Below are 57,671 nucleotides of genomic sequence, written 5' to 3' on the forward strand. Positions count from 1 at the left end.
AATTCGTTTCGTATCTAGTTTTCAAGGATTAACACCTTGAATTTATGGCTTGGAGAGATACCCAAGTGGCTATAAGGGGACCCTCTGCTAAGGGGTTAGACTGCGTAAGCGGTGCGAGGGTTCGAATCCCTCTCTCTCCGCCATTTGTACAAGCTGTAACTTAATATGGCGGTGTAGCTCAGCTGGCTAGAGCGTACGGTTCATACCCGTGAGGTCGGGGGTTCGATCCCCTCCGCCGCTACCATATTATCCTGGAGGCTTAGCTCAGCTGGGAGAGCATCTGCCTTACAAGCAGAGGGTCGGGGGTTCGAGCCCCTCAGCCTCCACCATCTATAAATCTTTCTTCTATTTACACCGTGCCGGTGTAGCTCAACTGGTAGAGCAACTGACTTGTAATCAGTAGGTTGGGGGTTCAAGTCCTCTCGCCGGCACCATTTTTTTTGCGGAGCCGTGGTGTAGAGGCCTAACATGCCTGCCTGTCACGCAGGAGACCGCGGGTTCGAATCCCGTCGGCTCCGCCATTTAAGTTTATTTTCACCACAAAGTGGGAAAGTGGACAACTTCACCACTTTATTTTTTTGACCAAATTGCATATGGCTCGGTAGCTCAGTCGGTAGAGCAGAGGACTGAAAATCCTCGTGTCGGCGGTTCGATTCCGTCCCGAGCCACTTCTATGTTATCCCAGGATCATTTATGATTTGCTCGGGCAACATAGGTATTATGGAGGCTTAGCGAAGTGGCCAAACGCAGCAGACTGTAAATCTGTTCTCTGACGAGTTCGGTGGTTCGAATCCATCAGCCTCCACCAGTTTTTTTATGAGCCATTAGCTCAGTTGGTAGAGCACCTGACTTTTAATCAGGGTGTCGAAGGTTCGAGTCCTTCATGGCTCATCTCTAGAAGTCGTTAACTTTACGGTTAACGGCTTTTTTTGTATTTTGACGACTCCGGCAGTAATGGCAAGATTTACGCTTCCGGTAAAGGGTATGATAAAATAAAAATATTTAACACTACAAAGGATCGAGGGAAAGTCAGCTCATGGATATCAAATTGCTGAAGCAGCAAGTGGAGAACATCGTGGATACGTCCTTGACGGAATCGAACTGGGAGCTTGAGGCATGGAACGAGCTGGTACGGCGATCCGGGGGAAATGAGTTTGGGCCGTTCCATCAGAATCAACGCTGGGTCTGGCTATTGAAGTATCAATCATCTTCCGTGCTTGCCTTTGAAGCGGGAGCAGAGACGATTACCGAAGCTGAAGCCAAGCTGATTCAAATGCTCTTGTCTTCGGTGCACCCTCCTGTCTCTCCATCGGGCTTGAAGCGTGATGAAGAAGCGCGAAGTTTACAGTTAGGGCAATGGCTGCAAGAGAGATTGGAGCAAGGGGAACTGGAACAGCAGATCCCGGAGAACATGCCAATCAAATCCAAGCTTCGAGGGAGGTTGCTACCTTTTTTGCTGAGTTGGGAGCACCAAGGCCAAGCCATATCGTTTACCCAACTGAGTAAACTGCTTAAGAGTTATTTTGGTGGTGCGATCATACTCATTCCACTCAAAGAGGATTGGCTGATACTGCTTGGAGAAGAACTCTTCACGAGTCTAAGAGAAGAAAGCGAAGAGGCTGCCGAGAAGGAAAGGGACATGCTGAGCGCGCTTTGCGAAGGGTTGTATGAGCTGATTACCAACGAATGGGTCGGTGGTTTGCATTTGTCGGTGGGAGATGTATTGATTACCGCTAATGAATTAACAACTGCTACCTTGACATTACGGCAAACCTTGGCCTTGGGTCGGATGTTTAATGTAACTAATCAGATTCATCTGCCATGGGAATTAAAGCTGGAGCGGTTAATTGCTAGCATACCTGAGGCTGAGCGACAAAAATTTATTGCAGAGAGCGGAGATCACAGCGGCCTTCTGCAGGAAGAAGAGACCTTCACTACCCTGGAGACCTTCTTCTCTCTGGATTGCAATGTGAGCGAAACGGCCAAGCGGCTCTATATTCACCGAAATACTTTGTTATACCGATTCGACAAGTTCAAGCAGGAGACGGGACTGGATGTCCGAACCTTTGCAGATGCCGTATTGGTCAAGCTGGAGCTATTATTGTACAAAGTGACGAAAAGGTCGTAATTTTTTTGTGCAGTTTGTGTATGGATGGGTTTTGCCCTATCGTTTAATATATAAATATAGAATGTATCCGATTACATGAAACATAAACACAACTAATTTAACGACTTGGGAGGAATAACAAATGGCAGGCGTACGCTTAGAACACATTTTTAAAAAATATCCGGGTGCGGATAAAGCAACTGTTGCTGACATTAACCTCGATATTGCTGATAAAGAATTTTTGGTACTGGTAGGTCCGTCCGGTTGCGGTAAATCAACAACGCTCCGTATGATCGCTGGTCTGGAAGAAATTACAGAAGGTAAATTGTACATTGGCGACCGTGTCGTGAATGACGTTGCTCCGAAAGACCGCGACATCGCGATGGTATTCCAATCCTACGCTTTGTATCCACATATGAATGTGTATCAAAACATGGCGTTTGGTTTGAAACTTCGTAAAGTAAAGAAAGAAGAAATCGACCAACGTGTTCGCGAAGCTGCAAGAATTTTGGACATCGAGCATTTGCTGGATCGTAAACCTAAAGCACTTTCCGGTGGTCAACGTCAACGGGTAGCCTTGGGCCGTGCTATTGTCCGTGATCCTCAAGTCTTCCTGATGGATGAACCTCTTTCTAACTTGGATGCTAAGCTGCGTGGTCAAATGCGCGCCGAAATCACGAAATTGGTAAAACGTCTGGAAACTACTTGCATCTACGTAACACATGACCAAATCGAAGCTATGACGATGGGTGACCGTATCGTGGTTATGCATGACGGTATCATTCAACAAGCTGCTTCTCCGGAAGAACTGTACAATCAACCAAGTAACATTTTCGTAGCAGGCTTTATCGGTTCCCCTACGATGAACTTCATTCATGGTACTTTGGCAGAAGAAGCAGGCACTGTTCGCCTGAAAGCTACTAACCTGGATGTTGTTGTGCCTCAAGGTAAGGCAGCAGTACTGAAAGATAAAGGCTACATTGGTAAAGAAGTAATTATGGGTGTTCGTCCTGAGGACATTCATGAAGAGCCTGTATTCCTGGAAGCTTCCCCGCAAACTACATTTGCAGCTAACGTGTACCTGACAGAAAACCTGGGTCACGAAATGCAATTGTACCTGAACGGTGCAGGTGGCGACGGCCTGATCGCACGTGTAGATGGACGTTCCAATACACGCGAAGGCGACAATGTTAAATTGGCGATCGATATGAACAAAATTCATATCTTCGACAAGGAAACAGAACGCAACGTATTCTACAATTAATTTTCTGAAACTTACGAAAACCGCCCTTCAGGGCGGTTTTTTTGCTTATATGGAACTAAAATATAGCTGAATTAGCTGACAACCACGGCATTCAGGCGGCGATGATTGATTTACGAGGCATTTTCCATTACGATGAATACATTGAACAATCCAGAAACAGGATGAATTTATGCCTTAGGGCAGCTTATATTTGCAACCGTAGACACAATCGGACGTTCTAGGTTCCGGAGAGTGGCGGTGGGAAGGAAGAACAGATGGCTACTAAAAAAGTAAAGGTATCGGAATTGGTCAATCAGTTCGGGCTTGAAGTGATTTCCGGAGAGCAAGGATTGAAACGGCCGATTACGGTGGATGATTTATACCGCCCTGGTCTGGAGATGGCGGGTTACTTTGAATATCATCCGCCAGAGCGCGTTCAGATTTTAGGGAAAACCGAAATGGCTTTCTTTGAAATGTTGCCGCCCCAAGAGCGCAAAGACCGTATGGAGCGCTTGTGTAGCAGTGAGGAAACGCCTTGTATCATTCTGACACGTTCCTGGGAGGTCCCAGATGAACTGGTGACTATCAGTGCAGAGAAGCAGATTCCTGTGTTACGCAGCAGCATGGCGACGACGATCTTATCAAGCCGAATCACTAGCTTCCTTGAACGGAAGCTTGCTCCTACGGCGACGATCCATGGTGTTCTGGTGGATGTATATGGTGTAGGTATGCTAATTACCGGCAGCAGTGGCATCGGGAAAAGTGAAACCGCATTAGAACTGGTCAAACGTGGACACCGTCTTGTTGCAGACGATGCGGTAGAAATTCGTCAGACCTCCGATAATCAATTACATGGTACAGCACCGGAGCTCATTCGGCATCTGTTGGAAATCCGCGGGGTCGGTATTATTAACGTAATGACCTTATTTGGTGCGGGAGCGATTCGTAACAATAAGCGAATTTCGTTGGTGGTGAGGTTAGAGGCATGGCAGCAAGAGAAGCAATATGACCGGTTAGGGCTGGATGAAGAGACGACACGGATCATTGATACTGACGTGCCATTAGCAACGATTCCGGTACGTCCAGGACGGAACCTAGCGGTTATTATTGAAGTGGCGGCCATGAATTTCCGTCTGAAACGCATGGGGTATAACGCAGCCTTGCAATTTACCACCAAGCTGACGGAGACGATTGCAGAAGATATCGACGATTTGGATTAGGAGCGTGAATAATGAGCACCTTGCTATTAGACCCGATTGCTTTTTCTATCGGGAGTATAAACGTGCATTGGTATGGTTTGATTCTGGGAAGTGCGGCTTTATTCGGACTTCTGTTGGCTGTTTGGGAGGGCAAGCGATTCCAGGTTCCCCAGGAGCTGTTTATGGACTTGCTGTTGCTGGGTGTACCTTCAGCCATTATTGGCGCACGTATTTACTACGTGGCTTTTATGTGGGACGAATACAAAAATAATTTCTGGGATGTTTTTAAAATTTGGAATGGTGGGATCGCGATCTATGGTGCTCTCATCGGAGCCATTATTTGTGCGGTTATTTTCTTTAAGCGCCGGGGTTATAACTTCTGGCGAATTGCCGATATTTGTGCACCATCCCTGATTGCAGGTCAAATGGTCGGGCGCTGGGGGAACTTCGTGAATCAGGAAGCGTATGGGGGTCCTATATCCGAATCCTTCCTGCGAGACAGTCTACACCTTCCGTCATTCATCGTGAATCAAATGAATGTGCAAGGGACCTTCCATCATCCGACGTTCTTATACGAATCGTTGTGGAACCTGGCGGGCTTGGCCTTGTTATTCTTGCTGCGCAGACAAAAATTCTTGCGTGCTGGCGAGCTCTTTGCTTCCTATTTCATTTGGTATTCCATCGGACGGTTCTATATTGAAGCATTGCGGACAGATAGCTTGGCCTTCCAAGGAGCTTCCTGGCTGGCCTCCTTCGTAGATGGCTTGTGGTCTCCAATGACCTGGTTTGGCTTCAAGCAGGGTTACCTGGCTCCATCTTACGGCAATGTCCGGATATCGCAATTGGTAGCTATCGGCTTAATCGTTGCTGCGATTGCGTTCATTATCATTCGTCGCCGTACGGTAACAGATCTGCCGTATTATAGCGACCCGATTGTATGTACAAAGGCAACTCCTGCTAGCGTGTTGCCTGCTACTTCAGAAGCTGGAGAAGCTACACCAGTGCAAGACACGGATGTAGATGCAAAGGTTACAGTAGACAACCTGGAAGAGGAAGATAAGAAGGAGTAACGACGACATGATCGACACGGTGTTATTTGATTTGGATGGTACTATTATCAACACTAATGAGCTGATTATTGCTACATTCTTGCAAGTCATCGACAAGCATGGACTCGGACCTTACACGCGGGAGCAAATCATTCCGCATATGGGCACCACGTTGGAGCACCAGTTGCGGACCTTCTCCGGACGGGAGGACGTGGCCTCATTAGTCGCCGACTACCGAACATATAACCGGGAACGGCACGATGAACTGATTGCCGAATTCCCTCATGTGAAGGAAGTGCTGGCGGAGCTTCATCGGCGTGGTGTCACGATGGGAATCGTCACCACAAAAATTAGGGAAACGACCATGCTGGCGCTTGAACGATTTGGTTTTCTTGGATATATGAAGACCATTGTTACGGTGGATGATGTCAGCCATCCCAAACCGCATCCGGAGCCGATTTTGACTGCCTTAAATGCACTACAGGCTGATCCTGCCAGAACGTTGATGGTTGGGGACAGTGCGGCAGATCTTCTATGCGCCAAAGCAGCAGGGGTGCAAGCTGCGGGCGTAGCCTGGTCTCTAAAGGGTGAGGCGGAGCTTCGCAAGTACAATCCCGATTATATTATCCAGGATATGACCGAGCTGTATGCCATTCTCGAAGGAGAGCCGGTGAAGCCGTGAGGAAGGTAAGGCGCTATCCGGTAGAAGGCCCTAATGCGTTATGGCAATTATACCGGACAGTTAGCCCGTGGAAGGGCGTCCGCAACTTCATATTCATTCAGATCGCCCGATATTGTCCTATTCTTTCGGTGAAGAATGCGATTTATCGCCGTATTCTGGGCGTAAAGGTTGGGGAGCATACGGCCTTTGGTCTTATGGTGATGCTGGATGTCTTTTTTCCCGAGTTGATCACGATTGGTCGAAATTCGGTTATTGGGTACAACACAACGATTTTGGCTCACGAATATCTGATCAAGGAGTATCGGCTGGGTGAAGTGAACATTGGTAATGAGGTTATGATCGGAGCCAATTGCACCATTTTGCCAGGTGTGACGATTGGGGACCATGCCGTAGTGGCTGCTGGATCGGTGGTACATAAGGATGTAGAGGCAGGCGCTTTTGTCGGCGGGAACCCGTTGCGGTCATTGGAACGCCGAAATCTGGAGAACGAATAGGATAAGCTGTCTTATGTCAACACGACATGGGGCAGCTTTTTGCATAAGCTCCTTTATTTTGCATAGACAACCCTCGGGGAGTGAATATAATTTAAGGTAGACGTCCCATACATAATTATGCGTTTCTTCTTAATTATGCCTAGGAGTTGATGATGTGAACAAAGTAGTCAAGGAGCGGTTACCGCAACTGGAGATTTTTCGGGCGCTGGCCATTTTCAGTGTCATTCAGGTTCATGCTTCTTCGTTCGCTGCTGCGGAACAGGCGCTCGACTCGCCTTTTTATTATGCGTATAACTGGATGAACATTTTCTTCAAGATCGGTACGCCGGGCTTCATATTCTTGAGCAGCTTTGTGTTGTTCTACAATTATTATGATCGGCCGATAAGTCGCAAGCTGGTGAGCAGATTCTATAAGAAACGCTTGACGTATATCATTTTGCCTTATGTGCTGGTCTCTTGCTGTTATTTTTTTCTGATTGCGATCCTCTATCACGGTTTTCTCCAAAACCCCACGCTCGCTGATTTAAAATCGCTGGGTACGGCTCTGCTTACAGGAACGGCCTATACTCATCTTTATTTCATCTTTATCAGCATCCAATTTTATGTGCTATTTCCCCTCTTCTTATGGTTATTCCAGTCTTTTCGTCAAAACAGGTGGCTGTTAAGCTTTATTTTCCCTGTAGGGCTTGCTTTGCAGTGGGGGTTCTTCTTCTGGAATCGATACAGCCTGCAACTGCCAAATAAGGCGAGCATTGCTCTAACGTACATGGCTTACTACATGCTGGGTGCGGTAGTGGCTATTTATTTCCCGATGATTAAAAGCTGTCTTACTGCAAAATGGAGTGAGATGTCAAAGCGGCAGCGAGTTGGTTCTACGGTATTATGGATCGCTTGGCTATTTGTGGCTTTTGCCCATGTTCAACTCTGGCTGATATATCGGAAGGGGATAGGGGTGCCAGGCTCGGTATGGTTTGAATTATTATGGAATATCCATTGCATGCTGTCAGCACTTGTTTTGCTGCAACTGGCTTTTTATATTTATCAAAAAGGTTCGGACACGTTGGTTGTATGGCTTACCAGGCTAGGAGAGTTGTCCTTTGGCATTTATTTGTTTCATCCGTTCGTCCTGTTGGTCTACCGGTGGTTCTTCAACAAGCAGGGACTACCTAGTGAATCGGCGGGGTATTTATTGTACATTATAGGGGGCTCCTTGCTGGCGTTCTTGGGTTCTTGGGTTTTCGTACAGCTTAGCTTCCGCTGGCTGCCCTTTGCTTCCTGGTTCCTGGGGAATATTCCAGCCTCATTACGGCGCAGAAGTGGCGGGAATCAGGAGGGCCAGTCCACCCCTTCCGTAGACACCCATAGTTAACAGAGGGAACGCTATCTCGGGCGTTGACGGTCTGAAAGCAAGTGTGATAAGATATGTCATAATCTTTAGTTTGTTAGACAATTAGCGCTTTAATGCGATAAATTAATTTAGAGATAACCTAGGGGTGAATTACTTGTCGAAACCAAAAGTATTTGAAAAACCGGCAGGCGTTCGCGACTATTTGCCGTTTGCCGTCGATAAGCTACGTGCCATTGAGCGTCGTGTGCTGGATTGCATGGCTGGGTGGGGTTACCGGCAAATTATGACGCCAACGATGGAATATTACGATACCGTTGGGGTGGCGAGTTCCACCTCGGATCAGAAATTATTCAAGCTACTGAACAACCGGGGGACGACCATGGTGCTACGCTCGGATATGACGGCACCCATTGCCCGTGTGGTTTCCTCCTTATTGAAGGAAGAGCCGCTTCCACTGCGATTATCCTATCACGCGAATGTGTTCCGGGCCATAGAGGAGGAAGCGGGCAAGGAAGCGGAATTTTTTCAAACCGGGGTTGAACTGGTGGGAGATGATTCCGCTGATGCGGATGCTGAGGTCATCGCCTTGGCTGTCGCTTCGTTGCAGGCGGCGGGCGTCAAGTCCTTCAAGATCGCTGTAGGCCATGTCGGGTTCCTTAACGGCTTGCTGGCTGAAGCGGTACCCGGACGTGACGACATTCGCCAGGCGCTGAAGGAAGGACTGCTCCATCGTGATTACGTCGGGTATCGGGAGATGCTGGCTGAGCTGTCCTTATCCCAACAACAGCATGAGGAGCTAGAAGGAATTCTCCGGCTGCGTGGAGGCAAGGAAGTGTGTGGTCAAGCTCTGGAGTTGAGCGCTGACCCGCTCGCCCAAGCATCGGTTAAGCATTTGAGTCAGGTATGGGATGCGCTGGAGGACTTCGGGGTAGCTGAGCATGTGATGATTGATTTGACGATGATTGGCGACTTCTCCTATTATACGGGCATGACCTTCGAGGGGTATGCATCCGAACTGGGCTTCCCGGTATGTAGCGGTGGGCGGTACGATAATCTGCTGCAACAATTCGGAAGACCTGCTCCGGCCACGGGATTTTCCCTGAAGACAAACCGGATTCTTGACGGCGTGCACGGCCTGGACAGTGAAGCGGAGCTGCCTGTGGTGCTGCAATATGATGTGGTGAATCGGAAACGTGCTTTTGCAGAAGCCGAGCGGCTTCGCCAGGAAGGAAAAAGTGTCTTGATGCGACATGCTGCAAGGCCAGCGGATTTGCTGTCGTCAGGACAAAGCGGGGAACGGCGGCCGGGACCGCTGGGACCCTTGTATGGAGACATTCTGACCTTTGTGAGCTTCTAGAGCAGGAGGTCCAGTCTCTCAGTCTGAAAGGAGGACCATCTATTGGGCCAGATCATAAAAGTAGCCATGCCCAAAGGGCGTATTTATAAAAAAGCATCGGTCTTGTTTCGCGAAGCGGGTATTCTCATTCCAGGGGATGTGGATGATTCGCGCAAGCTGGTTATTCCACTGCCAGAAATCGGTATGGAGTTCATTCTGGCCAAGCCGGTGGACGTACCGACCTATGTTGAATACGGGGTAGCTGACATCGGGATTGTGGGCAAGGATGTATTAATGGAAGAGGAACGGGATGTATATGAGTTGCTTGATCTCGGAATAGCCCGTTGCCGGATGTCTGTCATTGCACTGCCGGATTGGAAGCCGGGTATTCAGCAGCGGGTGGCGACCAAGTATCCAAATGTGGCTTCAAGATTCTTCCGTGAGCAAGGACAGCAGGTGGAAGTGATCAAGCTGAACGGTTCCATCGAGCTGGCACCCCTGATTGGTCTTGCGGATCGGATTGTCGATATGGTAGAAACCGGGCAAACGTTAAAAGAGAATGGACTGGTTGAGCGGGAACAGCTCTTTGAAATTACCAGCCGCTTAATTGCGAATCGGGTAAGCTACCGGATGAAGAATGCAGAGATCCAGGCGGTATGTGATGCCCTAAGCAAAGTGATTCAGCGGGATCAGGACAGGGGGAACGCGGGATGAAGCTGGTATCGGCAGAGGAGTTTGATTTGCGGCGGGAAGTGGAATACGGCTCGCCGGAGCAAAATGAGACGGTAAAAGCCATTGTAAAGGCAGTCAAGCAGGAAGGAGATGCGGCACTCCTTCGTTATACGAAGCAGTTTGACAAGGTAGCGCTGGAGGCCTCGCAGCTACGCGTCATGCCGGACGAACTGGAAGCGGCTTACGCCAAGGTTGAAGCTTCCTTTGTCACGGCTATTCGGGCGGCGGCCGATCATATCCGGCAATTCCATGCCCGGCAGAAGCGCAACTCCTGGATGGACCTGCAAGCTGATGGCAGTCTGCTCGGCCAGATCATCCGCCCGCTGAAGCGGGTTGGTGTCTATGTTCCCGGCGGTAAAGCGGCCTATCCATCCTCCGTTCTGATGAATGTCATCCCCGCACAGGTAGCGGGCGTACCAGAGATTGTGATGGTGACGCCGCCAGCTACGGGCGGCAAGGAAGGGATCGACCCGTATATTCTCGTAGCCGCCGCCGAGGCGGGCGTACATGAGATCTACCGGGTCGGCGGGGCGCAAGCGGTGGCGGCACTCGCTTACGGCACCGACACGATTGCCCCGGTCGATAAAATCTGCGGACCGGGCAACATTTACGTCGCGCTAGCCAAGCGCGAGGTGTACGGCGTCGTCGATATCGACAGTATCGCCGGACCGAGTGAGATCGCCGTCCTGGCCGACGATACAGCCGATGCCGCCTATGTGGCGGCGGATTTGCTGTCGCAGGCGGAGCATGACGAGATGGCTTCGGCAATTCTCGTGACCCCGTCCGAGACGTTCGCCAAGGCTTGTCAGGCCGAGGTGGAGCGCCAGTTGGCCGAATTGCCGCGCAAGGAGATTGCAGGCGCGTCAATAGAACAGTATGGCGCTATCCTGCTGGTCGATTCGATTGAGGCGGGTATCGATGTGATCAATAAGCTGGCGCCAGAGCATTTTGAACTGATCGTGGACAATCCCATGGAGTATCTGGGGTTGGTCGAGAATGCCGGGGCAATCTTCCTGGGGCCCTACAGCTCTGAACCGGTGGGCGACTATTTTGCCGGTCCAAATCACATCATTCCAACCAATGGTACGGCTAGATTCTCATCGCCGGTGGATGTTGATGATTTTATCAAAAAGTCCAGTGTGATTTATTATAGTAAGGAAGCGTTGCTGGAGAACGGGGCTACCATTATGGAGCTGGCCCGGCGGGAAGGGCTGGAGGGCCACGCTCGCGCCATTGAAGTACGGCTGCGTCAAGAAGGAAAGGCAGGGGGATTACAATGACAACAAATAATGAAAAGGTAATCGTAAGGGAATCCAGTGTTAGCCGGACTACCCATGAGACGGATATCAAACTTAGCTTTGCTGTGGATGGGGCTGGCGAGGCTAAGTTGGAGACGGACGTGCCTTTCCTAAATCATATGCTGGATTTGTTCACCAAGCACGGACAATTCAACCTGGCGGTGGAAGCGCGGGGAGATATTGAGATTGATGACCATCACACGGTAGAGGATATCGGGATTTGTCTGGGACAAGTAATCCGGGAAGCGCTGGGTGACAAGAAGGGAATCAAGCGGTATGCCAGTGTGTTTATTCCTATGGATGAGGCCTTGGCCCAAGTGGTGATCGATATCAGCAACAGACCTCACTTTGAGTATCGGGCAGAGTATCCATCGGACCGCGTAGGCAGCTTCGATGTGCAACTCGTGCAGGAGTTCCTATGGAAGCTGGCACTTGAGGCGCGGATTACGCTGCATGTGATTGTGCATTACGGACAGAATACGCATCACATGATCGAAGCGGTCTTCAAGGCCCTCGGACGGGCGCTGGATGAGGCAACGACCATCGATCCGCGCGTCAGCGGGGTGCCGTCGACGAAGGGAGTGCTATAGCCCATGAAAATCGCCATCGTCGATTATGGCATGGGTAACCTGCACAGCGTAGGCAAAGCCGTGGAGCGCCTTGGCTATGAGGGCTTCGTCACGGGAGACGAAGCCCAGATTCTTGCGGCGGACGGCGTGATTCTGCCGGGCGTTGGGGCCTTTGGCGATGCGATGGAGCATCTGCGAGCCACCGGGCTGGACCGCGTGGTGCGGTCGGTGGCCGCCAGCGGCACGCCGCTGCTCGGCATCTGCCTCGGGATGCAGCTACTCTTCGCGGAGAGCGAAGAGTATGGGCGCAACGAGGGGCTGGGCCTGCTGCCGGGCAAGGCGGTCCGGTTTGCCGGCACCGAAGGGTACAAGGTGCCGCATATGGGCTGGAACCGGCTGGAGTTTCGCCAGCCGGAGAGCCCGCTGCTCCAGGGCCTGGAGGAAGGACATGTGTACTTCGTCCACTCCTTCCATGTGCTGCCAGAGCAGCCGGAGGATTTGCTGGCCGTGACAGACTACGGCCACCCGGTTACGGCCATTGTGGGCCGTGCCAACGTGCTGGGCATGCAGTTCCACCCCGAGAAGAGTGGAGCGCTGGGAATGGCGTTGCTGCGCAACTTCCTGGCCTCGGTGGAACGACAAGAAGGCTGAGTCTAACGTACGTTGCGGCACGGTGCAGCCACGTTCATGACAGCTTGGTTGGCGGCAGGCGGGATGTGCTTGTCCAGGGTGAGGTTGAACCCGGGCTGCATGCCGCATGCGCGCAAACCAAGCTGTACACGTCTATTATGAGAGCATAGATACAGGAGGGAATCACGATGTCATCATTTATCATATACCCGGCTATCGATATTCGCGGAGGCCAGTGTGTCAGATTGGTTCAAGGCGATTATGACCGTGAGACGGTATATAATGCCGATCCGCTAGAGGTGGCACGTTCCTGGGAAGCCCAGGGCGGTTCGTTTATTCACTTGGTAGATTTGGATGGGGCTAAGGCCGGCCATCCGGTAAATGACGAATTGATCGGGCGCATTGCCAGCAGTGTTCAGGTTCCGGTACAAGTCGGCGGCGGACTTCGGACGGTGGAGGATGTGCGCCATCTGCTGTCGCTTGGTGTTAGCCGGGTGATCATCGGTACGGCAGCCATTGAGGATCGGGCCTTCACCGAGGCGGTGTTGGGCGAGTACGGGGACCAGGTAGCTATTGGGATCGACGCGAGAAATGGACGGGTGGCTACGCGCGGCTGGCTAGAAACGTCCGAGGTACAGGCGGAGGTATTGGCCAAGGAGCTGGCGGCGAAGGGAGCCGAGACATTTATCTTCACGGATATTTCCAGGGATGGCATGATGCAGGGGCCTAATGTCGAGGCAATCCGTTCACTAGCCAAAGCGTCGGGGAAAACGGTCATTGCTTCCGGCGGTGTTACGGTTCAGGATGATTTGCTGCGGTTAGCGGAATATGCTGATCAAGGTATCGGTGGCGCGATTGTGGGCAAAGCACTGTATACGGGCAATATTCAACTGGCTGAGGCCATCAAGGCCGTCCAAGCCCGGAGCTAAAGTCTCACTTATGCAGGTTGTGGATCATTGTGCGGGAATATGGTTCTTGCTGAGGTTTTTTGGTAAAGGGAAAAGTTTTGAACTGATTATAGAAAGGAAGTTGAACCAGATGCTCGCAAAGCGAATCATTCCCTGTCTGGATGTGAAGGATGGCCGAGTCGTTAAAGGGGTTAACTTCGTCAATCTGCGCGACGCGGGGGACCCGGTGGAGTTAGCAGCCCTATATGACCGCGAAGGTGCGGACGAGCTTGTATTTCTTGATATCTCTGCCTCGCATGAAGGGCGGGCGACGATGGTGGAAGTGGTCAAGCAAACGGCCGGGGAGATCGCTATTCCTTTTACTGTAGGTGGCGGGATTTCTCAGGTTGAGGATATGAAGCGCCTGCTGCGGGCCGGTGCGGACAAGATTGGGATTAATACGGCGGCGGTGCTAAATCCGGAGCTTATTGCGGATGGGTCACGCCGCTTCGGCGCTCAGTGTATCGTGGTGGCGGTGGATGCCAAGTATAATGCGGAGTGGGAAGAATGGGAAGTGTACACCCACGGTGGACGCAAACCGACAGGCATTCGCGCGCTAAATTGGGTGCGGGAGGTAGAGAAACGGGGAGCAGGCGAGATTCTGCTCACCAGCATGGATGCGGATGGCACCAAGGATGGTTTTGACTTGCCGCTTACGAGCGCTGTTAGCCAGGCTGTCGGCATTCCGGTGATCGCTTCGGGCGGAGCCGGGAAGATGGAGGATTTCTACGAGGTATTTACGGAAGGCCGGGCCGATGCGGCGCTGGCGGCGACGATTTTTCATTATAAAGAGATGGCGATACCGGACTTGAAAAAAGACCTGAAGGTCAAAGGGGTGGAGATACGATGAGCGTAGCGGGTGAACAACCGTTGCAGTTGCTGGTGTCTGTAGAGGAATTGAATGGGGCAATTAAGTGGGATGCGGACGGATTAGTTCCGGCTGTGGTACAGGATGCAGATAGCAAGGAAGTGCTGATGATGGCCTATATGAACCAGGAATCGCTGCGCAAGTCCGTAGAGACCGGATTCACCTGGTTCTGGAGCCGTTCACGTAGTGAGCTTTGGAACAAAGGGGCGACCTCTGGCAACACACAGCGAATTACGGCGCTGCACTACGATTGCGATGGAGATACACTATTGGTAGAGGCTAAGTCGGCGGGGCCTGCCTGTCACACCGGTGAGCGTACCTGCTTCTACCGTACGGCGGCTGTTGCCGACGATACTGTATTGCAAGCTGCTGAAGGAAGCACGATGGCGCGGTTCAAGGTGCTGGCCGAACTGGAGCAGCTAATCGCCGAGCGTGACGCTGAGCGTCCGGAAGGTGCGTATACAACGTATTTGTTCGAGAAGGGCATCGACAAGATTCTCAAGAAGGTGGGCGAGGAGACGGCTGAATCGATCATCGCTGCCAAAAATGGGGATAATGACGAGCTTCGTTACGAGGTTAGCGATCTGATTTACCATCTGCTGGTGCTGCTGCGCGAACGCAAGCTGCCGCTGGACGAGGTTATGCAAGAGCTGGAGCGGCGTCATGAACGGCCGCGCCGGGATTAAGGGGGCGCCTGTCTCATGTTGATCGACTATCATACACATCATGAACGGTGTGGGCACGCTGTTGGCAAGCTGGAGGAATATATTCAGCAAGGTATAGCGATCGGCTTGTCCCACATCGGGGTATCCGATCATATGCCGCTCTTGCATGTGGACCCGGCGACCTATTATTCCGAGGTGGCGATGCCCATGGAGGAATTGCCACGTTACGTGGAGGAAGCCTTCGCATTGAAGGAGAAATACCGGGGGCAGATTGATGTCAGAGTGGGCCTGGAAGGTGACTATGTTGAGGGCTGGGAAGAGGACATTAGCAAGCTGATCCAAATGTATCCATGGGACTATGTGATTGGTTCCGTTCATTTTCTCGGAGAATGGGATGTGACGGATTATCGGCAAGTACACCATTGGGAGGGGCAGGACGCACTCGCGATCTATCGTCGCTACTATGAGGCGGTAGCCAAGGCAGCGGCCACGGGCTTCTACGATATCATGGGTCATTTGGACGCGATAAAAAGATTCAAGCATAAGCCTGGCGCTGAGTCGGAGCAAGCTGTGATAGAACTGGAGCGTACGGCGTTGAACGCGGTGGCTAAAGCAGGTGTTGCTATGGAATTGAACGCCTCGGGATTGTCCAAGCCTTGTGCGGAAATGTTCCCTAGCCAGCGGATCTTGCAAGGGGCCATTGAACTGGGGATTCCACTGACGTTAGGGTCAGATGCTCATGATCCTCAGAAGCTGGGAGAGCATCTGGATACGGCAAGGACACTGCTGTACCGCTTAGGCGTAAGGGAGGTTGCCACCTTCGAGGGAAGACGGAGAACCATGATTGCCCTGGACTGCGACTGAGGGCGGAGTGAACTCTGGGCTTACTGCGCTGGACGCTGCTTGAAAATGGATGTACGATAAAGACGAGAATGTGTTACACGAGGTTGAGCTCGCACTATAATTCGATCTATTCGAGGAGTGAAACAGGTGGGGTCCAAGATGCGTATTTTTTCCGGTTCGTCCAACCCAAGGCTGGTATCTGATATTTGTGAACGCCTAGGCGTGGAGCCCGGAAAGGTTAAGCTATCGCGCTTCAAGAGCGGCGAGATTTATGTCCACTATGAGGAGAGCATCCGTAATTCCGACGTGTTTCTGGTGCAGTCGTTAGCACATCCGATTAATGAATTATTTGTCGAGCTGTTGGTCATGATTGATGCGGCGAAGCGGGCTTCCGCTCGGACAGTGAACATCATTATGCCTTATTACGGTTACGCCCGGCAGGAGCGCAAGTCCGCACCTCGGGAGCCGATCTCGGCAAAGATGCTGGCTGATGTGCTGACTACGGCGGGAGCCAGCCGAGTGGTGACGATCGATTTGCATGCCCCGGCAATCCAAGGCTTCTTCAATATTCCAGTGGATCATTTAACAGCGCTGGATTTGATGACCGATTACCTGAAGGCGCAAAATATCCCGAACCCTGTCATTGTCTCACCCGATGCCGGACGAGCCTCTATGGCGGAGAAGCTGGCTAACGGGCTGGATTCGCCGTTTGCGATTATGATTAAGAAGCGGCCCTCTCACAATGAATCGGTCATTACACACGTTATTGGTGATGTTACCGGGCATACCCCAATCATTATTGAGGACTTGATCGATACCGGAACGACCATCGTAAATGTGGTGGAAGGCTTGAAGGAGCGCGGGGCTACGGATGCTTATGTGTGTGCTACTCACGGGCTGTTCTCCGGGGAGGCGCTGGAGAAGCTACAGCATCCGAACATCCGGCAGGTCGTGGTCACAGACTCAATTGCCCAGCCAGAACTGCATTCCGCTCATATTCAGGTGCTCTCTGTCGCCCCGATGCTGGCCCGAGCGACCCAATTCATTATGGAGGGCGGGTCAATCGCAGCTTTGTTTAAGGACCGGGGAATTTAACTCTCCTGTGCGCTTATATTTCAAAATCAGTTGGAGGGCGTCCTTCAACTGATCAGGCTAGCCAGATGTCTGGCTGGCCTTTTTTAATTAACTCTTCTTTGGCGGTTGTCCCTTCCGCTTGACCTGAGCCTTCTCCATATTCTCCTCGGCGCGAAAACGCACGATTCGGCGGATTAAGTCCAAGGGGAGAGGCTCTTCGATCGGAAACTGTATCGATCCTTTGGCATGCTTGTAGCCAGTTAATTCGTCCTGGAATTTCTCGATACCACTAGGGGCGGGGTAGAAGCCGATATGCTTCTTATCGGCAGCGAAGTGCACCAGGTTGGTGCCAGCAAGGGCGAAGGTAGGCATTTGATAGCTAATTTTTTCAGTAGCTTCGGGAGCAGCCGCGCGAATAGCAAGGCGAATTTCCTGCAATTTCTCCTGAATATGTGGCGGCCATAGGGCCATGTAATCTTCTATGGTGGACAATGACGGCGTATTTTCTTTCATAGGCGTACCTCCTTCCCCTTATTTTCCCCTCTTATTATGACTAAACAAAGATATAACCAAAGCAGTGACTAATCCGAGTACGATGCCGGTAATTACAACATTTTCCCATAAAATAGTCATAACGGAAATAAGTTTCTCCTCTCGTATAAGTTCTATAAACCCCCATACAGTCCTGTTTATATTCGCTTGGGCTGATTTATTTTCCTTCCTCTTCCGTAAAGTCCGCTATTTTCCGACAGGATTCCTCGTGGGAGGACAGCTTATACTATGGTATACTTTGGGGTGATGGAAGATTAAGTACGCTATAAAGGGGAGGTGCCTTGCTTGAAGGGAAACAAGCGACCGGCCGGAAAAAAACGGGGGAAAGTGCTGCCGATCTCGATGGATGCGGGATTTTTCTTCGAGAGAGCCGTTTTCTCATTGGATCGCTATCGCTATGACAAGGCATTGAAGTATTTTCGTAAAGCTGTAGAATATGAGCCGGGTAATCCGGTGAATCACTGCAATATGGCAGGCATCTTGTCCGAAATGGGAGATTACGAGGGCTCCAATGCTGTGCTGAAGACGGTTCTGGAGGAGATAGACCCGGGGATGACGGAGTGCTATTTCTATATGGCTAATAACTATGCGAATCTGGATTTGTTTGAAGCGGCGGAGGAAGCACTAGTCACTTATTTGGAGCAGGATGAGAGCGGTCAATTCCTGGACGAAGCCGAAGAGATGATCGATCTGCTGCAAGTGGAGTTGGATCGGCCGGCTAGAATCCGGGGCATCAAATCCCGGCAAGGGGTATATGAGCATGATCAAGCGCGTTCCTTGCTAGAGGATGGCAAGTTCACACAAGCGGTGAGTTTGCTAGAACAGTTGGTGCAGCAGCGGCCTGATTTCCTGGCGGCACGCAACAACCTGGCCTTGGGTTACTATTATCTCGGCCTGTTCCGCAAGGCACTGGATACCGTGGAGGAAGTGCTGACCCAGGACGGAGGCAACCTGCATGGCTTGTGCAACCTGGCTATATTCTATCAGCATGCCGGAGAGAGCGAGGCTTTGGAAGAGCTTACGAATCAGCTCTCTAGTATTGTTCCATTCCACGAAGAACATGTATTTAAGCTGGCGACGACAATGGGGATTTTGGGCCGTCATGAGGAGGCGTTTCACCACTTCGACCGTTTGCTCAAGAGCCCTAATATTCCCAAGGATGCATGCCTTTTTCATTATGCAGCGGTGGCTGCTTACCATACAGGTCGTTCCAGGCAAGCGCGCAAGCTTTGGAGCAAGGCCAGAGGGCTTGACCCCCAGGCAGGAGTGGCTGATTTCTATTTAAATCGCCTTACTGCCGAGCGAGAGGGAAGTCCGGTGGATTCGCTGCCGGTCAATTACCAGTACCTGTTGCCTTTCGAGGAGCAGTTCAAGCGTTGGGAGCTGGAAGATGAGGGTTTACCTTCGGAGGTGAAGGATAATCCGCTGATTCGCTCTTCCTTCTTCTGGGCGTTGCGTCACGGCGATGCTCGCACCAAGTTGCAGGTTATTCAGGCACTGGGCCTGATTGCTGATCAGGAGGTTGAGGAAGCGTTACAAGCTTTCTTACTGGAGCCCGACGAAGATGCTTATTTGAAAGAGATGGCTTTGTTTGTGCTGCGCAGTCTCGGCGTCAGCAAGCCGTTACCTGTCCGCTCGGGGAGTACGACGCGAATGGTCGACCCTAGTCGGGCTTCTACAGAGCTGCCGGTGTGGCGGAGCGAGTGGCAAGCCGTGGTAGATTTGGCTATAGAGCATATGAAACGAAGCTTTGACCTCCAACAACAGCACGATATGGAGACATTGTGGGTCGATTTTATTACCCGGTTATATCCCGAGGCGCCTGCTATTACCCATTCGGAGGGCTGGGCGGCTGCGTTGGAATACTTGACGGCCAAGATGCACGGGCGCTATGTCACTTATGAGCAGGTAGCTAAGCAATATAATATATCTGCTTCGACAGCCAGCCGTTATGTGCGCCGAGTCGATGAAGTATGCGGGGTGAAGGAGAAGATAGAGGCCATTTTTCCATCGGTTCAGTAGATAGCTGAGGGTAAAGCTGTTCCAACTTGGGGAAAACTTGATAGGTAGTGTCATGTAGGACCTGTGAGAGACTATCCTGAGGAGGTAGGGAAGATGCATCAGACTGTGGTTATAGGTACCGGTCCTGCCGGACTGACGGCAGCGATTTATTTGGCGAGAGCGAATCTTAACCCCCTTGTCATTGAGGGGCTGGAGCCGGGAGGACAACTCACCACAACAACGGAGGTTGAGAATTTTCCTGGATTCCCGGAGGGCATTCAAGGGCCAGAGCTTATGGACCATATGCGTAAACAAGCGCAGCGGTTTGGCGCTGAATTTGTTGCAAGCTGGGTGGAGAGTGTGGACTTCTCTGGACAACCCTTTCAGGTGAAGCTGGAAGGGGGCAAGACGCTGGAGGCCTCATCCGTCATCATCTCTACGGGAGCTTCGGCCAAGTATTTAGGAATTCCTGGCGAACAAGAAAATGTAGGCCGGGGTGTCAGTACCTGTGCGACTTGCGATGGCTTCTTTTTCCGTGGCAAGAAGCTGCTGGTTATCGGGGGCGGCGATTCTGCGATGGAGGAAGCGAACTTCTTGACGCGGTTTGCTTCTGAGGTGAAGGTGGTGCATCGACGCGAAGAACTGCGGGCATCCAAGATTATGCAGGAACGGGCACGGGCCAATGAAAAAATCGCCTGGGCGTTGAACCGTGCGCCGCTGGAAGTAGTTACGGCCGAGGGGATGGTCAAGGGGTTGAAGGTTCGTCATAACGAGAGCGGCCAGGAGGAATTGCTGGAGGCAGATGGCATATTCGTAGCTATCGGGCATACGCCGAACACGAAGTTCCTGAACGGGGCCGTCGAGACGGACGGGTTAGGCTATATCGTCGTGAAGCCGGGAACGACGGAGACGAACGTACCGGGGGTATTTGCCTGCGGCGACGTGCAGGATACCCGTTATCGGCAGGCCATCACCGCAGCGGGGTCAGGCTGTATGGCGGCAATGGATTGTGAGAAGTTCCTGGAGGGCAGCATGGTCCATGATTGGAGTGGACTGGCAGGTCCTGAGGCATAGAAAGTTATGAAAAAGGATGCTGGCGACATGTGAATGTGCGCTAGGCATCCTTTTTTGTAGGCGTTATTGTTACGTTACAGCCAGCCGTTTTCCTCCGCCAACCGTACCGCCTCAATTCGGCTCCCTACTGCGAGTTTACTGAGAATCTCCGAGATGTAATTGCGAACCGTACCATGGGAAAGGTGCAGGGCAGCCGCGATATCGCCGGCTGTCTTTCCCCCGGCTGCCAACCGTAGAATGTCCTGTTCGCGGGAGGTGAGCGGATTCTCCTGGCGAACGCTACCGAAGATGAGCTCTGGCGATACTTCCCGGTGGCCGTCCATGACTCGGCGGATGGCTTCGGCCAGCCGGTCGCTGGATTCGTCCTTGAGCAAGTAGCCGTGAACGCCTGTCTTGACGGCCCGCTCGAAATAGCCAGGGCGGGCGAATGTAGTCAGAATTATTACACGGCAGGGCGATCCTTGCTGCTGTAAGGTCTCGGCGACATCCAGCCCGGTTAGCAGCGGCATTTCAATGTCCATCAGGCAGACATCAGGCTGGAGTGCCCTAATTAACTTAAGAGCTTCTGACCCATCCCCGGCTTGACCGACCACTTCAAGGTCATCTTCGAGATCAAGCAGGGAGGCGAGAGCCCCCCGCAATAACCGTTGATCTTCGGCAATCAGGATGCGAATCATACAGACTCACCTTCTTTGTTGGTTTCTTTGATAATCAGCGGAATGGTAATGACAAGCCGAGTCCCGTATCGGATAGAATGCGTACCAGGATCAGCTACGGTTGCAGCGATTCCCTCTCTATGAGCAGAGTCTGAACCCTGTGTCACGCTTAACGTTCCATCAATGAGTGACAAGCGTTCAGCCATGCCCTTTAAGCCGTTGCCGGGGGAAGGGTCGGCTTGTCCTAATCGGGCTTGCTCGTCTTTCGGGTAACCTCCTGCCTTAGCATAACCGCCTAGACCAATCCCATCATCTTCAATCGTCAGCCTTACCTCTGCCGGGGTCGTCTGAATCGTAATGGTGCAGCGCTTAGCCTTACTATGCTTGACTATATTCGTTACGGCTTCCCTGATGCACAGGCTGATGATGTTCTTCGATAAATCCGGGACCTCCGTGAGCTGCGTGCTTCCTTGCACCTGCAACAGAATATCAGCGGCACTCAGAATTTCGTCCGCCTCGGCCACTGCTTCAGTGACAGTCACGGCACGCATATCGGACACCAGCTCTCGAACCTGACGGAGCGCAGCGCGGGAGGTCCGTTGAATTTCCCGGGCTTCGCCCTTGGCGCGTTCAGGGTCTTTGGTGATGAGCTTTTCGACCAACTGGCTCTTTAAAGTAATCAAGGACAAAGTATGACCAAGCGTATCGTGTAGATCACGGGCAATCCGCAAGCGCTCTTCCCGCTTGACCAGTTCTTTGATGCGTTCCTGAGCGATGCCCAGGTCCTTCTCGAGTTGCATGCGTTGATTCATGGAGCGGCTGCCATTCGGGGTGATGAGCATAATGACCAGGAAGGGCAGCAGGAACAGCAGATCATTGCTCTGCAGGTAATGCAGCGAGAGGGCAATGGATAATAGCTGGGCCATCGCAAATCCGGCCAACGCTGTAATGAATGGGCGCCGTTCCAGATACCAGCCGATGAAGTAGGAACTGAAGAAGCCCATAAAGAAATTGTATGGATTATAGAAGGCACATAGCAGAATGGTCAATATCATTTGCAATGCCAGCCAGCTATGAAAGGCAATACCACGGCTAACATAAAGCTGCCGATAGGTTACAGCAAAGAGGAAGACCAGGCCGATGCCAAGCAATAGCTTGACCCCATGCTCCCCCCGCAGATTAATGAGAGGCAGCAGTAAATAAATGGGCCAGATGTAAGGGAACCAGCCGTATTTCTTAGGAAATAATCGAAAGCCGCCTAACGCCATGATGAACTACACCGCTTCCTGTTTTTTTCGAATATAAGTGGATAGTATCATAAACAGAATCAGATAGCCCAATAAAATCAGTACATTACTCCATTCCGGGGCTTGGCCCCGAATGATGGCCCAGGCTCCGCTACCGAACGGATAAGAAGGAAGCCATCTGCCGATCGCTTGCATCAGGCGGGGCAGAATATCCATCGGCATCCACATGCCGCCTATGACAGCCAGAGATAAATAGAGGGCATTGCTGACCCCGCTGGCCGTCTCAGCACGCTTCATATTGCCCACGAGTGTCCCCAGCGCCAGGAAGGGCAGAGAACCGACCAAAATCCACAGCCCACTGTATACCCAAGTTAGCGGAGCGAGGGATACCCCGTTAATCAGATACCCGGCAAGGAAGATGCAGATGACAGAGAAGACGTTCATCATCATTTGTCCCAATACTTTACCCCCGAAATAAATCATTTCCGGAAGCGGGGTCATACGCATATACGTCGACCAGCCTTGGGTGCGCTCCTGCACCAGCCAGATGCCCATGGTCATAATCGATGATCCCATGACACTGAACGCGGTCATAGACATGAGATAATGCGCCTGCCATTCCCCCGGGTTATCGCTTCCAGTATTCACGATACGGGTAAAGATTACATAGAACAAAATTGGCATCATCAGGGACCAAATCACATAGAAGGGACTGCGGAAAATGCGCAGTATTTCGGTCTTGCACAGCATCATCAGGGATCGCATCATCGTTACATCATCTCCGCTTCTTGAGGGTTGGTCAGTTGTTCAAAGGCTTCTTCAAGCCGTCCTTGTTCAATCTGTACATTCTTGACGCGTGGTAAACCGCTTGTAAACAAGGCTGCCAAGGCTTCGTCGGTGTCGTTAGTTGTGAGGTGTATCCGGCCACCCCTGTCGTAACAATCAATCACGGGGTCGAGTTCCAGAAACTTTGCCCGCAGCGCGGGTCCATCCTCTTCTGCTATGAAGGAGATGGAGCGTTTGACGATTCGAGCCTTGATCTCCTCCGGAGTACCGTCTGCAATCAGACTACCCCGACTAAACAACAGGATACGATCCGCGATATCGTCCGCTTCTTGCAGATAATGTGTGGTGAACAAAATGGTCTTGCCCTGCTTGGATAATTGCCTTACATTGTGCCAAAATTGCCGTCTTGCCTTAATGTCCAAGCCTACCGTCGGCTCGTCCAGGAAGATCAGTTCAGGATTACCGGCCAGCGCCAGGGCGAAGCCCAGACTACGCTTCTGTCCCCCGGAGAGCTTGTCGGCATAACGGTTCAGATCGACGGGAGCTAGTCCGGCAAGTCGGCCCAGTTCCGTAAGCTCCAAGGGGGTTGGGTAATAGCTGCGCACCAGTTCCAGTACCTCCCGCACCTTCAGTCGGTCCAGTACGCTAATGTCCTGAAGCATAGCGCCGGTCTTCTCGCGGACGGCCCGCTCTTTTGGCGCTTGACCAAACAACTTGACCCTTCCCTCCGTGGGTTCTAGCAGCCCCAAGAGCATAGAGATTGCTGTCGTCTTGCCAGCTCCGTTAGGTCCCAGAATGGCGGTGATGCTGCCTTGGGGGATCTGGAAGCTAAGCTGGTTGACGGCTTTTTTATCCTTGAAACTTTTGCTGACTCCGTTCATTTCAATAATGGGTTCCATGCTATGTTCCTCCATATGTCTAAGGGATAGGAATGCGGTTTGCTGTGTTGAATTGCTTGACTTAATCATATAGGGGAGGGAGGCAGCGGGTTAGTATGGAGTGTCATGAGATGAAGGTGACAACTGTCATGAAAAAAGGAGCGACATTAAAAACAGAGGCCTGCGTGGGTGCGCAGACCTCTGTTGCTGATCGTCATTATTCATTATGAATAGCCCTATTGACGGCTGCGTTATACAGCCTTGCGGCGGAAATAAAGCAAGCCAGCGGACAAGAAGACAATAAAGCTGCCGATGACGGTAATGGCAAGACTTTCATAGGGAAGGTTGGCGGCCACATAACCGCCCTCTCCCCAGCGTGGCATCATCGCCAGCAGGGGCTGGGCCCACGGGTAGAACGGCCCAATCTGGGCAGAGTTGACGATTAGCAGATTGGGTATCGTCAGCGATACGTTAACGGAGAGCGGAGCCGCGAAGCTGGACCACATCAGTGAGATGCCAAGCTGCAAGGTCACCAGCGGGAGGCAGGCGATCAGTCCTCCCAGCAGACTCGTGGCAATCATGCCCCAAGGAATCGGAGCATTGATTTGCTGAACCAGCCCGACAATCAGCAAGGCGGCAAGGAATAGCAGTTGCGATAAGGCGAGCAGAGAGAATACGATGAGCAATTTGGCGAAATAGACCGCACTCCGCGAGATGGGCAGCACCAGGAGCTGCTTCCAGCCGCCGCCTGTATGCTCATACCGGCAGATAAATGAAGGGAACAAGCCAGCCATAATGGGCAGAAAGAGCAATCCGTGCAGCATGGCCATGGCTGTAAGCAAGGTCATCCAGGCTGCACTGTCCGGCGTTTTTGACAAATCGGCAAGAACGCCGATGAGTGCGGCTAGGGTGGGACTGGCCAGCAGCACGATCCAAAGGCGGGAGCGGGCCATTTTCAAGCGTTCTGCGGCTAGTACATGAAGGAATGTCTTCATAGGTTAGTCCACATCCTTTCGGTTAAAGTGAAGCATCCCCATGAGCAGGATGAAGCCTCCTGTTAGCAGGCCAGCCAGAATAAACCACTCCCGGTGCGGCCCGGTAAAGCCGAAGAGGGGCCAGTTAAGCAGGAACTGTGCCGGCAAGTTCATCGTAAACGGGGAAATGATCGAGATGGTCACTCCCAGCGACACCGGCAGGGATGGATTGCGATAAGTAAGTGAAAGCCAAAGCTGCAAGGCTAAGATCGGTAAGGCGGCAAGCAAAGGATAAAACCCCATCCGAGCCAGATCGGCATAAGGCATTGACTCGGTATTAAATCCGAAGCATAAGCCCAAAATGACCGTGCCCATCGGTAGCAGAATGCAGGATACCGATAACAACAGGAAGCATAGCAGGAACTTGCCGCTGAACACCGCAGTCCGGGAGATGGGCAGGGCCAGCAACTGCTTCCAGGAGCTGAGCTGATGCTCTACATTCGCCACCAGCGAGCTAACCAATGTGCATCCCAGGTATAAGGCGATCGGCACAAAGGCGGAGACGTTCATCAGCAGCCCGCCCCAGGGGTCGTCGGCATACTGCACGCTTAAGTAATCGAAGCGTAGACCATAATTGAGCGCCTGCATGGCAACGAGCCCTACCGGCGCCAATACGATAAGGAACCAGATGCCCTTGCGGCGAATCTTTAGAAAGTCGGCTGATAGAGAACGTAACATCATAACTGCCCACGCTCCCCAATAACCTGCATAAAAATATCCTCCAGCGATTTCTTCTTCTGTTCCACTCTGTAAATGTCGTGTCCGTTCTCCACCAGCCGCTTGACGAGATGGGCAACCTGCGCATCCGCCATTCCCGGAAAGGAAAGAATGCCGTTCTCCGCCGTTCCGCTCGCTCCAAGGTCGCGGGCAATCCACAGCGCCGAATCCGGCTCCGATACGATAAGCTGCATGTCATGCGTAGATCTCAGCCGGAGATTATCAATGGTATCCTGAAACACTAATTGACCCTCGCGAATAATGCCTACCTTGCTGGCCATCAGTTCCATCTCGCCCAGCAAGTGGCTGGATACCAGTACGGTAATGCCATACTGCTGCGGCATATGCTTGATCAATTCACGAATTTCGTGAATACCTGATGGGTCCAGCCCGTTCGTAGGCTCATCCAGAATGAGCAGTTCGGGGCTGCCGAGCAGGGCGGCCGCGATGCCTAGCCGCTGCTTCATCCCGAGCGAGAAGCCCTTGACGGGACGGCGTGCCTCACTGGTCAGCGACACAATCTCCAGCACTTCATGAATCCTTGACTTCGGCACTTGAAGGATACGCCGGATGGCCTCCAGATTGTCTATAGCACTCAAGTGTCCGTAGTAGGAAGGAGATTCGACGAGAGAGCCGACATGACGAAGAATTTCCAGCTTGTCCTTGGGCATGTCACGGTTAAAAATGCGGATTGAGCCACTCGTTGGCTGAATCAGGCCCAGCAGCATGCGAATGGTAGTAGTCTTCCCGGCTCCGTTGGGTCCGAGGAAACCATAGATATCCCCCTTGGCAATTTCCAGATTCAAATGATCGACCGCCATACGGCCACGATATGTCTTGGTTAAGCCTTTCGTTTGAATGATCATCTCACTCACAATTTATCACCTCGTAGATGATCATATCGCCGGGAGGTTAAAAGGAAAGGCGGAGCAAGTTTAAGATTAGTTTAAATTCAGCGTGAAGAGGGGCACAGGAATAAGAAAGAGCGCCGTTACTTCGGCGCTCTCAAAGGATAGATAGATATGGCTGTACCTGCCGGGGAAGTGTGTGTCTTCCGGGCAAGATTCATTTCGCGCAGCAGCAGGTCGACGATTTGCAGGCCCAGACCGGAGCCGTGGGAGGTGGAGACAACCTCCATACCAGGGCCACGGTCGCTAATGACAAGAGCTTCGGCCCCGTTCTCCTGCTTCATGGAGATACCTACATATTCGCCAGAGCCAGCATGACGGACGAGATTCTGGAACAGATTGTCCAGCACGCGGCGGAAGCCTTGAGCATCGACGCTCCAATACAGAGGCTGCTCGGGCAACTCAATGTCTGCACGGATTCCTGCTTTTTCCCAGACGGGGTACCAGGCAGCCGCACTCTCACGTACCAGCCGCAGCACATCCAGGCGCTCCATGGACAAGGCGTACCGCTTACTGGTAAGCAGGCTATAGGAGAGCAGATGATCCATTAGCCCGGAGAGATCGCTAATCTTGGTCTCCATCAGGGCGAGCGACTGCTTGCCCCGATCCGTCAAGGGCTCTTGCCGCAGCGAATAGAGATGGCTGCCCAGTACGGTAAGCGGCGTGCGGAGGTCATGAGAGAGATGACTAATCAAGCCCTTGCGCAGATTCTCTTCCTCCTGCTCACGCTGTCGGCTATGTTCCAGCTTGTATAGCATCTGGTTAAACGCTTGCTCTAATCGGCCAATCTCATCTGGTCGTCCTTCCTGAATTGGTGAGGGAAGTCCGTTGGCGCCCGTTTGGCTCATAGCGGCCTCCAGCCTTAGCAGCCGCTTGCGAATATCACTGAAGAACCAGGCGGACAACAAGATGAAGGACCCAAGCATGATGACCAGGAAGACACCGTAAAAGCGTCCATCATCCCGTTCGTCATCAGTAATTACCATGAACTTGCGGGGGAGTTCGAAGACCATAAAGCCTTGGTGGACTTCTTCATTTCCGCCAATATAAGCAACAACCGTGAAGGGGTCCCCGTTCACCCGCGCCTTCATAAAGGCGATGGTATCCTCCAGCGTCCACTGGTCGGGAACGGTGGTCTGCTCTGGAAGCTGTAATTGGGTGGTTCCCTGGGAGTCAACCCAATACATGGCAGCATCCGGGTATTTGAGTTTCATCGTCCTCAGCGTGTCGCCAATCACTTCAGGAGTGGCATCCCGTAGCTTCGAGGAAGCTTGGTGCCAATCCGCTTCCATGTCCAGACCATTGCCGTATGGGCGAACATCGGGACCAGCCCCCTTCGGGTCAAGCAGTAGATTGACGCCCCAGGAAGCGATGAAGCTGACGGGAATGAGCACCGGAATGAAAAGCACAGCAATGGCCAGCAACAAAACGTAGCGGGTGACCAGCGATTTGCGTGGCTTGCGAAGCTTCAGCGGCTTCATGTTCTCACCCGGTAGCCAATCCCTCGGATCGTCTCGATGACCTCCGGATTGGCAGGGTCACGCTCCAGCTTTTCGCGTAAATGGCGAATATGAACCATCAAGGTCTTGTCACCATCCAGATAAGGCTCATTCCATACCGCCTCGTAGATCTGTTCTTTGGTTAATATCTGCCCGAGATGGCGCAGCAGATAAGTAAATATATGAAACTGCTTCCCGGTCAGGACGATTTCTTCCCCGGTAGCTTCGTCGGTGATTCGGTTCTCTTTTTCATAGACCAACAGATGCTTCAAATGAATGGGCTCTGCGGCAGGTGATTCCCCGCTGCGGCGCAGTAACACTTCGATTCGCGCAGCCAACTCGTCGGGGTGGAAAGGCTTCGTTAAATAATCGTCGGCGAATTTTAGTCCTTGCAGCTTATCGTCGATCGACGTTCTGGCAGATAACATCAGTACAGGCAGGTCCGGGTATTGCTGCTTCAGACGCCCTCCTACTGTGAATCCGTCCAAACCAGGGAGCATCACATCCAGGATGACCAGATGACGATCAGCAGCTTGCTCCACCGCCTGCTCGCCGCTGGTCAGCCAAGTGACATCATATCCCCGCTCCCGCAGGTTCTCGCTCACCCATTCCCCGATTTCGATATCATCTTCAATATATAGCAAGTTTGTTATAGGCATAGGTACATTCCCTCCTTTCTCTATTGTGGCAAATACGCGGTAAAAAAGAAACGGGACGTAGGCAAGATTTGCTCACTTCTTTTGTGACTACAATCACAAAGTATGAATTTCCCCCATGCTACGTTGTATCTGAGAATGGTTATCAATGATCGAAATCAAGACAATCGTGAAGCTTCTATGTCGTTGTGGCAAGCCGAAAAAATTCATGATTTCAATAGAGAAGGGAGCAGTACGCCATGAGCGAGCTGATCAATAACCGAGAGTTTGGGGTACAGAGCCAAGGTCGTCGTCAGGAATTGCTGAAGGAGATCATCAAGGAGCTGCATCAAGGCAAAAGTGTGGAAGAGGTGAAGGCGCGCTTTGAAGAAGCGGTGGGCGATGTGACGGTGACGGAAATTTCCGCCATGGAGCATGCCTTGATGGAGGAGGAAGGTATTCCAGTAGAGGAGGTACAGCGGCTTTGCTCCGTGCATACGGCCATCTTCAAGGGATCTATCGAGGAAATTCACCGCTCATCCCAGCCTGAGGAGCAGCCCGGGCATCCGGTTCATACCTTCAAGCTGGAGAATCGGGAGATTGAGCGGCTGGTGAACTTCAAACTGCAACTGCATCTGGATAAATATCGCAAGGATGGCGGCGAGGAAGTGACCTTCAAGCTGCTGGAGGATTTAAATCTGCTGATGGATCTGGACAAACATTACAGCCGGAAGGAAAATTTGTTGTTCCCGTATCTGGAGAAGTATGGCATTTACGGGCCAACGACGGTTATGTGGGGCGTGGATGACGGCATTCGCATGATGATTAAGGAGACGAAGGGCAAGCTGGCAGACGGGAGTGCCGACAAGGAGACAGTGTGTCTTGACCTGGAGCGGATTATTAAGGAAGTTAATGAAATGATCTTCAAGGAAGAAAACATCCTGTTGCCAATGGCCTTGGAGAAGCTGACAGAGGATGAGTGGGTCAGCATCGCCAAGGAGAGCGATGAGATCGGCTTCTGCTTGACTGCCCCGGATCAGGAATGGATTCCTGAGCGTGTACCTTTACAGGCTACATCAGGGGGAGATCAGAACGCTGACATTACTGCGGAGACACAGCAAGAGCAGCAGGTGGGTCAGCCGCCGCAGGGCTTCGTCAAGTTCGAGACCGGCCTGCTGTCGATGGAGCAACTGGAAGCCGTCATGAACCACTTGCCTGTGGATCTGACATTTATTGATGAAAATGATGTGGTTCGTTATTTCTCCCATGGCAAGGAGCGGATATTTGCCCGGACGAAGGCGGTCATTGGTCGCACCGTGCAGAATTGCCATCCTCCGCAAAGCGTCCACGTAGTCGAACAACTATTGGCTGATTTTAAAACGGGAGTTAAGGATGCCGAGGATTTCTGGATTCCGTTCAAGGATAAGTTCGTGTATATTCGTTATTTTGCGGTTCGCAGCGAAGACGGTCGATATCTGGGCACCCTGGAATTCACGCAAAACATTGCACCCATCCGTGAGCTGGAAGGTCAGAAGCGGATCATGTCCTGAACCGGCTTGTGCCGATTCTGTTAAATCTATGCATTTCGTCTGCCCCGGTGTGCCACGCGCGCGCCGGGGTTTTTCCCATTCCTCCCTACGCTGACAGGCGTTGAACCCTTGCTCCGGCAGGGCTTTGGGACGGCTACTTCTCTTGACCGAATAGGAGGGTTCGCTTATAGTTGGTAACGTAGGAGAAGCATATTATTTGAGAAAAAGGTGGCTTGTAAATATGTCTGAAAACATCTACATTGGCGTTGACCTGGGCGGCACCGCAGTGAAAGTCGGCATTTGCAATGAGGAAGGTCAACTTCTTCATACCTATGAAGGCCCAACTGAAGTGGCAAAGGGTGCAGATGTCATCGTTGCCAATATCGAACACTATGTCCGCACCGTAGTGGAGCAATCTCCATTTACCTGGGAGCAGGTAGCTGGAGTGGGCGCGGGTGTTGCGGGATTTACGAATGTTCGTGACGGTATTATTATTTTGGCGCCGAATGTAGGTTTGAAGGATTTTCCGATTCGCGAGATTCTGGAAGAGCGACTCGGCAAGCCGATCAAAATAGATAATGATGCCAATGTGGCGGCTCTGGGCGAAGCTTGGGGCGGCGCTGGTAAAGGCATCGACAATTGTGTCTGCTATACGCTGGGAACCGGTGTAGGCGGCGGGATTATCATCAATGGGAAAATTTATCAAGGGTTCTCCGGCATGGCTGGGGAGCTTGGACATATGTCCGTTGTACCTGACCTGGAGGCTATCGGCTGCGGCTGTGGTCAAATGGGCTGCCTGGAGACAGTCTCTTCCGCAACCGGAATTATTCGGATGGCGAAAGATGCGGTAGCTCGTGGCGATCGCACTTCCCTGTCTCAGGTGGAGACTATTACAGCGAAGGACGTCTTCGATGCAGCGAAAGCTGGCGACGAAGCATCGATCCGTATTGTCAACCGTGCGGCCTTCTACTTGGGTAAATCGATGGCTGCTGTGGCCGTCGTGCTTAATCCGGAATTATTCATCGTAGGTGGTGGCGTATCCAAAGCCGGCGATATTCTGTTCAACGAGGTTCGCAGCGTGTTCGCCAAGCTGACGCCAGGACCTGTCCAAACGGGTATGACAATTGTACCTGCCACACTCGGCAATGATGCGGGTATGGTTGGGGCTGCTGGTCTGTTCTTGCGTTCTTAATACAATAAAATAGATAAATGGATGGTGTGGAATCAACGATGGGACAAGGTGAATCTCACGAGGAGGGAACTATGATGCCGGACAAAGAAGTAGGCTCAGTCGCCAATCTGATTATTATTACAGGCATGTCAGGGGCGGGTAAATCCCTGGCTGTACGAAGCCTGGAGGATCTCGGATTTTTCTGTGTAGATAACCTGCCCCCGGTATTGATTCCCAAATTTGCCGAATTGATCGAGCAGTCCAAGGGCAAGATCGCCAAGGTTGCTCTGGTTATTGATTTGCGTGGCCGCGAGTTCTTCACGGCGTTATCGGAATCCTTGGGTTATATCAAGGAGCACTTTACGATTAAATGCGAAATTCTGTTCCTGGATGCGACGGACTCCGTACTGGTGCAACGCTATAAGGAAAGCCGCCGTCGTCATCCACTTGCTCCTGAAGGCATGCCGCTGGACGGCATTCGTCTGGAGCGTAAGATGCTGGATGAGCTTCGATTGTCTGCTACTCAGCTTATTGATACGAGCAATATGAAGCCAGCACAGCTTAAGGAAAAGATCATTTCCCGCTTCTCCCATCTGGAGAGCAGTAATCTGTCGGTGAACATTACCTCGTTTGGGTTCAAATATGGCATTCCCATTGACGCCGATCTGGTATTTGATGTGCGGTTCCTGCCGAACCCACACTACATTGAGCAGCTTCGTCCGCACACAGGACAAGACAGCGATGTATATGAATATGTTATGAAGTGGCCGGAGACGCAAACCTTCCTGACCAAGCTACTGGATATGCTGCATTTTCTACTTCCGCAGTATCATAAAGAGGGCAAAAGTCAGGTCATTATCGCTATCGGCTGTACCGGCGGCAAGCATCGCTCTGTCGCTATTGCCGAATATCTGGGCCGGATGCTCAGTGCCAGCGAGATGGAAACGGTTCGCGTCAGCCACAGGGACGAGGGCCGGGATCGGTAACAAGACCCTGTGAACTCGAGTTAAGAGGTGAACCTAGTGACACATCGGGCTAAGGAACCAAGAATTCCGCGGATTGTCGTGATGGGCGGAGGAACCGGGCTGTCTGTCATGCTCCGCGGATTGAAAGAGAAACCGCTCGATATCACGGCTATTGTAACGGTAGCCGACGATGGAGGCAGCTCCGGGATCTTGCGCAATGAACTACAAATGCCGCCTCCCGGCGATATTAGAAACGTGTTAACGGCATTGGCTGATGTTGAGCCCTTGCTTTCAGATATGTTGAACTACCGTTTTGCAACGGGTTCGGGATTAGCCGGGCATAGTCTGGGCAACCTGATCCTGGCGGCAATTACCGATATTTCCGGTGATTTCGTGACCGCCGTTAGAGAGTTAAGCCGCGTGTTTGCGGTTCGCGGGCGCGTGTTGCCTGCTGCCGGGCAGGCGGTTGTGTTGCATGCCGAGATGGAAGACGGTACGTGCGTCACCGGGGAGTCCAAGATTCCCGAAGCGCGGGGCAGAATTAAGCGAGTCTTCCTGGAGCCCGAGATTGTGGAGCCATTACCGGAGGCCGTGCAGGCCATCCGCGAAGCCGATGCGATTCTGATTGGTCCCGGCAGCCTGTACACAAGTATCATTCCGAACCTGCTGGTGCCCAAGCTGGCCGAAGCGGTTCTGGAGAACACGTCCGCAATTAAAATTTTTATCTGCAATGTCATGACCCAGCCCGGCGAAACGGACAATTATACGGTCAGCGATCATCTGCAAGCGGTCTATGACCATGTGGGACAGCACTTATTCGATTATGTTATCGTGAACGACGGAGAAATTCCCGCACAGGTTCAAGACTTTTATGCTGAGAAGGGCGCCAAGCCGGTACAGGTGGATTGGGACAACGTGACCGGGCAAGGCTATAAGGTGATTGCGGATACCCTGGTACTGTTCCGTCGATATTTAAGGCATGATGCGGATAAATTGAGTCATCACATTTACCAATTGGTAGAAAACTGGATTTTACGAAAGAGGTGAGTCCCTTGTCATTTGCGGCGCAAACCAAAAAAGAACTGACCATGGTCGAAGCCTCGGCTTGCTGCGAGCAGGCTGAATTATCCGCGTTGATTCGTATGAACGGCTCGGTACAAGTTTCGAACAAAAAGGTGATTTTGGATATCTCTACGGAAAACGCCGCGATCGCAAGGCGAATTTATTCCTTGTTGAAGAAGCATTTCCAGATTCATACGGAGCTGCTGGTTCGCAAGAAGATGCGTCTAAAGAAGAACAATGTATACATTGTGCGGATTCCAGGGCGGGTGCAAGAGATTCTTGGGGAGCTGAGTATCGTTTCCGAAGGGTTTATTTTCACTACGGGGATTAATCCGGAGCTTACCCGGAAAAACTGTTGTAAACGGGCATATCTGCGAGGGGCCTTCATGGCTGGAGGTTCGGTAAATAATCCGGAGGGGGCCTCGTATCATCTGGAGATCGCGTCGATGTACGAGGAGCACTGCAAGGCACTGGTGGACCTCGCTAACGAGTTTCACTTGAATGCACGTTGTATCGAGCGCAAGAAAGGGTTTATTTTCTACATTAAAGAGGGCGAGAAAATTATTGAGCTGCTGAGCATCATCGGGGCGCATCAGGCGTTGTTCAAGTTTGAGGATGTGCGAATTATGCGCGACATGCGTAACTCCGTTAACCGGATCGTGAATTGCGAAACGGCCAACCTGAACAAGACGATTGGGGCCGCGGTCAGGCAGATCGATAATATCAAGCTGCTGCAAAGGGAAGTAGGCCTGGAAAATCTGCCCGATAAGCTACGGGAGGTTGCGGAGGTCCGGTTAGCTCACCCCGACATCAACCTGAAGGAAGTGGGCGAACTGTTGAAGGGAACAGTCAGCAAATCCGGGGTAAACCACCGTCTGCGCAAGATAGACGAGCTTGCTGAAAAAATTCGCGGTAGCTAAACCGCTTTTGCGCTAGTGTGTTGCCTGTTCTGTATGCTATAATGATATAAATTATATGTCCACGAATGTGATTATGTTGATTGAATTCGTATAGGGGGTAAGTTTTCATGGTCAAACACCCGGTTACCGTTCGTTTGAAGACGGGGCTCCACGCTAGACCGGCTGCGCTTTTCGTACAGGAAGCGAATAAATATTCTTCCGAAGTTTTCGTTGAGAAGGACGATAAAAAAGTCAATGCCAAGAGCATTATGGGTATTATGAGTCTTGCAATTAGCACAGGTACCGAGATTTACATCAGTGCAGAAGGTGCGGATGCCGAGCAAGCGGCAAGCGCTTTAATCAGTTTGGTTAGCAAGGAAGAGTTGGAGAACCAGTAATTTTCTGACGTAGGAAAACGAGGGGATGCATCCGTTTCAATAACGGGTCCATCCTTTTTTTGCGTGTGCTGCAACATTTGTCCACCGGCCACGTCTAGTAGGTAAATGTAGCAATATCAAATATGAACATGGAGGTCATGCATCATGAAGACATGGATGAAGCCTGCCGCAGCACTGGCAATTGCAGGAGCAATGGTGGTTGGAGGTACATTTCTGGCTGGCGTATTGAATTCACCGAAGACGGTGAATGCTGCTGAAGCATCAGCGCGCAATATTGTCACAGTTGAAGGAAGTGGGAAATTGTCGGTGAAGCCGGACATCGCTTATTTATCGATAGGAGCGGCTACAGAAGCGAAGACGGCGAAGGAAGCACAAGCTGCGAATGCAACCAAGATTGCAGCATTGACGAAGCTGTTGAAGGACACTTGGGGTATTGCCGACAAGGACATTCAAACCGGACAATTCTACGTGCAGCCTAATTACAGCTACAATGACAAGGAAGGGCAACAAATTAAAGGCTATTCGGCCCAGCATACGCTAAAGGTAACTTATCGGGACTTGGAGAAGGTCGGCCAATTGCTTGATGCCGCTGCCGCTGCGGGTGCCAACCGAATCGATAATATTAGCTTTAGCACCGAAAACCCGGATCAATATCAAGAGCAAGTGATTCAGAAGGCTGTGGACGATGCGGGTAAGAAAGCGCAGGCCATTGCCAAAGCAACCGGGCGTCAAATTGGGATCGTCTTAAGTGTGAGTCAAGGCAGCATGGCCACACCGATGTACAGAGAGAGCTATGAGATGCTGAACAGTGCCGCGAAGGTGGCAGATCAAAGCACCGCAATTGAGCCTGGAGAAATTGACTTGCAAACGACACTGACCGTGATTTATGAGTTGAAATAAATTTTACATCAAGTCCTGACTTTGAGACATCCATTAGCCTTTGCCCGTCTGTATCTAGACGCGGCAAAGGTTAATTTATTTTACAAATTTACAGCAAGCTCGAATATAGGTTAATGCCTTGTTTAGCGGCGTGAGCATAAGGGGAATATAAAGGCGAGAACTAAATAAATTGGATATAAAAAGTGTTGTAACCCGCAGGAAAACAAGGTATAGTGAATATGCGAAAAAATGAATCGTTTGAGAGGTTAAAGCCATACCAATGGATATGGCTTTTTTTTCTTAAATAGAGGTAAGTATTAATATCAGGAGTTGATGTCAAGATGATTGAACTGGCCGCTGTAGAGAAACGCTTTGCCGGACAGGTCGCCTTGCATCCGCTATCGCTCACAATTAAGGAAGGTGAATTCCTTACCTTGCTGGGCCCAAGCGGCTGCGGCAAAACGACGATTCTACGTATGATCGCCGGGTTTGAACAGCCAACCGGAGGGAAAATCCTGCTGGACGGACAAGACCTAACGAATCTGCCGCCGAATCGCCGGGATTTGAACCTTGTCTTTCAACATTATGCTTTGTTTCCGCATATGACGGTGGAAGAAAATGTCGCCTTCGGGCTGAAAATGAAAAAGATGCCAGCACAGCAGCAGCGGGAGCGCGTGCAGGAAGCGGTTGAAATGACGCAATTAACCGCACTAACCAAACGTTACCCGCATCAATTATCTGGCGGACAACAGCAACGGGTTGCTATCGCGCGGGCTATTGCCAACAAACCGCGGGTTCTCTTGCTGGACGAGCCGCTTGGCGCGCTTGATTTGCAGCTTCGTAAAAGTCTGCAAGCCGAGTTGAAGCAGTTACAGCGGAGCTTGGGAATCACGTTTGTCTACGTGACGCATGACCAGGAGGAAGCGATGATGATGTCCGATCGCATCGTGGTTATGAATAGCGGTCGCGTAGAGCAAATCGGTACGCCGAAAGAAATCTACGCCCAGCCGGCAACCCTATTCTCTGCGACCTTCGTGGGAGAGAATAATGTATTTTCGCGTGATGGCGAGTTATTTGCCGTTCGGCCGGAGAAGCTACAAGCAATTAGTGGTGACGCGATTAGCGGAGCCAAGCGCAGTGGCGAAGTGCTGGATGTGCTGTACTTGGGTGGTGTCCACAAGTTGGTTGTTCAGCTTGATAATGAACCCATGCGCGTATCGGTTGTGCTCGGCGGAGAAGATGAGGGGTCGTGGCAAGTTGGAGAAGCGGTTGGGGTGAATTGGAAGTCAGAAGATGAGGTGGTTATCGGCTCATGAGAAGATCAAGCTTGAGTACGTTGCCGGTCCTCTTGTGGCTCTGTCTGTTTCTGGTTGTCCCTATGTTGATTGTGGTCGGCATTTCCTTTATGGGTCGGGATGAGCTCGGCAATGTGGTGCCTGGCTTCAATCTGGAGTCGTACAAGTTGTTTTTTGACCCGCTATATTTGGGTATATATTGGGATACGATCGTGTTGTCTGTGCTTACGACGGCATTGTGTCTGCTGCTAAGCTATCCGTTAGCCTATTATATTGCGAATGCCGGTCCGAGAATGCAAACCTGGGGCCTTGTCCTCATTACCGTACCTTTCTGGATTAATTTTCTGATTCGGACCTACGCCTGGGTGTTGTTATTGCGAACGCAAGGCGTTGTGAATGAACTGCTGCTAGGAACCGGCTTGATACATGAGCCGCTGCAAATGCTGTATACCAAGGGAGCCGTGCTGCTGGGAATGGTGTATACCTTTATCCCGTTTATGGTGCTGCCGATTTATGTCGCTTTGGAGCAGATGGACAAGAAGCTGCTGGAGGCGGCTTCCGATCTTGGGGCTACCCGCTGGAAATCGTTCTGGCATATCACTTTGCCGCAGACCAAATCGGGGATTATGACCGGTTCCGTGCTGGTGTATGTCTCGACTACCGGAATGTTTGTCGTCACCGATATTCTTGGAGGCGCAAAATCCGCGATGATCAGCAATATCATTCAAAGCCAGTTCCTGGGTGCCCGCAACTGGCCGTTTGGCTCGGCGTTGTCGGTCATCTTTGTCATCACGTCGCTGATTATGATCCTGCTCTTTAATCGGGCGATGACCTCACGATATCAATCATCGCGGGAGGTGCGCTCATGAAGACGAAGAATCACCCGATCTTGGGCATACACTCTTTGCTGTTAATGATCTTCATTTATGTGCCCATCGGATTTATTGTGGCGTATTCATTTAACAGTTCCAGGCTGGCCGCGGATTGGAGCGGTTTTACATTTGATTGGTACATTTCCCTATTTCAGAATCGACATGTCATGGAGGCACTTACCAATAGTTTGATTGTGGCTGCCGTCTCAACCATCGTCTCGACGGTATTGGGTACGTTGGCTGCTCTGGCCATGCGCAAGCTGGGAAGACGTTTCAAGACCGGAATGGGTGGACTATTGTATCTGCCTATTATTATTCCGGACATTATTATGGGGTTAAGCTTGTTGGTCTTGTTCAATCAAATCAACATGCCGCTGGGCAAGATAACGATTATTATCGCTCATATTACCTTTAGCTTGTCTTACGTTTATGTTGTCGTAACGACTCGATTATCGGGGATGGGGGGACAACTGGAGGAAGCGGCTCAGGATTTGGGTGCCAGCGCGTGGCAAACCTTCCGTCATGTGACTCTACCGCAAATTTCGCCAGGGATTATATCCGGTGCATTGATCGCATTCACATTGTCGCTGGACGACTTTATGGTCAGCTTTTTTGTCAGTGGGCCGAATTCAACAACATTGCCCATTTACATTTACGGACAGGTCAAACGGGGTATTTCCCCGGAAATTAACGCGTTGTGTACGATTTTGATCGTAGTGACCGTGACCTTAATTTTCCTGGCGCAATTTATGTTGAATCGTGGCAAGGGCCAGAAGAAGAAGTCGATGCTGCCATTTTAAGCTCTGTTAGTAAAAGGTTAGACAAGAAGGGAGATCGAGAATTGAAAAAAATAAAATGGGCTGGCCTGGTGCTGGCGGGAATGATGGTAACCGGACTACTATCCGGGTGTGGATCGTCGAAGGAAACACTCAATATTTATAGCTGGGCCGATAACTTTGACGAGGAAGTGCTGGAGCAGTTCGAGCAAGAGTTTGACGTAAAGATTAACTATGACGTATTTGCCAACAACGAGGATTTGCTGGCCAAGATCAAGGCAGGCGGGGGCGGATATGATTTGATTCAACCGTCCGATTATATGGTGGCTACGATGATCAAGCAGGATTTGCTGGCACCGCTGGATATGAACAACATCCCGAATTTTGAGGGGTTATCGGATGCTTATAAGGACCCGTCCTACGACCCGGGGAACAAATACTCCATCGTTTACATGTCGGGAGTCACGGGCATTGCCTACAACACCAAATATGTCAAAGATGAGATCGATAGCTGGGAGGACCTGTGGAATCCTGAATATAAGGGCAAGGTTATTTTGCTAGACGATAACCGTGAAGTCATCGGGATGGCGCTCAAGAAGAACGGGCAATCCAACAGTTCGACAGATGAAGGGCAAATTAATCAAGCTGTAGCTGATTTGAAGAGTCTCTTGCCTAGTGTACTTGCCTTCGATACGGATAATATCAAGCAGAAGATGATTCAGGAGGAAGGCTGGATTGCTACCGTATGGTCGGGAGATGCCTCCTTTATCGCTCAGGATAATCCGGATGTGGCTTATGTCGTACCGAAGGAAGGCGGAACGATCTGGTCGGATAACTATGCCATTCCAAAGGATGCGCAGAATAAAGAATTGGCCGAGAAATTTATCAACTTTATGATGACTCCGGAGATCAGTGCCAAGAATTATGAATCCATCGGCTATAGTGATCCGAATACAAAGGCCGCCGAATTCCATAGTGAAGAGTATCTGAACGATAAAATGATTAACCTGTCTGAGGAGGAACTGTCCCGTACAGAGTGGCTTGGGGATGTGTCCGATAAGCTGCAGCTTTATGATCGTCTTTGGACAGAACTGAAGAGCGGACGGGAATAGTGGATTACGGTTAATAGCAGCAAATGGAATATGAGAGCGTCGTGGTCTCCTGACTAGGGAGACTACGACGTTTTTTGTATCCTGGGATGTACATGAAAAGCTACCAGCAAGGCCATAATTTAAATATTCACTAACAAAAGGGTGGCGATCACAGATGAAACCAAGCGTTAAAGGGAAAGGGATAGCATTGTTTATCACGACGGGGCTGTTATTAGCCGGTGTTGGATTAGTGCCTGCCGAGGCAAGGGCAACAGATCCCGGAATGCCTGCGAACCTGCATACAGGAGCTCGTACGGAAGTAGTTCGTCCAACAGCCGCACCTCAGCAAGCCAGCGTCCGTGTCACCAATCACACGATTGAGAAGAAAATTCCCGAGGCGTCGATTAAAGTCGATTATCCGCAGATTAGCGGATTGAAGAACCGGGCGGTGCAGAAGCAAATCAACCGTTTGCTCAAGGGGAAAGCCGAGACCTTCGCGGCCAATTCGCTCAAGGAAGCCAAAGCAAGCCAGCCTAGCACACCAAGTGGCAATCCTTACGAGTATGTCGGCACCTACAAGGTGACCTATAACGGCAATGGAGTGCTTAGTTTGTATCAGGACACCTACTCCTTCACGGGTGGTGCCCATGGCGTGACTTACCGCGAGGGCCTGACCTTCCGCCTTAGCGACGGCAAGCTGCTTACTCTGGATGAGCTGCTGCGAGCGAATCCCAATTATCGCAGTATCGTTGATCCGGACATTGCCAAGCAGCTTCAGCAAACGGAAGGTTACTTTGGCAATTTCAAGACAGTGGGTCCTAACCCTTCGTATTATGTTAAAGATCAGGGTGTGACAATATTTTTCCAACTGTATGATTATCTGCCTTACGTCTATGGGTTTCCAGAATATTATTTCCCGTTCTCCAAGCTGCTGCCACCGGGGGCCGATCCTTTCAACTTCAAAACACGCTAAAAAATTAGCTAAGCTGCTCTGCATGGCATCCTGTCATGTGAAGCAGCTTTTTTTATGGAGAGAAGGCGACAAACCTCCTTGCTTTTTGCAGTAAAACGTTTACAATAAATATCAGCTATCGTAATGTTAACGTGAACATAATAAGCTTGCATGAAAATCGGAAGATCAGATCGAAGGGAGCAGGGGAAATGGCGAAGAAGTTTCTGGGGAAAAATTTTCTGCTGAATAGTGAAGCGGCTGAGGTACTCTACCATCAATATGCCAAGGAATTGCCCATCATCGATTACCACTGTCATCTAAGTCCGGAGGAGATCTATGAGAACAAGACTTTCCGCAACCTGACGGAAGCTTGGCTGGGTGGAGACCACTATAAGTGGCGCGTGATGCGGGCATGTGGTGTGGATGAGTCGTTGATTACCGGGGATGCGGAGGATTACGACAAATTTCTGGCCTGGGCTTCTGTCATGCCGAAGCTGATAGGCAATCCACTGTATCATTGGACGCACTTGGAGTTGCAGCGTTTCTTCGATATTCGGGAGCTGCTGAATGAGCAGACGGCTCCTGCAATTTGGGAGAAAGCAAATGCCAAGCTGCAAGGGGAAGGCTTTGGAGCCAGGGATTTGATTACCAAGTCGAAGGTAACGGTAGTTTGCACGACGGATGATCCGGCAGATTCGCTGGAATATCATTTTAAGATTAAGGAACTGGAGGGTTTTACAGCCAAAGTGCTACCCAGCTTCCGTCCCGATAAATTTCTGGAGATTAACCGGGCGACCTTCAAGCCGTGGCTGGGCAAGCTGGAAGCTGTGACGGGTAAGCCGATCAAGAGTTATGGGGCCCTGCTGGAGGCACTTGAAGCAAGAATCGACTTCTTCCACGAGGTGGGGGGCCGGGTGTCGGATCATGCACTGGATACACTTGAGTATCGGGAGACAACCCGGAAGGAAGCGGATGCGATCTTCGCCAAGGTGCTGAGCAAAGGCAAGGTAACGCCGCTGGAAGAGAAGAAATACAAATCATATACAATGCGCTTCCTGGGACAGGCGTACGCAGCACGTGGCTGGGCGATGCAATTGCACATCCATGCTCTGCGGAATGTGAATACGGCAATGTTCAAGCAGCTTGGACCCGATACCGGCTATGATGCTATTAACGATGGCCAAGTAGCGGATGCGCTGGCCGGGCTTCTGGACGGCATTCAGAAGGCCGGAGAGTTGCCCAAGACCATATTGTACTCCCTAAATGCTAACGATTACGCGGTTCTGGCAAGTATCATGGGGAGCTTTCAGGGCGGTGGTGTTCCTGGTAAAGTCCAACTGGGCACGGCCTGGTGGTTCAACGATACGAAGGAAGGCATGATCGAGCAGATGAAGACCTTGGCTAATCTGGGCGTGCTGTCTCAATTCGTCGGAATGCTGACCGACTCCCGGAGCTTCCTGTCTTATCCGCGTCATGAGTATTTCCGGCGTATTTTGTGCGATGTATTAGGTGATTGGGTAGACCGGGGAGAAGCACCGGAGGATTACGAGCTACTCGGCCAGATCGTTACGGATATATGTTATGATAACGCCGAGCGCTATTTTGCGTTTCCTGAATAGAAGAGAGGAAGGACGCTTCTTATGTCCGCAACGATTAAGGACATCGCCAGGTTGGCGAATGTCTCACATATGACGGTCTCCCGGGCGCTCAATAACAGTCCGCTCATCAAGGAGGAGACCCGGCGCAAAATTAAGGAAATTGCCGAGCAGCTTAATTACGTTCCGAATGTTAACGCGAAGAGTCTGGTACTGCAACGCTCCCACACGATTGGCCTGTTCTTTACGAGTATGGCCCAGGGAACTTCCTCCAGCTTCCTGGCTGAGGCCCTGCGCGGTGTGAACCAAGGCATTGGCGTCCAGTACAATTTGTTTGTTCGTGGTATCGATGATTATGAGGACTACGCTCCGATCCATCGTCGCGCTTTTGATGGCATTCTATTGATGAGCCAAAGCGAACGTGATGATGCGTTCATCGGGCATGTGCGCGAGCAGGAAATTCCCTTGGTCGTGCTTAATCGTGACTTGGGCAGGCAAGATTCGGGGATTGTGAATTTGGCTTCTAATGATCGGGAAGGGGCGGAGGAGCTAACCCGTTATCTTATTGCTGGTGGTCACACTCGAATTGCTCTGATTAAAGGAATTTCTGGATATAAATCAACAGCGGAGCGGACTGAGGGCTATCAACAAGCAATGCGTGCGGCAGGGCTTGTGGCAAGTGAGCCGTATATCGTGGAAGGTCGCTATGACGTGGAGAGTGGATATGAGGCTATGCGGCAACTGCTGTCCCTGAAGGAACGTCCTTCTGCTGTATTTTGCGGTAATGACGATATGGCCATTGGTGCGATGAAGGCCGCAGCCGAAGCAGGCGTGAGTATCCCTGCAGATATCTCAGTCGTGGGCTTCGACGATATCGGCTTTGCCTCCTACACGACGCCTCCCTTAACAACGGTGAAGCGGCCTATCGAGCAGCTATCTCTCATGGGCGCGCGCAAAGTGCTTGAATGGATTGAGCAAGGGACAGGAACCGGTGAGCGGGTGCTTATGGATACCCAATTGATTCGCCGGGAGTCGGTTCGTTTGCTGGTATGAGTAGAACACAACAAACTCCAATTCGCCTGGAAGATGGCTCTTCCTGCGCATTGGAGTTTGTTGTTTGATGCTGAGTTTAAACTACCTCCACCGGTATGAGTTCGAAGGTGTTCACGTCGGCCAAGCCGCGATTTGTGATACGAAGCTCTGGAATAACGGGCAGGGCAATCAGGGAGAAGGTCATGAACGGTGCGTTTAGCTCACAGCCGAGCGTTCTCCAGGCTTCCTCCAGTTGCTTCACCTGAGCTACAACCTTCTCTAGTGGTTGGTCTGACATCAGCCCGGCAATGACCATCGGGACGGCGGCAAGTACCTGACCATCCAGGACAGCGATCATACCGCCGCCCAGCTTGGCAAGCTCAGTCGCAGCGAAGGCCATATCCTCGGGGCTGGCCCCCATGACCAGCAGATTGTGGCTGTCATGAGCAACCGTGGACGCCACTGCCCCCCGCTTCAAGCCGAAGCCGCGAGCGAAGGCCAATGACAGATCGTCGGAGCCGCGATGGCGGTCGATGCAGGCGAGCGTTATGATGTCCTGCTCCGGGGCAGGACGCAACACGCCAGTGCTATCGACCTGCACGGTAGCCGTTCCTTTTTGTGTACGAGCACTGTTCTCAATGACGTCGATGACGTGAATGGTAGTCTCACTTTTACCGCTGCCCTGGCTATGATAAAGGAAATCCTCGGCGGTTAACGTCCGTGTCAAATGAACTGACTGGCGAGCCTCCGGTGGATATTGATAGACCGGGAATTCGAAGCAAAGACCTCCGCTATCAAATATGACCTCTCCATCCGTAACGACGGTGGAAGGCTCCATCCGGGATAGATCGTCAATTAGCAGCAGGTCGGCGAATTTACCGGGCGCAAGGCTCCCGACATCTCCGTCTACCTTGAAGTGCCGAGCCGTGTTGATGGTAGCCATCTGAATGGCTGTGACCGGATCAACTCCTTCTTCAATAGCACGGCGCACAACGTGGTTGATGTGGCCTTGTTCAATCAAGGTTTGCGGGTAGACATCGTCAGTAACAAGAAGGATTTGGGTCGGATTCACGTGATCTTCGGTCACGACCTTGATAACCTCCTTGACATCTTGCCAGGCGGAGCCTTCCCGAATCATCAAATGCATGCCAAGCCGAAGCTTGGTCAAGCCTTGCTCACGTGTAATCGTCTCGTGGCAGGAGGTCACGCCGGAAGCGATGTAAGCTTGAAGCAGGGCTTCGTCATCACTGGGGAAATGCCCGGTAACCGTTTTGCCTGCTTCCATCGTTGCCCGAATCTCGCCAAGCATCTTCGGATCGCCATCAACGACACCGGGGAAGTTCATGACTTCACCAAGCCCCTCCACGCCGGGCCAGGTCATGCCGTCAGCGATGTCCTCGACGCCAAGGGCGGCCCCGGCATCCTCCAGATGATCCGTTGCCGGCACGCAGGAGGGGAAGGTAGTGTATACCTTTAGCGGCAAGGCTTGTCCTTCCTCATGCATCCAGCGCACACCTTCGCGGCCAAAGACATTAGCAATCTCATGAGGGTCCATGAAGATGCCGGTGGTCCCTTTGGCAAGAGCCGCCTTGGCAAATTCCGTGACCGACAGCATCGTACTCTCCACGTGCATATGGCCATCCAGCAATCCAGGGGAGATGTAACGACCCTCGGCCTCAATGATTTTCGTCTTCTCGCCAATCGTATGTGCGGCGTCACCTACGTAAGCAATTCGCCCCGCAGCAATAGCGATATCCGTATGGGGCAGTAGTTCCCCCGTATAAACGTTCACTAGAGTCCCGTTCTTGACCACCAGGTCAGCCTTTACTTGCCCCTTGGCGACATCTGCCAGCACCTGGCTAACCTCGTGTAGTTTCTTTCTCTCCGCTTGTCTGTTCATCTTTCGGTTCGCTCCCTTGCATTTGGCATCTGTCTTATTATCTATTCCCTCATTCTAGCAAGAAAAGGCTGCCCCGAGAACAGTTTTTCTGTTCGGGCAGCCTTATAGAGGTTGTTCAAAGAGTCGTCTTCAATTACAGCAGCTTAGTTTAAGCGTTCGCCGCAGGATTGATTTTCTCGATGACCTTGTCAACTAGGCCATATTCTTTCGCTTCAGCCGCGCTCATGAAGTAGTCGCGGTCGGTATCCTTCTCGATTCGTTCCAGCGGTTGGCCGGTCCGTTCTGCCAGGATTTGATTCAACTTGTCACGCATTTTGAGGATGCGGCGGGCACGGATTTCAATATCCGTTGCTTGACCTTCCGCACCACCGAGTGGTTGATGGATCATGATCTCACTGTTCGGTAACGCGTAGCGTTTGCCAGGAGCACCGGCATTGAGCAGGAAGGCACCCATCGAAGCGGCCATACCTACGCAAATTGTGGATACATCGGATTTGATAAACTGCATTGTATCGAAAATCGCCATGCCCGCTGTAATGGAACCGCCCGGGCTATTAATGTAAAGAGAGATGTCCTTCGTGGGATCTTCCGCATCCAGAAACAACATCTGCGCGATGATGGAGTTGGCGACGACATCATTCACTTGGGAGCCCAGAAAGATGATCCGATCCTTGAGCAGTCTGGAATAAATGTCATATGCGCGCTCCCCGCGGTTGCTTTGTTCAACGACCATAGGAATATAACTCACCAATAAAACCTCCTTGAATTTGGAGCGGCTACTTAGGGCTTAATCCGGAGGAACACTTCCGCTTTGGGAAGGTCCGGCGGCGGTCCACAGGTAACCTCTCTTGTGGAATGTAATCATTCAAATCTCGCCACTCATCTATATCAGAGGTTGTTCAAAAAGTTGTCTTTCCAGAACGAAGCAGTTCAAGGAGTAAATTCGACATCGAATCTTGAATTCAGCCGGGCCTAGCATATGCTTCCGTAGTATGTTTCCTTCAGAAACATTTGAGTTGCTCACGTACCCATGCTTCCGAAGTCGTTTTCTCCGAAAGCGTGTAGCTCCGCTACTCAGTCCCTAGCTTCATCCAACCTTCTTGGTCCTGAAAACCCGACTTTTTGAACACGCACTATCAGAATAGACGGAAACGAAAAAGATTAACCTCATCATAACTAATTTGCTTGAGAAAGTCAAAGAAAGTCAAACTCAAAAAATAAAAAAAGCACTGCGGGTTCCCCGAGGCTTGTTTTGGTTAATGATCAATGAGCTATGTTTAAAAAATAATGGCGCGCCCGCGAGGAATCGAACCTCGATCTCAGGCTCCGGAGGCCTACGTCATATCCATTGGACCACGGGCGCAAATTAGCGAACAAAAATGATTATATGTTATGTAGAAGATAATTGCAAGCCATTGCTAGTATTAAATAACCACTGCTCCATCTCTACAGGAATTTTATAAAAATAGCATTCGACAAAATCCCCTTAAAACGCCGCTGTTTCGCTGCTTCTTTAAATATGAAGGTATAAGAGCCCCGAATTATGCCAATTATACGGACAGTCATGCTTGCAACAGAGCTAAAAATTAGTTAGAATATTGGTGGGACTTAAAAAGTTAACCCGGGACATTTTAAGACCAGGAGATGGAGAGAGAAGACGAAGCTTGCAGGAGTGGAAAGCATGCGAAATGTATTAGATATTCAAAAGCAGCTTCTTCCTGATCTCATGGACATTCTCAAGAAAAGGTACACCATACTTCACCAGATCATGTTATCCGACGTCATTGGCCGTAGAACGCTGGCAACTTCACTGGACATGACCGAGCGTGTGTTGCGTGCCGAAACGGATCTCCTCAAGGCCCAAGGCCTGATTGAGATCGAGAATATTGGCATGAGAATCAGCGACGCAGGTCGGAAACTGCTGGAGGGCCTGGAGCCGATTGTGAATGAGCTGTTTGGCCTTTCCAATTTGGAAGAGAAGATTCGTCAGCATTATGGTCTACGCAAAGTCGTGATCGTACCCGGAGACTGCGAAACCTCGCCAATGGTCAAGCGGGAGTTGGGCCGGGCGGGTGCCAAGGCACTTCTTGGAGCTATGTGCGGAAATGATGTGGTGGCGGTCACTGGCGGTACTACGCTGGCGGAAGTCGCGGATCAACTAAATCCGTCTCAGGGTGTCACCATGAAGCAGAGCTGGTTCGTACCGGCTCGCGGCGGACTTGGCGAAAGCCTGGAGATTCAAGCGAACACGATTGCTTCCGGTATGGCGAAGCGGGTAGGGGCAGGTTATCGTCTGCTGCATGTTCCCGATTTGCTGGGCAAAGAAGCCTATGAATCCTTGGTGCATGATCCGAACATTCAGGATATTGTCAACATGATTCGCCAGGCGCGAATTGTGGTGCACGGTATCGGCGATGCCATGGAGATGGCTCGGCGGCGCAAGCTGGAGCAGACCGTGGTTAAGGATATTCAGAGCGAAGGCGCTTTGGCTGAATCGTTTGGCTACTATTTTAATGAAGATGGCATTGTCGTGCATAAGATGCTGACCCTCGGCCTTCGTCTGGAGGATATTCGGAAGACGGAGACGGTGATTGGTATCGCTGGCGGCAAGACGAAGGCAAGAGCAATCCATTCGGTGCTGCGCTTTGGGCATGAGGATATTCTGGTGACTGATGAAGCAGCAGCAGAAGAAATCGTCAGCAGACTGGAATAGGATTCCGGGCAAGAGAAGCTCTTATTAACTATTGTTTACTCATGGCGGGCTTTTCGGCCTGTCTTGAATAATAAAAAAAACGAACACTGGGAGGAACTATTTAATGAGCGTAAAAGTAGGGATTAACGGGTTTGGACGTATTGGACGTTTGGCTTTCCGCCGCATTCAAAACGTGGAAGGTATTGAAGTAGTAGCGATCAATGACCTGACAGATGCAAAAATGTTGGCTCATTTGTTGAAATATGATACGACGCAAGGCCGCTTCGACGGTGAAGTTGAAGTGCATGATGGCTTCTTCAAAGTTAACGGCAAAGAAGTTAAGGTTCTGGCTAACCGCAACCCTGAAGAATTGCCTTGGGGCGACCTCGGCGTAGATATCGTTCTGGAATGCACAGGCTTCTTCACAACCAAAGAAGGCGCTGAAAAGCACCTTAAGGGCGGCGCGAAGAAAGTTGTTATCTCCGCTCCAGCTACTGGCGACATGAAGACCGTTGTTTACAACGTTAACCATGAAATCCTTGACGGTTCCGAAACGGTTATCTCCGGTGCATCTTGCACAACGAACTGCCTGGCACCTATGGCTAAAACCCTGAACGACAGCTTCGGCATCGTTGAAGGTTTGATGACTACGATCCACGCTTACACTGGCGACCAAAACACGCTGGATGCTCCTCATGCGAAAGGCGACTTCCGTCGTGCTCGTGCAGCAGCAGCAAACATCATTCCTAACACAACTGGCGCAGCTAAAGCTATCGGCCTGGTTATCCCTGAACTGAAAGGCAAGCTCGACGGTGCTGCTCAACGTGTACCTGTACCAACTGGTTCCCTGACTGAGCTTGTAACTGTTCTGGAAAAATCAGTTACAGTTGAAGAAGTAAACGCAGCAATGAAAGCCGCTTCCGATCCAGAAACTTTCGGTTACACTGAAGATGAAATCGTATCTTCCGATATCGTAGGTATCACTTACGGTTCCCTGTTTGATGCGACTCAAACGAAAGTAATGACTGTTGGCGACAAACAACTCGTTAAAACAGTAGCTTGGTACGACAACGAAATGTCCTACACAGCTCAATTGGTTCGTTCCCTGGAATACTTCGCAAAAAAAGTTAAGTAATATAGCAATGTCAAATGAGAAGATGCATTTGTGAATCTTCTCTAATATAACCAATCCAAAGAGGAGCGACCTGCCTAGAAGGACTCCTCTTTGGTTCATGCACCAAACACGGCATTCACACACACCCCGTTTTTATAAATAGAGATAGCTTTTCGCAAGACGCTTAGGAGAGAAATCAAGAATTAAGCCGTATATGCGCATTTTTCCGCTAGTTCTGGAAACCGCCGCGCATACCCTTAGGAGGAACGTGGATATGAACAAGAAAAGTGTACGTGATGTGGAAGTAAGCGGCAAACGCGTGTTTGTTCGTGTAGATTTCAATGTACCGATGCAAGACGGCAAGATTACGGACGATACCCGGATTCGCGAAACGTTGCCTACGATCAAATACTTGATCGAAAATGGTGCGAAAGTTATTCTCGCGAGTCATTTGGGCCGTCCAAAAGGCCAAGTGAATGAAGATATGCGTTTGACCCAAGCGGCTGCACGCCTGTCCGAGTTGCTGGGCAAGCCAGTAGCTAAGGCTGACGAAGCTATTGGTGAAGCAGCAAAGACAAAAGTAAGTGCCTTGAATAACGGCGACGTCCTCGTGCTTGAGAACGTTCGTTTCTACCCAGGTGAAGAGAAAAACGATCCTGAACTTGCGAAGCAATTTGCTGAATTGGCTGACCTGTTCGTCAATGATGCATTTGGTGCGGCTCACCGTGCTCATGCTTCGACTGAAGGCATCGCTCATCATTTGCCGGCCGTATCTGGTCTTCTGATGGAGAAGGAACTGTCCGTTCTCGGTAAAGCCTTGTCGAACCCGGATCGTCCTTTTACAGCTATCATTGGTGGATCGAAAGTAAAAGACAAGATCGATGTCATCGACAATCTGCTCAACATTGCAGACAACGTGTTGATTGGCGGCGGTCTGGCTTATACCTTCTTCAAGGCTCAAGGCCATGAAATCGGTAAGTCCTTGCTGGATGATTCGAAGCTGGATGCAGCACTCGGCTTCATCGAGAAAGCCAAGAAGCTCGGCAAGAACTTTGTGTTGCCTGTTGACTGCGTAGTAGCAGACGACTTCAGCGCAACTGCGAATCACAATGACGTTGATATCGATAGCATTCCTGCTGATTGGGAAGGCGTAGACATCGGACCGAAGACACGTGCCATTTATGCAGACATCATCAAGAACTCCAAGCTGGTTGTTTGGAACGGACCGATGGGCGTATTCGAAATCGACATTTTTGCTAACGGTACAAAAGAAGTGGCTGAAGCTTGCGCGACTACGGAAGGCTACACCATCATCGGTGGCGGCGACTCCGCAGCAGCAGCAGAGAAATTTAATCTGGCAGGGGAAATGGACCACATTTCCACTGGCGGCGGCGCTTCTCTTGAATTTATGGAAGGCAAGGCGCTTCCAGGCGTTGTTGCCCTGAACGATAAGTAAGAATAAGGTTCAAACGTTCAAAAAAACGGGATTTCAGCACCGAGAAGGCTGGATGAAGCTAGGGACTGAGTAGCGGAGCGTAGATAGATCTACGTGAGCAACGGAAGGCCCGGCTGAATTCAAGATTCGATGTCGAATTTACTTCCTGAAATTGCATCGTGATCAAAGGCCGTTTTTTTGAACTATCTCATTAAGATTAAGGTTCAAAAAAACGGGATTTCAGCACCGAGAAGGTTGGATGAAGCTAGGGACTGAGTAGCGGAGCGTAGATAGATCTACGTGAGCAACGGAAGGCCCGGCTGAATTCAAGATTCGATGTCGAAATACTTCCTGAAATTGCATCGTGATCAAAGACCGTTTTTTTGAACTACCTCTATGAAATAAAGGAGTGGGCTCTGTGAGAACACCTATCATTGCAGGAAACTGGAAAATGTTTAAAACGGTTTCCGAAGCTAAGGCTTTCTTCGAAGCGGTTAAAGGTAAAGCGGAATTTGCAGGCGTGGAAAGTGTCATCTGCGCTCCGTTTACAAACCTCCCGGCTTTGGTAGAAGCAGCAAAAGGCACGTCAATTAAGATCGGCGCGCAAAACATGCATTTTGAAGACGAAGGCGCATTTACAGGCGAAATCAGCGGAGGAATGCTGAAAGAGCTGGGCGTGGATTATGTCATTATCGGACACTCCGAACGTCGCGCATACTTTGGTGAAACCGACGAAATCGTTAACAAGAAAATCCATGCAGCGTTCAAGCATGGCTTGACTCCAATCCCTTGCGTTGGCGAGAAATTGGAAGAACGTGAAGCGGGTCAAACCAAAGATGTCGTTAAAGTGCAAACGGAAGCGGCGTTGAAAGGCTTGACAGCAGAGCAAGCGGCTCAAGTCGTTATTGCTTACGAACCAATCTGGGCAATTGGTACAGGCAAATCTTCTACTTCTCAAGATGCGAACGAAGTCATTTCCTACATCCGCAGCCTGGTTGATGGACTGTACGGCAATGATGTTGCTGCGAAGATCCGTATCCAATACGGCGGCAGCGTGAAGCCGGAGAACGTAAAGGAATACATGGGTCAAAGCGATATCGATGGCGCGCTTGTGGGCGGAGCCAGCTTGCAGCCAGCATCTTATGCTGAGCTTGTTGAGGGGGCGAAGTAAATGACAGCCCCCAAACCGGTAGCATTGATCATCATGGACGGCTTTGGACTTCGCGAGCAAGTAGAGGGCAATGCAGTAGCCCAAGCGAATAAGCCGAACTATGATCGTTACCTGAAGCAATATCCAAACACGACTTTGACTGCCAGTGGTGAAGCGGTTGGTTTGCCGGAAGGTCAAATGGGCAACTCGGAAGTAGGGCACTTGAACATCGGTGCTGGCCGGATTGTATACCAGGACTTGACCCGGATCTCCAAGTCGATTCGCGAAGGCGAATTCTTCAACAATGAAACGCTGGTAGCAGCGGTTCGCAGTGCAAAAGCGAAGGGCAAGAAGCTGCATTTATATGGTCTTCTGTCCGACGGCGGCGTTCATAGCCATATCGACCACCTGTTTGCTATGTTGGACCTGGCCAAGAAGGAAGAGATGCATGAAGTATACATCCATGCCTTCCTGGACGGACGCGACGTGGCTCCAGATAGTGCGAAGGGCTTCCTGGAACGTCTGATTGGGAAGATTAATGAGCTTGGCGTAGGCCGAATCGCTACAGTGCAAGGCCGTTACTATGCGATGGACCGTGACAAACGGTGGGATCGCGTAGAGAAGTCGTACCGTGCGATGGTTTATGGCGAAGGCCCTAAATATACCGACCCGATTACGGCAGTAACCGAATCCTACGAGAAATCGGTATTTGATGAATTCGTAATGCCAACCGTTATTGTGGATGGACATGATCAACCGATCGCATCCGTGGAATCAGGGGATTCAGTTATATTCCTGAACTTCCGTCCGGACCGTGCGATTCAATTGTCCAACGTATTCACCAACAAAGATTTCCAAGGCTTCGATCGTGGTCCCAAGTTCCCAACCGACTTGCATTTCGTATGCTTGACGTTGTTTGCGGAGACGGTGGACGGTTATGTGGCGTACAAGCCGAAGAATTTGGACAACACGTTTGGCGAAGTGCTGGTTCAGCAAGGCAAGAAGCAATTGCGTATTGCCGAGACGGAAAAATATCCGCACGTAACCTTCTTCTTCAGCGGTGGTCGCGATGTTGAACTTCCTGGCGAAACGCGCGTGTTAATCAACTCACCGAAGGTAGCTACTTATGACCTGCAACCTGAGATGAGTGCTTACGAAGTGGCTGCGGCTTGCGTAGCTGAGATCGAAGCAGATAAGCATGATGCGATTATCCTGAACTTTGCTAATCCTGACATGGTAGGCCACTCGGGGATGATGGAACCAACGATTAAGGCGGTTGAAGTCACCGACGAATGTGTAGCCAAGGTTGTTGATGCGGTTACCGCTAAAGGCGGCGTAGTTATCATTATTGCCGACCATGGTAATGCCGATATGGAAACGGATGAGCAAGGCCGTCCATTTACTGCACATACCACGAACCCGGTTCCATTCATCGTTACTGACGAGAATGTCGTATTGCGCGAGAAGGGGATTCTGGCCGATGTAGCTCCAACGCTGCTCGATCTGATGGGCCTGCCGCAACCGGCTGAAATGACCGGTACATCCATGATTGCCAGCCGCAAGGCTTAAGCAAACCAAGAACAAAAAATAAAAATTAACACTTAAAAGGAGACTGTATCTTATGACAATTATTTCTGATGTCTATGCTCGCGAAGTCCTGGACTCTCGCGGTAACCCTACTGTTGAAGTTGAAGTATATCTTGAGTCCGGCGCAATGGGCCGCGCTATCGTTCCTTCCGGCGCTTCCACAGGTGCTCATGAAGCGGTTGAGCTTCGCGACGAAGACAAGTCCCGTTACCTGGGCAAAGGCGTACTGCAAGCTGTTAAGAACGTAAATGAACTGATCTCCCCAGAAGTGATCGGTATGGACGCTCTGGACCAACTCGGCATCGACAAATTGATGATCGCTTTGGACGGTACACCAAACAAAGGTAAATTGGGTGCCAACGCAATCCTGGCTGTATCCATGGCTGTTGCCCGCGCTGCGGCTGACGCTCTGGACCTGCCACTCTACGAATACCTGGGCGGATTCAACGCCAAGCAACTTCCAGTTCCGATGATGAACATCGTGAACGGTGGCGCGCATGCCGACAACAACGTAGACGTACAAGAATTCATGATTCTGCCTGTAGGCGCTCCTAACTTCAAGGAAGCTCTTCGTACTGGCGCAGAAATCTTCCACAACCTGAAATCCGTTCTGAAAGCGAAAGGCCTGAACACGGCTGTTGGCGACGAAGGCGGCTTTGCTCCTAACTTTACTTCCAACGAAGATGCATTGTCCTCAATCATGGAAGCTATCACGAAAGCAGGCTACACACCAGGTAAAGACGTATTCCTGGGTATGGACGTAGCTTCTACTGAATTCTACAAAGATGGCAAATACCATCTTGAAGGCGAAGGTAAATCTTACACTTCCGCAGAATTCGTTGACTTGCTCGCTTCTTGGGTAGAAAAATATCCAATCATCACTATCGAAGATGGTTGCGGCGAAGATGACTGGGAAGGTTGGAAGCTGCTCACTGAGAAATTGGGTGACAAAATCCAACTCGTGGGTGACGACTTGTTCGTAACTAACACAGAACGTCTCTACAAAGGGATCAAAGATGGTATCGGTAACTCCATCCTGATCAAAGTAAACCAAATCGGTACTTTGACTGAAACCTTCGATGCTATCGAAATGGCTAAACGTGCAGGTTATACGGCTGTTATCTCTCACCGTTCCGGTGAATCCGAAGACAGCACCATTGCCGACATCGCTGTGGCAACAAATGCGGGTCAAATCAAGACGGGTGCTCCTTCCCGTACAGACCGTATCGCTAAGTACAACCAATTGCTTCGCATTGAAGACCAATTGGCTGACCTGGCTCAATACAACGGCTTGAAATCTTTCTACAACCTGAAAGAACATCGTTAAGATTCAAACCTTAACGAGCTTTAAATTGCAATAAAACAAGGCCCTCTGGAGTTAAATCCCAGAGGGCCTTGTTTATGTTTCGTTCATATTTTCACAAGTCATAGTATGATAATTCTGTTCCAATTAGGGCTTAGGCCTTGAAGACCTTGATTTGTTCTTTCAATTCATTCATCAAATGATTCAAGGATTGCGCTGAAGCTTCAATGCCTGTCATAATGGTCGATTGCTCTGTAGAGGAAGCGGCCACCGATTGGGCGCTTTGTGCAGAATCTGTGGCAATCGTCAGCATGTCTCCAACCGAAGCCGCGATCTCTTCGGTACCTGCTGATATCTCCTGTGTAGTTGCCGAGACATCCTGAATTTGTGAGGAGACATGATGAATGGAGCCGCGAATTTGGCTGAAAGAAGTACCCACCTGCTCCATGCGTTCAATCCCGGTATCAATTTCACCAATGCTGTTAGTTATCGAAGTGGAAGCCTGGGCTGTGGAGCCTTGAATGAACTGAATCAACTCCACGATATGGGAGATAGACTGATTCGTCTGTTCCGCGAGCTTCTTCACTTCTCCGGCGACAACAGCAAATCCACGTCCTTGTTCCCCTGCACGTGCGGCCTCAATGGAGGCGTTCAGTGACAGCAGTGCGGTCTGGTTTGAGATATCGGAAATTACATGGACAATCTCACCAATTTCGCTAGAGTGCGCCGCTAATTTCTCGATGTCGGCCGCCGTTTGGTTGGCGGTAGACTGGATTTGTCCCATCTGTTCAATCGCCGATTGAATCTCCAAATAGCCGTGCTCGACCTCTTCAAACACAGCTTCTGCCCGTTCTGATACACTGCCGGAGGCTTCAGCAATTCTTTGTACGCCGATAGCCATCTCTTCTGTAGCTTGCGCGGATTGCCGGGCACCTTGAAGCTGGGTCTCCGTACCGCTGGCCACTTCCTGAATTGCCGAAGTGATATCTGCAGTCGCGTGAGAAGACTTCTGCGCGGCGTTCAGCAGTTCATTGGAAGCGACGTCTACTTGACCAATAGTATGATCGATTTGCTGCACCATATTGGACAATGAATCAATCATCAGATTGATATTTTCGCTCATTTGACCGATTTCATCCCGCGATTTTACCGCAACCCGTTCGCCCAGATGGCCGGCCGCTACCTTAGTCATCACTTGGGAGATGATTTTGATGGGCTTGACGACCAGTCTGGCCAGCACTACAGCGATAGCCGAGACAATTAGTACCGTGGCTATGGCGAGGGCGATGGACAAGCTTCGAGCTTCCGTAACTTTAGCGAATATTTCGCTAGTCGGTACGGTAATGACCATTTTCCAATGCGTACTAGGAATCGTCCCGTAGTAGGTAATCACTTCCTGGCCCGTTTCGTCCTGATATGTCATGGACCCGCTTTGGTTGCCCAGGATGGTTGTTACAGCCTTCTGCAGCCCTGGGGTGGTAGCGTAGTCCTCCATCTTCTTGCCAAACCGCTCGGCATCAGGGTAGCTATAGTAGACTCCGGTATCAGAGATCACGTAGCCGTAACCCGTCTCGGCTATGTTGATTTTGTTGCTCTGAGCGGTTAGTACGTCAGGGGTGATGGAAAAAGCAATACCGCCCACAAATGCGCCCGATTGATCATTAACGGGCACGATGGCCGGTATAATATATTTATCAAGCGCCTCCAGGTAACTCATCTCGCCGATGGCGGGCTTATGGCTCTCCTTGGCTTCAAGGAAGTAGTCGCTCTGCGACATATCCGACGTCATCCCGAGCATATTCAGAAGCTGCCCGTTCTTATCAATGACGCTGTAACCCTCCGACTGACTGTCGCTTTGCTCCAGAATGGTGAGCAGCGGGAAGATATCCTCGGTTTTGCCGGATTGAAATTTCGGATTTTGCTCAATTAACTGTTCCACCGCAGAGGACTTGGATAATACCCATTCATCGATCTTATCGATGTTCATACGTAGCGTTGACTGGGCCAACTCGTTGCTGTCGTCCTTCGTGACACCGCCGAAGTAATTAATGAAGAAGATGCTGGCGGCCAGCAGGGGAATCAGAGACGTCGCCAGAACAATCAACAGTAGCTTGGTCTGAAAGGACATCGACTTGCGATTAAGCTTGTTTTTGCTAAACACATTATTAACCTCCAATGACTGACTTGTGCATAAAAATATGAGTTAAGAAAATAGTACCACGAATAAAAGGGCCAAATTGGCACGATATGTAGAATTTTGGGACTTGAGACGGGAAATGTTGGGTTATGGAATGAGAAACTTCGTTGACGCTTACTAATTTATAAGGTACATAAGTAGATGGATTGATCTGGGTTGAAGTTGGTATAATGGATGAAAACGGTTGTTAATTTACGGGTGCTATGATACAATAATAATGCTGTTTTTGAATGAATGATAAACTCGAAGCATAAAGGAATAGATGAAGAGATTCTCACTTTAGGAGGTGGATTGAATGGATATTTTCTTGAAGGTATTGCTCGTTATTTTCTCGATCGGTCTGACCGTTGCTGTATTGTTGCAGAAGGGGAAGAGCGCGGGTCTTGCGGGTGCCATCTCCGGGGGTGCTGAACATCTCTTCGGAAAGACGAAAGCCCGTGGTATGGAACTGGTGCTGGAGCGTGTAACGATCGGCTTGGCCGTCGGCTTCTTCGTTCTATCAATCGTGGTTGCCGTTGTATTGGATTAGATCAAATTCAAGCAAAGCCTGCTTTTCCTTTGGGGAAGGCAGGCTTTTTTTAATTGATCAAGCTATAAGATGAGTGAACAAGTAGCCATGTATTCAAACACTGGAGTGAGTGATGCTTGTTACGCATACGACCAGAGTGGTTCATAGACTTTGGAGCAGCTTGGTAAATTTGTGCAG

General features: G+C 50.8%; 53 protein-coding genes and 9 tRNA genes. 48 read left to right on the plus strand and 14 right to left on the minus strand.

Annotation, left to right across the window (positions count from 1 at the left end; translation table 11 throughout):
* Window positions 1–51 precede the first annotated feature (51 nt).
* The 25 genes from AC1VOR_RS13995 (at window position 52) to AC1VOR_RS14115 (ending at window position 17,105) form a co-directional block, all read left to right on the plus strand.
* A tRNA-Ser gene (locus tag AC1VOR_RS13995) sits at window positions 52–143 on the plus strand.
* 24 nt (window positions 144–167) lie between these two features.
* Window positions 168–244: transfer RNA gene (locus AC1VOR_RS14000), tRNA-Met, on the plus strand.
* Between the two features lie 9 nt (window positions 245–253).
* Window positions 254–329: transfer RNA gene (locus AC1VOR_RS14005), tRNA-Val, on the plus strand.
* Between the two features lie 29 nt (window positions 330–358).
* Window positions 359–434: transfer RNA gene (locus tag AC1VOR_RS14010), tRNA-Thr, on the plus strand.
* 10 nt (window positions 435–444) lie between these two features.
* A tRNA-Asp gene (locus tag AC1VOR_RS14015) sits at window positions 445–521 on the plus strand.
* A 74-nt stretch (window positions 522–595) separates the two neighbouring features.
* Window positions 596–668, plus strand: a tRNA-Phe gene (locus AC1VOR_RS14020).
* A gap of 54 nt (window positions 669–722) precedes the next feature.
* Window positions 723–808: transfer RNA gene (locus AC1VOR_RS14025), tRNA-Tyr, on the plus strand.
* Window positions 809–818: 10 nt separating this feature from the next.
* Window positions 819–891, plus strand: a tRNA-Lys gene (locus AC1VOR_RS14030).
* A gap of 145 nt (window positions 892–1,036) precedes the next feature.
* Window positions 1,037–2,128, plus strand: a complete 1,092-nt coding sequence (locus AC1VOR_RS14035) for a PucR family transcriptional regulator (RefSeq protein ID WP_482618576.1) — start codon at window positions 1,037–1,039, stop codon at window positions 2,126–2,128.
* Between the two features lie 121 nt (window positions 2,129–2,249).
* Window positions 2,250–3,371, plus strand: a complete 1,122-nt coding sequence (locus AC1VOR_RS14040; RefSeq protein WP_482618577.1) for an ABC transporter ATP-binding protein — start codon at window positions 2,250–2,252, stop codon at window positions 3,369–3,371.
* A 254-nt stretch (window positions 3,372–3,625) separates the two neighbouring features.
* A complete protein-coding gene (gene hprK / locus AC1VOR_RS14045) occupies window positions 3,626–4,570 on the plus strand; it encodes an HPr(Ser) kinase/phosphatase (RefSeq protein ID WP_482618578.1) in 945 nt (314 codons plus the stop codon).
* A gap of 11 nt (window positions 4,571–4,581) precedes the next feature.
* Window positions 4,582–5,619 carry a prolipoprotein diacylglyceryl transferase gene (gene lgt / locus AC1VOR_RS14050; RefSeq protein WP_482618579.1) on the plus strand — a complete coding sequence of 346 codons (1,038 nt, stop codon included), beginning with the start codon at window positions 4,582–4,584 and terminating at the stop codon, window positions 5,617–5,619.
* 7 nt (window positions 5,620–5,626) lie between these two features.
* Window positions 5,627–6,280, plus strand: a complete 654-nt coding sequence (gene ppaX / locus AC1VOR_RS14055) for a pyrophosphatase PpaX (protein ID WP_482618580.1) — start codon at window positions 5,627–5,629, stop codon at window positions 6,278–6,280.
* Complete coding sequence (locus AC1VOR_RS14060; RefSeq protein ID WP_482618581.1) at window positions 6,277–6,774, plus strand: acyltransferase; 498 nt, start codon at window positions 6,277–6,279, stop codon at window positions 6,772–6,774. The genes ppaX and AC1VOR_RS14060 overlap by 4 nt, the downstream gene beginning before the upstream one ends.
* 154 nt (window positions 6,775–6,928) lie before the next feature.
* On the plus strand, window positions 6,929–8,143 hold the full coding sequence (locus AC1VOR_RS14065; RefSeq protein WP_482618582.1) for an acyltransferase: 1,215 nt from the start codon (window positions 6,929–6,931) through the stop codon (window positions 8,141–8,143).
* Between the two features lie 133 nt (window positions 8,144–8,276).
* Window positions 8,277–9,479: an ATP phosphoribosyltransferase regulatory subunit gene (locus tag AC1VOR_RS14070; protein ID WP_482618583.1), complete on the plus strand. Its 1,203-nt coding sequence runs from the start codon at window positions 8,277–8,279 to the stop codon at window positions 9,477–9,479.
* Window positions 9,480–9,521: 42 nt separating this feature from the next.
* A complete protein-coding gene (hisG, locus tag AC1VOR_RS14075) occupies window positions 9,522–10,172 on the plus strand; it encodes an ATP phosphoribosyltransferase (protein WP_482618584.1) in 651 nt (216 codons plus the stop codon).
* Window positions 10,169–11,470, plus strand: coding sequence for a histidinol dehydrogenase (hisD, locus tag AC1VOR_RS14080; protein ID WP_482618585.1), 1,302 nt, complete (start codon window positions 10,169–10,171; stop codon window positions 11,468–11,470). The genes hisG and hisD overlap by 4 nt, the downstream gene beginning before the upstream one ends.
* Window positions 11,467–12,078 carry an imidazoleglycerol-phosphate dehydratase HisB gene (gene hisB, locus AC1VOR_RS14085; protein ID WP_482618586.1) on the plus strand — a complete coding sequence of 204 codons (612 nt, stop codon included), beginning with the start codon at window positions 11,467–11,469 and terminating at the stop codon, window positions 12,076–12,078. The genes hisD and hisB overlap by 4 nt, the downstream gene beginning before the upstream one ends.
* 3 nt (window positions 12,079–12,081) lie before the next feature.
* Complete coding sequence (hisH, locus tag AC1VOR_RS14090) at window positions 12,082–12,708, plus strand: imidazole glycerol phosphate synthase subunit HisH (protein ID WP_482618587.1); 627 nt, start codon at window positions 12,082–12,084, stop codon at window positions 12,706–12,708.
* Between the two features lie 167 nt (window positions 12,709–12,875).
* On the plus strand, window positions 12,876–13,616 hold the full coding sequence (gene hisA / locus AC1VOR_RS14095; protein ID WP_482618588.1) for a 1-(5-phosphoribosyl)-5-[(5-phosphoribosylamino)methylideneamino]imidazole-4-carboxamide isomerase: 741 nt from the start codon (window positions 12,876–12,878) through the stop codon (window positions 13,614–13,616).
* Window positions 13,617–13,725: 109 nt separating this feature from the next.
* Window positions 13,726–14,484: an imidazole glycerol phosphate synthase subunit HisF gene (hisF, locus tag AC1VOR_RS14100; protein ID WP_482618589.1), complete on the plus strand. Its 759-nt coding sequence runs from the start codon at window positions 13,726–13,728 to the stop codon at window positions 14,482–14,484.
* Entirely contained in the window at window positions 14,481–15,188 is a 708-nt protein-coding gene (gene hisIE, locus AC1VOR_RS14105) for a bifunctional phosphoribosyl-AMP cyclohydrolase/phosphoribosyl-ATP diphosphatase HisIE (protein ID WP_482618590.1), read from the plus strand. The genes hisF and hisIE overlap by 4 nt, the downstream gene beginning before the upstream one ends.
* Before the next feature lie 15 nt (window positions 15,189–15,203).
* Window positions 15,204–16,031: a histidinol-phosphatase HisJ gene (hisJ, locus tag AC1VOR_RS14110; RefSeq protein WP_482618591.1), complete on the plus strand. Its 828-nt coding sequence runs from the start codon at window positions 15,204–15,206 to the stop codon at window positions 16,029–16,031.
* A gap of 138 nt (window positions 16,032–16,169) precedes the next feature.
* Window positions 16,170–17,105 (plus strand): ribose-phosphate diphosphokinase, encoded by a 936-nt coding sequence (locus AC1VOR_RS14115; RefSeq protein WP_482618890.1) that lies wholly within the window; start codon window positions 16,170–16,172, stop codon window positions 17,103–17,105.
* Window positions 17,106–17,192: 87 nt separating this feature from the next.
* Here AC1VOR_RS14115 and AC1VOR_RS14120 read toward each other — a convergent pair whose 3' ends face one another.
* Window positions 17,193–17,597 carry an iron chaperone gene (locus AC1VOR_RS14120; RefSeq protein ID WP_482618592.1) on the minus strand — a complete coding sequence of 135 codons (405 nt, stop codon included), beginning with the start codon at window positions 17,595–17,597 and terminating at the stop codon, window positions 17,193–17,195.
* 324 nt (window positions 17,598–17,921) lie between these two features.
* On the opposite strand from AC1VOR_RS14120, the gene AC1VOR_RS14125 reads away from it, so the two are divergent.
* Together AC1VOR_RS14125 and trxB are read left to right on the plus strand one after the other, a co-directional pair.
* Window positions 17,922–19,658: a tetratricopeptide repeat protein gene (locus tag AC1VOR_RS14125; protein ID WP_482618593.1), complete on the plus strand. Its 1,737-nt coding sequence runs from the start codon at window positions 17,922–17,924 to the stop codon at window positions 19,656–19,658.
* Between the two features lie 93 nt (window positions 19,659–19,751).
* Complete coding sequence (gene trxB, locus AC1VOR_RS14130) at window positions 19,752–20,711, plus strand: thioredoxin-disulfide reductase (protein WP_482618594.1); 960 nt, start codon at window positions 19,752–19,754, stop codon at window positions 20,709–20,711.
* A gap of 74 nt (window positions 20,712–20,785) precedes the next feature.
* Here the strand turns inward: trxB and AC1VOR_RS14135 are convergent, their stop codons facing one another.
* The 9 genes from AC1VOR_RS14135 to AC1VOR_RS14175 all read right to left on the minus strand — a co-directional run bounded on the left by AC1VOR_RS14135 (window position 20,786) and on the right by AC1VOR_RS14175 (window position 29,095).
* Window positions 20,786–21,388 (minus strand): response regulator transcription factor, encoded by a 603-nt coding sequence (locus AC1VOR_RS14135; protein WP_482618595.1) that lies wholly within the window; start codon window positions 21,386–21,388, stop codon window positions 20,786–20,788.
* Complete coding sequence (locus AC1VOR_RS14140; RefSeq protein WP_482618596.1) at window positions 21,385–22,635, minus strand: sensor histidine kinase; 1,251 nt, start codon at window positions 22,633–22,635, stop codon at window positions 21,385–21,387. The genes AC1VOR_RS14135 and AC1VOR_RS14140 overlap by 4 nt, the downstream gene beginning before the upstream one ends.
* A 6-nt stretch (window positions 22,636–22,641) precedes the next feature.
* Complete coding sequence (locus AC1VOR_RS14145) at window positions 22,642–23,379, minus strand: ABC transporter permease (protein WP_482618892.1); 738 nt, start codon at window positions 23,377–23,379, stop codon at window positions 22,642–22,644.
* Between the two features lie 5 nt (window positions 23,380–23,384).
* The gene (locus AC1VOR_RS14150) at window positions 23,385–24,299 is read right to left on the minus strand and encodes an ABC transporter ATP-binding protein (protein WP_482618597.1); all 915 of its coding nucleotides are present in this window, start codon (window positions 24,297–24,299) and stop codon (window positions 23,385–23,387) included.
* 230 nt (window positions 24,300–24,529) lie between these two features.
* Entirely contained in the window at window positions 24,530–25,273 is a 744-nt protein-coding gene (locus tag AC1VOR_RS14155) for an ABC transporter permease (RefSeq protein ID WP_482618598.1), read from the minus strand.
* A 3-nt stretch (window positions 25,274–25,276) separates the two neighbouring features.
* A complete protein-coding gene (locus AC1VOR_RS14160) occupies window positions 25,277–25,993 on the minus strand; it encodes an ABC transporter permease (protein ID WP_482618599.1) in 717 nt (238 codons plus the stop codon).
* Window positions 25,990–26,904, minus strand: a complete 915-nt coding sequence (locus AC1VOR_RS14165) for an ABC transporter ATP-binding protein (RefSeq protein ID WP_482618600.1) — start codon at window positions 26,902–26,904, stop codon at window positions 25,990–25,992. Before AC1VOR_RS14165 ends, AC1VOR_RS14160 begins: the two co-directional genes overlap by 4 nt.
* 116 nt (window positions 26,905–27,020) lie before the next feature.
* Window positions 27,021–28,418, minus strand: coding sequence for a HAMP domain-containing sensor histidine kinase (locus AC1VOR_RS14170; protein ID WP_482618601.1), 1,398 nt, complete (start codon window positions 28,416–28,418; stop codon window positions 27,021–27,023).
* A complete protein-coding gene (locus tag AC1VOR_RS14175; RefSeq protein ID WP_482618602.1) occupies window positions 28,415–29,095 on the minus strand; it encodes a response regulator transcription factor in 681 nt (226 codons plus the stop codon). The genes AC1VOR_RS14170 and AC1VOR_RS14175 overlap by 4 nt, the downstream gene beginning before the upstream one ends.
* 236 nt (window positions 29,096–29,331) lie before the next feature.
* Here AC1VOR_RS14175 and AC1VOR_RS14180 point away from each other — a divergent pair, with 236 nt between their 5' ends.
* From AC1VOR_RS14180 to AC1VOR_RS14245, 14 genes are all read left to right on the plus strand, one after another.
* Window positions 29,332–30,621: a DUF438 domain-containing protein gene (locus AC1VOR_RS14180; RefSeq protein WP_482618603.1), complete on the plus strand. Its 1,290-nt coding sequence runs from the start codon at window positions 29,332–29,334 to the stop codon at window positions 30,619–30,621.
* A 220-nt stretch (window positions 30,622–30,841) separates the two neighbouring features.
* Entirely contained in the window at window positions 30,842–31,792 is a 951-nt protein-coding gene (locus tag AC1VOR_RS14185; RefSeq protein ID WP_482618604.1) for an ROK family glucokinase, read from the plus strand.
* 74 nt (window positions 31,793–31,866) lie between these two features.
* Complete coding sequence (gene rapZ / locus AC1VOR_RS14190) at window positions 31,867–32,757, plus strand: RNase adapter RapZ (protein WP_059048806.1); 891 nt, start codon at window positions 31,867–31,869, stop codon at window positions 32,755–32,757.
* A gap of 81 nt (window positions 32,758–32,838) precedes the next feature.
* Window positions 32,839–33,783 carry a gluconeogenesis factor YvcK family protein gene (locus AC1VOR_RS14195; protein WP_059048846.1) on the plus strand — a complete coding sequence of 315 codons (945 nt, stop codon included), beginning with the start codon at window positions 32,839–32,841 and terminating at the stop codon, window positions 33,781–33,783.
* Window positions 33,784–33,788: 5 nt separating this feature from the next.
* Window positions 33,789–34,718, plus strand: a complete 930-nt coding sequence (gene whiA / locus AC1VOR_RS14200; RefSeq protein WP_482618605.1) for a DNA-binding protein WhiA — start codon at window positions 33,789–33,791, stop codon at window positions 34,716–34,718.
* A 107-nt stretch (window positions 34,719–34,825) separates the two neighbouring features.
* Window positions 34,826–35,095, plus strand: a complete 270-nt coding sequence (locus tag AC1VOR_RS14205) for an HPr family phosphocarrier protein (protein ID WP_018751856.1) — start codon at window positions 34,826–34,828, stop codon at window positions 35,093–35,095.
* A gap of 144 nt (window positions 35,096–35,239) precedes the next feature.
* The gene (locus tag AC1VOR_RS14210; RefSeq protein WP_482618606.1) at window positions 35,240–35,995 is read left to right on the plus strand and encodes an SIMPL domain-containing protein; all 756 of its coding nucleotides are present in this window, start codon (window positions 35,240–35,242) and stop codon (window positions 35,993–35,995) included.
* 320 nt (window positions 35,996–36,315) lie between these two features.
* A complete protein-coding gene (locus AC1VOR_RS14215; protein WP_482618607.1) occupies window positions 36,316–37,290 on the plus strand; it encodes an ABC transporter ATP-binding protein in 975 nt (324 codons plus the stop codon).
* Entirely contained in the window at window positions 37,287–38,138 is an 852-nt protein-coding gene (locus tag AC1VOR_RS14220; RefSeq protein ID WP_482618608.1) for an ABC transporter permease, read from the plus strand. The genes AC1VOR_RS14215 and AC1VOR_RS14220 overlap by 4 nt, the downstream gene beginning before the upstream one ends.
* Window positions 38,135–38,941 carry an ABC transporter permease gene (locus AC1VOR_RS14225; protein ID WP_059048811.1) on the plus strand — a complete coding sequence of 269 codons (807 nt, stop codon included), beginning with the start codon at window positions 38,135–38,137 and terminating at the stop codon, window positions 38,939–38,941. The genes AC1VOR_RS14220 and AC1VOR_RS14225 overlap by 4 nt, the downstream gene beginning before the upstream one ends.
* Window positions 38,942–38,982: 41 nt before the next feature.
* A complete protein-coding gene (locus AC1VOR_RS14230; RefSeq protein ID WP_482618609.1) occupies window positions 38,983–40,029 on the plus strand; it encodes an ABC transporter substrate-binding protein in 1,047 nt (348 codons plus the stop codon).
* A gap of 154 nt (window positions 40,030–40,183) precedes the next feature.
* Window positions 40,184–40,981 (plus strand): DUF3298 and DUF4163 domain-containing protein, encoded by a 798-nt coding sequence (locus AC1VOR_RS14235; protein WP_482618610.1) that lies wholly within the window; start codon window positions 40,184–40,186, stop codon window positions 40,979–40,981.
* A gap of 188 nt (window positions 40,982–41,169) precedes the next feature.
* Window positions 41,170–42,579 carry a glucuronate isomerase gene (gene uxaC, locus AC1VOR_RS14240; RefSeq protein ID WP_482618611.1) on the plus strand — a complete coding sequence of 470 codons (1,410 nt, stop codon included), beginning with the start codon at window positions 41,170–41,172 and terminating at the stop codon, window positions 42,577–42,579.
* Window positions 42,580–42,600: 21 nt separating this feature from the next.
* Complete coding sequence (locus AC1VOR_RS14245) at window positions 42,601–43,608, plus strand: LacI family DNA-binding transcriptional regulator (protein ID WP_482618612.1); 1,008 nt, start codon at window positions 42,601–42,603, stop codon at window positions 43,606–43,608.
* Window positions 43,609–43,684: 76 nt separating this feature from the next.
* Here AC1VOR_RS14245 and ade read toward each other — a convergent pair whose 3' ends face one another.
* From ade to AC1VOR_RS14260, 3 genes are all read right to left on the minus strand, one after another.
* Window positions 43,685–45,487, minus strand: coding sequence for an adenine deaminase (ade, locus tag AC1VOR_RS14250; protein ID WP_482618613.1), 1,803 nt, complete (start codon window positions 45,485–45,487; stop codon window positions 43,685–43,687).
* 148 nt (window positions 45,488–45,635) lie between these two features.
* A complete protein-coding gene (gene clpP / locus AC1VOR_RS14255; protein WP_482618614.1) occupies window positions 45,636–46,235 on the minus strand; it encodes an ATP-dependent Clp endopeptidase proteolytic subunit ClpP in 600 nt (199 codons plus the stop codon).
* A gap of 540 nt (window positions 46,236–46,775) precedes the next feature.
* Window positions 46,776–46,850 (minus strand) — tRNA-Arg (locus AC1VOR_RS14260).
* Between the two features lie 318 nt (window positions 46,851–47,168).
* On the opposite strand from AC1VOR_RS14260, the gene AC1VOR_RS14265 reads away from it, so the two are divergent.
* The 6 genes from AC1VOR_RS14265 to eno all read left to right on the plus strand — a co-directional run bounded on the left by AC1VOR_RS14265 (window position 47,169) and on the right by eno (window position 54,792).
* Entirely contained in the window at window positions 47,169–48,200 is a 1,032-nt protein-coding gene (locus tag AC1VOR_RS14265) for a sugar-binding transcriptional regulator (protein WP_482618615.1), read from the plus strand.
* Window positions 48,201–48,303: 103 nt separating this feature from the next.
* Window positions 48,304–49,314, plus strand: a complete 1,011-nt coding sequence (gene gap, locus AC1VOR_RS14270) for a type I glyceraldehyde-3-phosphate dehydrogenase (RefSeq protein ID WP_059048819.1) — start codon at window positions 48,304–48,306, stop codon at window positions 49,312–49,314.
* A gap of 253 nt (window positions 49,315–49,567) precedes the next feature.
* Entirely contained in the window at window positions 49,568–50,749 is a 1,182-nt protein-coding gene (locus AC1VOR_RS14275; protein WP_482618616.1) for a phosphoglycerate kinase, read from the plus strand.
* A gap of 397 nt (window positions 50,750–51,146) precedes the next feature.
* Entirely contained in the window at window positions 51,147–51,899 is a 753-nt protein-coding gene (gene tpiA / locus AC1VOR_RS14280; RefSeq protein WP_482618617.1) for a triose-phosphate isomerase, read from the plus strand.
* Window positions 51,900–53,447: a 2,3-bisphosphoglycerate-independent phosphoglycerate mutase gene (gpmI, locus tag AC1VOR_RS14285; RefSeq protein ID WP_482618618.1), complete on the plus strand. Its 1,548-nt coding sequence runs from the start codon at window positions 51,900–51,902 to the stop codon at window positions 53,445–53,447.
* A gap of 52 nt (window positions 53,448–53,499) precedes the next feature.
* The gene (eno, locus tag AC1VOR_RS14290; RefSeq protein ID WP_059048823.1) at window positions 53,500–54,792 is read left to right on the plus strand and encodes a phosphopyruvate hydratase; all 1,293 of its coding nucleotides are present in this window, start codon (window positions 53,500–53,502) and stop codon (window positions 54,790–54,792) included.
* A 130-nt stretch (window positions 54,793–54,922) separates the two neighbouring features.
* Here eno and AC1VOR_RS14295 read toward each other — a convergent pair whose 3' ends face one another.
* Entirely contained in the window at window positions 54,923–56,929 is a 2,007-nt protein-coding gene (locus AC1VOR_RS14295; protein WP_482618619.1) for a methyl-accepting chemotaxis protein, read from the minus strand.
* A 331-nt stretch (window positions 56,930–57,260) separates the two neighbouring features.
* Here AC1VOR_RS14295 and secG point away from each other — a divergent pair, with 331 nt between their 5' ends.
* Window positions 57,261–57,494, plus strand: coding sequence for a preprotein translocase subunit SecG (secG, locus tag AC1VOR_RS14300; protein WP_059048825.1), 234 nt, complete (start codon window positions 57,261–57,263; stop codon window positions 57,492–57,494).
* Window positions 57,495–57,671: the final 177 nt, after the last annotated feature.

The organism is Paenibacillus sp. 1SOY10, assembly GCF_056836745.1.

Excerpts from the sequence above, each read along its gene's own strand:
- AC1VOR_RS14035 (WP_482618576.1), top strand. The coding sequence starts at position 1,037 with ATGGATATCAAATTGCTGAAGCAGCAAGTGGAGAACATCGTGGATACG.
- AC1VOR_RS14040 (WP_482618577.1), top strand. The coding sequence starts at position 2,250 with ATGGCAGGCGTACGCTTAGAACACATTTTTAAAAAATATCCGGGTGCG.
- hprK (WP_482618578.1), top strand. The coding sequence starts at position 3,626 with ATGGCTACTAAAAAAGTAAAGGTATCGGAATTGGTCAATCAGTTCGGG.
- lgt (WP_482618579.1), top strand. The coding sequence starts at position 4,582 with ATGAGCACCTTGCTATTAGACCCGATTGCTTTTTCTATCGGGAGTATA.
- ppaX (WP_482618580.1), top strand. The coding sequence starts at position 5,627 with ATGATCGACACGGTGTTATTTGATTTGGATGGTACTATTATCAACACT.
- hisD (WP_482618585.1), top strand. The coding sequence starts at position 10,169 with ATGAAGCTGGTATCGGCAGAGGAGTTTGATTTGCGGCGGGAAGTGGAA.
- hisB (WP_482618586.1), top strand. The coding sequence starts at position 11,467 with ATGACAACAAATAATGAAAAGGTAATCGTAAGGGAATCCAGTGTTAGC.
- hisH (WP_482618587.1), top strand. The coding sequence starts at position 12,082 with ATGAAAATCGCCATCGTCGATTATGGCATGGGTAACCTGCACAGCGTA.
- hisA (WP_482618588.1), top strand. The coding sequence starts at position 12,876 with ATGTCATCATTTATCATATACCCGGCTATCGATATTCGCGGAGGCCAG.
- hisF (WP_482618589.1), top strand. The coding sequence starts at position 13,726 with ATGCTCGCAAAGCGAATCATTCCCTGTCTGGATGTGAAGGATGGCCGA.
- hisIE (WP_482618590.1), top strand. The coding sequence starts at position 14,481 with ATGAGCGTAGCGGGTGAACAACCGTTGCAGTTGCTGGTGTCTGTAGAG.
- hisJ (WP_482618591.1), top strand. The coding sequence starts at position 15,204 with ATGTTGATCGACTATCATACACATCATGAACGGTGTGGGCACGCTGTT.
- AC1VOR_RS14115 (WP_482618890.1), top strand. The coding sequence starts at position 16,170 with ATGCGTATTTTTTCCGGTTCGTCCAACCCAAGGCTGGTATCTGATATT.
- AC1VOR_RS14120 (WP_482618592.1), bottom strand. The coding sequence starts at position 17,597 with ATGAAAGAAAATACGCCGTCATTGTCCACCATAGAAGATTACATGGCC.
- trxB (WP_482618594.1), top strand. The coding sequence starts at position 19,752 with ATGCATCAGACTGTGGTTATAGGTACCGGTCCTGCCGGACTGACGGCA.
- AC1VOR_RS14135 (WP_482618595.1), bottom strand. The coding sequence starts at position 21,388 with ATGATTCGCATCCTGATTGCCGAAGATCAACGGTTATTGCGGGGGGCT.
- AC1VOR_RS14140 (WP_482618596.1), bottom strand. The coding sequence starts at position 22,635 with ATGGCGTTAGGCGGCTTTCGATTATTTCCTAAGAAATACGGCTGGTTC.
- AC1VOR_RS14145 (WP_482618892.1), bottom strand. The coding sequence starts at position 23,379 with ATGCGATCCCTGATGATGCTGTGCAAGACCGAAATACTGCGCATTTTC.
- AC1VOR_RS14150 (WP_482618597.1), bottom strand. The coding sequence starts at position 24,299 with ATGGAACCCATTATTGAAATGAACGGAGTCAGCAAAAGTTTCAAGGAT.
- AC1VOR_RS14155 (WP_482618598.1), bottom strand. The coding sequence starts at position 25,273 with ATGAAGACATTCCTTCATGTACTAGCCGCAGAACGCTTGAAAATGGCC.
- AC1VOR_RS14160 (WP_482618599.1), bottom strand. The coding sequence starts at position 25,993 with ATGATGTTACGTTCTCTATCAGCCGACTTTCTAAAGATTCGCCGCAAG.
- AC1VOR_RS14170 (WP_482618601.1), bottom strand. The coding sequence starts at position 28,418 with ATGAAGCCGCTGAAGCTTCGCAAGCCACGCAAATCGCTGGTCACCCGC.
- AC1VOR_RS14175 (WP_482618602.1), bottom strand. The coding sequence starts at position 29,095 with ATGCCTATAACAAACTTGCTATATATTGAAGATGATATCGAAATCGGG.
- AC1VOR_RS14180 (WP_482618603.1), top strand. The coding sequence starts at position 29,332 with ATGAGCGAGCTGATCAATAACCGAGAGTTTGGGGTACAGAGCCAAGGT.
- AC1VOR_RS14185 (WP_482618604.1), top strand. The coding sequence starts at position 30,842 with ATGTCTGAAAACATCTACATTGGCGTTGACCTGGGCGGCACCGCAGTG.
- rapZ (WP_059048806.1), top strand. The coding sequence starts at position 31,867 with ATGCCGGACAAAGAAGTAGGCTCAGTCGCCAATCTGATTATTATTACA.
- AC1VOR_RS14195 (WP_059048846.1), top strand. The coding sequence starts at position 32,839 with ATGGGCGGAGGAACCGGGCTGTCTGTCATGCTCCGCGGATTGAAAGAG.
- AC1VOR_RS14205 (WP_018751856.1), top strand. The coding sequence starts at position 34,826 with ATGGTCAAACACCCGGTTACCGTTCGTTTGAAGACGGGGCTCCACGCT.
- AC1VOR_RS14210 (WP_482618606.1), top strand. The coding sequence starts at position 35,240 with ATGAAGACATGGATGAAGCCTGCCGCAGCACTGGCAATTGCAGGAGCA.
- AC1VOR_RS14215 (WP_482618607.1), top strand. The coding sequence starts at position 36,316 with ATGATTGAACTGGCCGCTGTAGAGAAACGCTTTGCCGGACAGGTCGCC.
- AC1VOR_RS14220 (WP_482618608.1), top strand. The coding sequence starts at position 37,287 with ATGAGAAGATCAAGCTTGAGTACGTTGCCGGTCCTCTTGTGGCTCTGT.
- AC1VOR_RS14225 (WP_059048811.1), top strand. The coding sequence starts at position 38,135 with ATGAAGACGAAGAATCACCCGATCTTGGGCATACACTCTTTGCTGTTA.
- AC1VOR_RS14235 (WP_482618610.1), top strand. The coding sequence starts at position 40,184 with ATGAAACCAAGCGTTAAAGGGAAAGGGATAGCATTGTTTATCACGACG.
- uxaC (WP_482618611.1), top strand. The coding sequence starts at position 41,170 with ATGGCGAAGAAGTTTCTGGGGAAAAATTTTCTGCTGAATAGTGAAGCG.
- AC1VOR_RS14245 (WP_482618612.1), top strand. The coding sequence starts at position 42,601 with ATGTCCGCAACGATTAAGGACATCGCCAGGTTGGCGAATGTCTCACAT.
- ade (WP_482618613.1), bottom strand. The coding sequence starts at position 45,487 with ATGAACAGACAAGCGGAGAGAAAGAAACTACACGAGGTTAGCCAGGTG.
- AC1VOR_RS14265 (WP_482618615.1), top strand. The coding sequence starts at position 47,169 with ATGCGAAATGTATTAGATATTCAAAAGCAGCTTCTTCCTGATCTCATG.
- gap (WP_059048819.1), top strand. The coding sequence starts at position 48,304 with ATGAGCGTAAAAGTAGGGATTAACGGGTTTGGACGTATTGGACGTTTG.
- AC1VOR_RS14275 (WP_482618616.1), top strand. The coding sequence starts at position 49,568 with ATGAACAAGAAAAGTGTACGTGATGTGGAAGTAAGCGGCAAACGCGTG.
- gpmI (WP_482618618.1), top strand. The coding sequence starts at position 51,900 with ATGACAGCCCCCAAACCGGTAGCATTGATCATCATGGACGGCTTTGGA.
- eno (WP_059048823.1), top strand. The coding sequence starts at position 53,500 with ATGACAATTATTTCTGATGTCTATGCTCGCGAAGTCCTGGACTCTCGC.
- secG (WP_059048825.1), top strand. The coding sequence starts at position 57,261 with ATGGATATTTTCTTGAAGGTATTGCTCGTTATTTTCTCGATCGGTCTG.